Below are 44,769 nucleotides of genomic sequence, written 5' to 3' on the forward strand. Positions count from 1 at the left end.
AACCCGCGGGCCGCTCATCAGCAGCGCCGCCGTCGATGAACGCTGTATAGGGCACCCCACGGAGACCCGTCAACGCCCTTTTTCGGATCGGGCGAAAAAATCGGCTCTGCCCGCCGACTCGGCGCCACGGCCCTCGGCACGGCTTCCAAGGCCCGAGTCGCGAGCCCGCCCTCGGCCACGGAGCTTGAACAGGATCGTGCGCGGGCGCGCGAGGCGGGCGCCGCCGGGGCCCCCGCAGCGGGGAGTGGACGCCGCATTCCCGCCATGAAACAGAGGCTGTGTCCGAAAGCGCGAGGGCGGCCCGGCGGGTCGGGCCGCGCGACGAGGGGGGAGCGGAGCTTTTGGGGGCCATCATCAGCGCGGAGCATCGGCACGGGGGTCTGGTCGACCTCGGCGTCGAACCCCCGATCCAGGTGATCGGCCGCCCCCTGATGGCCCACGACCGCCGCAGCGTCTCGTTCCGGTGGCTGTCGGCCGTCGTGCTGACGGGCGTCGCCGGATCCGCCCTCATCGGCACCACGGTCCTGGTGGCCCTGAACGGCTGCTCCAACATGGCGCAGGCGCCGGAACTCGTGACCCCGGCCCGCAGCGCCAAGGCGGCCGAGACGGGGCTCGTCAAGGGCGACCGGCTCATCCGCTCGGCCGACATCGTCGCGGAAAAGCAGAGCTTCAAGGTTCCGGTCGCCGTGAAGGTCGGCGACAAGCAGGTCATCCGCATGCGCGGTTTCAGCCATGTCGCCACCACGCTGGCCCTGGCGTCGACCGGCAACGAGGACGACGTGCCGGAGTTCAATCCGCTGAAGCTGATGGGGCAGGACGTCAACCCCGCCGAAGCCCCTCCCCCCGATCCCGGCCCGGCCCTCGCCGACGCCGACGTGTCCTTCACCACCCGGGACCTCGCGTCCGCGGACGCGCCGCGGTTCGGCGGCAGCCTGTCGGCCGACGAGATCCAGGCGCAGGTAGCCGAATCCGCCCGCAGCCTGGCCAGCCCGAACCGGACGCCGCTGCTGCCGCAGATGCTGCTGATGCGCACGAGCCGCGCCGGCGTGCTGCCGTCGGGCGGCCTCGGCTTCGCCGATCCCGGCTTCCCCGCAGCGCCCTTCTCGTCGATCGAGGTCCACATGGTGGCGGAAAACGTCACCGCGGTGCCGCGCTCGGACGCCAGCCGGGAGCCGAACGAGCGCCTCGTGGTGTTCCGCCACGGCGACAACCTCGACGACGTGCTGCGCAACAACGGCGCGACGCACGACCAGATCCGCTCGATCGACGCCGCCTTCGCGCCGAAGCGCGGCGAAGCGCCGGTGGCCGACGGACGGCGCATCCGCCTGCTCTTCTCGCGCCTGGACGACAGCCGGCCGCGGCAGATCGCCCGCATCTCGGTCTACGCCGACGAAACGCTCGAAACCACGATCGCCCTCGCCGACACGGGCGACTACGTCAAGGTGGCCAACGCGGAAGCGCCGAAGAAGCCGGCCGCGCCGGCGTCGGGCGACGAAGGCGGCTTCCGCCTCTACGACAGCCTCTACGAGACGGCGCTGAAGCAGGACATGCCGAAGCCGCTGATCGACACGCTGGTGCGGGTGTTCGGCAACGACGTCGACTTCCAGCGCTCGGTGGCGGGCGGCGACAGCTTCGACGCCTTCTACACCGACGGCGACGACGACGGCGGGCGCTCGGACCTCCTCTTCGCCTCGATCACGGTGCGCAACGAAACCTTCCGCTATTACCGCTTCGTCACGCCGGACGACAATGCGGTGGACTTCTACGACGAGAACGGCCGCTCGGTGCGCAAATTCCTGATGCGCTCTCCCGTGCCGAACGCCCAGATGACGTCGGGCTTCGGGCTGCGCTTCCATCCCATCCTCGGCTATTCGCGCCCCCACACGGGTGTCGACTGGGGGGCTCCGATTGGCACGCCCATCCTGGCCGCGGGCTCGGGCACGGTGCTCAAGGCCGAACACTCGTCCTCCTACGGCAACCACGTCGAGATCCAGCACGCCAACGGCTACATCACCACCTATTCCCACATGACCGGCTTCGCGCGCGGCATCGCCGACGGCGTGCGGGTGCGGCAGGGCCAGGTGGTGGGCTACCTCGGCCAGACCGGCCTCGCCACGGGTCCGCACCTCCACTACGAGGTGATCGTCAACGGCCATTTCGTCGACCCCATGCGGGTGAAGCTCGCCCGCACCCGCGAAATGGACGGCAAGGTGCTCGGCGACTTCAAGCGCGAGCGCGACCGCATCGACGGCCTGATGGCCGGCGCCCCCAACGCCGTCGCGGCGACGCCCGAGAAACACGCGGAAAACCAGGTGCCCTGACCCGTCGCGGCCCGTCGATGGTGGAACCCGCGACGGATGTCCGGGCGTTGGCGTCGCTACGACGAGCCCTCGGATGGACGCACCATGAGCCTGCGCTACGCCTACAACACCAACGGCACCGGCCGGCATCGCCTCGACGACGCCCTCGTGCTGATCGCGGAAGCGGGCTACGAGGGCGTCGCATTGACGCTCGACCACCACCATTTCGACCCCTTCGCGGAAGACTGGGAGCGCCGCGCCGAAGCGTTGCGCCGCCGTCTCGACGAACTCGGCCTCGCGTCCGTGGTCGAGACGGGCGCGCATTTCCTGCTCGACTTCCGCCAGAAGCACGAGCCGACCCTGATCTCCGCCGCGCCGGAAGGCCGCGCGCGCCGGCTCGACTACCTCCGGCGCGCCACCGACATCGCCGCGATCGTGGGTTCGGAGTCGCTCACCTTCTGGAGCGGGGTGCTGAAGCCCGGCGTCGGGCGGACGGAAGCGACGGCCTGGCTGCACGAGGGCACGCGGTCCGCCGTCGACTACATGCTGAGCCGCGGCGTCGTGCCCGCCTTCGAGCCCGAGCCCGAGATGATGGTGTCCACCGTCGACGACTACGCCGCCCTCGCCCGGGCGGTGCCGGAGGTGAGGATGGCGCTCGACCTCGGCCATGTGCTGGTGACCGGGGAACGCGAGCCCGACGCCGCCGTGCTGGAGTTCGGCGACCGGCTCGCCACCGTGCACCTCGAGGACATGAAGCGCGGCCGGCACGAGCACCTCGCCTTCGGCACGGGCGACATGGACGTGGGAGCCGCGCTCGGCGCGCTGAGGACGGTGGGCTTCGAGGGGCTCGTCTGCGTCGAACTCAGCCGCGACAGCTTCCGCGCCGACGCGATGATCGGCCATGCCCGCCGCGACATCGCCGCCTATGAGCGGCGGCTGGTCGACGCGGTGGCCTGAAAGCCGCACGCGGCCGCGACGCCGGCGCGGAACAGCCCCGGCGTCGGCGCGCTTGTGTGCGTGGGCGCCCTGGGCGGCGGCGGAGGATGAGGATGGCGACCGTCACATATTCGGCGATCGACGAGATCATGCAGGACATCGCGTCCAGCATCCCGGGGCCGCAGGAGGGGGAGTCGATCTTCGACTACCGCGCCCGCGTGAACCAGAGGCTGATGGAGATCGTGGACGCGGTCAGCGACCACAAACGGCGCGTGGACGGCTTCGTGCGCGACCATTCGGACCCGAAGCTCGGCCCGACGGACCAGTTCTACAACGCGGTCCGCCAGCGCTTCATCTCGGACGAATTCGAGGACTAGCAGGTCGCTGAAAAAGGGTCGACGTTCAGCCTCTGAGCTTCAGCCGGCTTCGTTTTTGGCTGGTGGACGACGAGAAGCGTGAGGGTCGGTCTTTTCGCCGTCCGCTTCTTTGCCGCCGCGATGGGGCTGGCCCCACCGCGGCGGGACAGGGGCATATATCCCGCCACCTCACGCCACCGCCGGTTCGGCCAGCAGCTTTGGCAGGCGGACGAGGTTGCAGGCTGCGGCCGAGAAGGCGAAGGCCATGTCGACGCGCTTGCGACCTCGCACCCGGATGCGGCGCAAGAGCCCGAACTCCTTGCCCCAGCCGAAACCCTCCTCGATCCGTTTGCGGATGCGCTGGCTCGCCGCGTAGCCGGGATGGCGCGTCGTGCGCCCGTCGACGGCTGAGCGGCGCTTGGCCGTGTTGCGGGCGATGTGCGGCGTGACGTTCATGCTCCGCAGTTCGTCGACGAAGTCTCGGCGTCATAGCCCTTGTCGGCCCCGAGTGTGATGCGGTTCTGCCGGTCGGCCCGCTTCTCCATCATGGCGAGAGCGGCGATGCGCTCGGCATGGCCGTTGGCCTGAGTGACGCAGCCGTCGACGATCAGCCCGTTGCGGTTCTCCATGAGCGCATGCCCGATGAAGCAAAGCCGGGCTTCCCGGCCCCGCCCCCTTGCGATAAAGGCGCGCCTCGGGATCCGTGACGCTCCGGTGCGTGTCGTTGGAGAGCCGTTGGCCGTGGAAGTCCACCTCGGCGTTGCGCCCGCCCGCGGGCGGTTCGGGGGGAGCGGGCAGGTCGGGTGGCGTGTCGCCGTCCTTGGGCCTGAAGCTCTTCATCGACGCCCAGGCCTGGATGGGCGTGCCGTCCACGCTGAAGTGATCCTGCGACAGCAGCCGCTTCACCCGCGGGATGGCCAGCACGGCGCTCAGGAACGCCGCCGCCACGCTGCCGTCGAGCAGACGGTCGCGGTTCTTGGAAAAAGTCGAGGCGTCCCACACGGGATCGTCGATGCCCAAGCCGACCAACCAGCGGAACAGGAGATCGAAGTCGAGCTGCTCCATCAGCTGACGCTCGGAGCGCACCGAGTAGAAGGCCTGCAGCGGCATCGCCCGCAACAGCTGCTCGGGCGGGATCGAGGGACGGCCGATCTCCGAGTAGATCTTGCCAAAGCGCCCGTCGAGCGACGCCAGCGCCTCGTTCACCAGAGTCCGGATCGTACGCAGGGGATGATCCGAGCGGACCCGCTGCTCCAGGTCCACATAGGAAAACAGCGAGCCGCTCCGGCTGTCCTGTCCGCGCACTCGACACTCCCCCGATGAGCAAGGCAGAGTGAATCACGAACTGGCCAACACCCGAAGCCTTTTTCAGCGACCTGCTAGAGCGTCCAGCACGGGCGATAAGGTCGTCGACCTCCCCTCCGAGCTCAAGGCCTGATCTTCTCTGCATGGACCCTCCTGAGAGGACCGAGCACGGGGTCCACGTCAGGCGCGGCATCATCGAGTGCTCTCATGCGGTTGCGAGCCGCGTCCACGTGTGGGAACGTCTGGCAGATGTCCAAGGACTTCTCCGTCCTGGTGATCACATTATGCTCGGTCTTCATGGTAATTTCGAGCCCTGACCGTCATCTCCGAGTGTATCTTGGATACGCTTCAGCAATCTATCGACGATGGTCTTGTTATAAAAGTCCGGTTTGAGCATGTCCGAGACAGCTCTCTTCAGGTCCGTGACCGTCACATCCGAGTCGGGCACCCCGCCCAAATGACCATCGTCGATGTCCTGCACTCCCCTCGCGATCGAAAAGGCGCTCCACAACGTATCAATGACATCGTTATTTTGTCCCGGTCCTTTTCCGTTATCGTCGATGAGGATGTCTCCACCGCCGGCCTGCACTATATTGTAGCCTGTGAGCGCCTTGAATTTCTCTTCATCCTTGGTTGAATACACGATGCCTCCATTCGGGATCGGTTGATCGGCAGAGGAGTTCTGCTGATTGACCATCATCTTGACCGCGATCTGGGCGGCTGTGCTGTATGCATTGCCTTTTGACAGGGCGTTGAGAGAGTAGGTGCCGTCTGCGTTTTCGGTGACCTCGTTGATCGCCTGAACCGAGGGATCCTTCAGCAGCGTCTGGAACAGGGAATTGCTCCTATCGCCCCAATTGATCGTCGAAGCACCTCCCCCGTCGCCGTTCGGCTGAGGCGAAGGACTTTGCTGCCCTCCCTTCGCAGGAAGCGCTTTCGTTGCCATGGTGGATGCCACCTGGTTGCCCGCATCCAGCTTCATCGCCTGAGTCCTTTGATGAGTCCTATGGCCGACCAGTGATCGAAGAGTGGAGTTCCAATCTTGTGCGAGGCCAACCGGAAGACATCATCCCCGAGTTGAACGCAGGCCGTCCTCGGTTCGCTGCCCCGCGGACTCCTCGTCCAGCCTCGGCCGTGCCACGTCACCGCATGTCTCGCAGCCTGCACGAGCGCTCGGACGTCGCGAAGATCGTCCCGTTGCCGCCTCGCACTCGTTGGCTCGAACCCTTATGGCGCGCGACAGGGCTCGCCTGTCCGCGTCGCCTCTGTACGTCGCGTGTGACGCGGCGACCCGTGAAGCTCGCCACACGCACCCGAGATCACGGAGACGTGCGGGCCGCGATGGGAACCGTTGGTGAACACCACGCACACCAACGCTGGTCGAGCGTTCCAACCGGCGCAACCATGATCCGCGTTGCCGGACGTCTGAACCGCGCCGGGTTTCTCGGAGGCTGGTTGGCTTGGAATCTACGCTGCCATCGGGGTGGCCTCACGGGTGGCGTAGAAGGCTGCCTCGGCTTCGGCCGGCGGGACATTGCCGATGGGCTCGAGCAGTCGGCGGTGATTGTACCAGTCGACCCATTCGAGCGTGGCATACTCGACGGCCTCGAACGACCGCCATCGGCCACGCCGATGGATCACCTCGGCCTTGAACAGGCCGTTGATGGTTTCAGCGAGGGCGTTGTCGTAACTATCTCCTATGCTGCCGACTGAGGGTTCGATGCCGGCCTCTGCGATGCCCAGGCCTGAATGGGCGTGCCGTCCACGCTGAAGTGGTCCTGGGACAGCAGCCGTTTCACCCGCGGGATGGCCAGCACGGCGCTCAGGAACGCCGCCGCCACGCTGCCGTCGAGCAGGCGGTCGCGGTGCTTGGAAAAAGTCGAGGCGTCCTACACGGGATCGTCCACGCCCAGGCCGACGAACCAGCGGAACAGGAGATCGAAGTCGAGCTGCTCCATCAGCTGACGCTCGGAGCGCACCGAGTAGAAGGCCTGCAGCAGCATCGCCCGCAATAGCTGCTCGGGCGGGATCGAGGGACGGCCAATCTTCGAGTAGACCTTGCCGAAGCGCCCGTCGAGCGACGCCAGCGCCTCGTTCACCAAAATGCGGATCGTACGCAGGGGATGATCCGAGCGGACCCGTTGCTCCAGGTCCACATAGGAAAACAGCGAGCCGCTCCGGCTGTCCTGTCCGGGCACTCGACACTCCCCTGATGAGCAAGGCGGAGTGAATCACGAACTGGCCAACACCCGAAGCCTTTTTCAGCGACCTGCTAGAGCCGTCGCGGCTCGACCCACGGCGGCCCCGCGAGCCTGCCCCAGCACCAGGATAGCCCGGCATCGGGCATCCCGTGCGGGGCACCGGCACGTTCAGCGGGCCGCGCGGCGCTCCTCCGCCGGCTCGACCTCGACGGTGGCGGTGCGCCCGGGGATGAGGGCCACGCCGTCCGGCACGCGCTCCAGCGCGACGCGGACCGGCACGCGCTGGGCCAGGCGCACCCAGGTGAAGCTCGGGTTGATGTTGGCGAGCAGGCTCGAAGACGCGCCGCGCTCGCGGTCCTCGATGCCGCCGGCGATGCTCTCGACCTGGCCGCCGATGTCCCGCTCTTCCCCCATCAGCCGCACCCGCACCGGATCGCCGACGTGGATGCGGGGCAGCTTGGTTTCCTCGAAATAGCCCTCGACGTGCAGCGATCCCGCGTCGACCAGCGCCATGGTGCCGTGGCCGGCCGCCACATAGGCCCCGGGCTGCAGGTCCATGTTGGTGACGGTGCCCGTCACCGACGCCTTCACGTCCGACCGGGCGAGGTTGAGCTTGGCGAGGTCGCGCTCGGCGGTGGCCTGGTCGTAGGCCGCCTGGGCCTGCTGCTGGGTGGAGGAGATTTCTTCGCGCTTCTCCTTCGTGACCACGGCGTCGCTGAGCTGGCCGTAGCGGCCGGCGTTGGCGGCGGCGAGGTCGAGCGCCGCCTTGCGGCTCGCCACCGCGGCGTCGGCTTGCCGCAGGGCCAGCGCGAAGCGGTCCCGGTCGATGCGGAACAGCACGTCGCCGCGGTGGACCGGCTGGTTGTCGCGCACCAGCACGTCGGTCACCAGCCCCGACACGTCGGGCGCCACTTCGACCACGTCGGCGCGGACGCGACCGTCGCGCGTCCAGGGCGCCTCCATATAGTAGGTCCAAAGCTGCAGCCCGACCACGACGGCGCCGAAGACGGCCGCGGCCGTGACCGCCATGCGGACCAGGAGGGCGAGAAACGACGTCATGAGGCGAACCCGCGCGCGAGGGCGGCGGTGCCGCCGAGGAGGAGGACGTAGACGGCGGCGTCGAACAGCGCCCGGTGCCACACGAGGCGGTACAGGCCGAGCCGCCCGAAGATGCGGCGCACCGGCACCGCGAGCCCGTAGGCGACCAGGGCCCAGACCAGGAGGTCGGGCACGAAGACGCCGTAGAGGTCGATCTCGTGGGTCATTCGGCGGCCACCTGGAGGTCGGGTCGGGGGTCCGAGGCCGGCCCGTAGGCCCGTGCCGACGGGAACAGGGCGCGGCGCAGGCCGACGAGGCCCAGGACGGCCGCGCGCCGGCCCTCGCCGCCCCCCGCCACCACGGACGAAAGCGCGTCGTCGATCGTGCGGAGCAGCGCGGGGTCGGCGGCGCCCGGGGCCCGGCGGAGGTCGGCCGCCAAGCGGTCGAGCAGGCGGTCCACCGCGTCGCGGGCGTGTTCCGACAGGGCGTGCCGGGCGCCGCGGAGGTCGACGATGTTCAGGCCGATCCGCGGCGCCGCGAGCGCGCCGCGCAGCGCGGCCCCCTCCCCCGCCGGCAGCGCGGCGAGGCGCGGCGCCACCAGGCTCAACCGGTCGAGCATCAGCCCGGCGACGCGGGCGCGGTCTCCCCTCCCCCGCCCCCGCGCGGCCCGCGCCAGCGTGCGGCCGTCGGCGCGGGTGAGGCGCCCCACCGCGAAGGCCGAGCCCACGGCGCGCAGCGTGCCGGTGAGGACCGCGGCGGAGGACAGCCCCACCAGGAAGGCGACGCCGGTGTTGGCGTAGGCGGTGAAGTCGGCCGCGTAGCTGCCCTGGAGCGCCAGCAGCGTGGCGCCATTGAACGCCACGACGAGCCCCGGCCCGGCGGTGGCGGGCATCGCCATCATGACGCCGAAGACCATGAAGGCCGGGGCCAGCGCCAGGGCCACCATCTCGAAGCTCGACGCCGCGGGCAGGACGGCGAAGAGGTAGACGCCCATGACGCCGATCGACACCGCGGCCCAGACCGTGAACTCCACCATCGCGGGGGTGGGGTCGTCGCGGTTGGCGAAGAGCGCCATGGCGGTGGCGGCCATCATGGGCGCCGACGCGCCGTCGGGCCACCCCGTGGCGATCCAGAAGCCGGCGTTCAGCACCACCGCGGCGGCCACGCCGAGGGCGGACAGCAACGGCAGGAGGTGGTCGACGTGCCGCGCCTCGGCCACCTCCACGCCGGGCGCGCTCGCCAGGGGGAACGCCGGGGCGCGGCCGCTCGCGATGGCGCGGCGCAGGGTCCGGGTGTCCTCGGCGAGGTCGAGCGCGTCGCGTAGCCGGGTGAGGAGGCTCGACGCCAGCATGTCGCGCCAGGTCGCCCCGGCGCCGAGCGCCGGCTCGGCCGCCGCAAAGGCGGCGCGCAGCTCCGCGCTCGCGGCGCGCTCGCGGGCGATGTCGGCGGGGTCGCGCGAGGGAACCTCCGGGCTGATCCAGGCGCCGAGCCCGGCCGCCGCCGCCGCGACGGCGGGCGGCAGGCCCCCGGGGCGCAGCTCCGCCATGCGGTCCGCCAGCGAGGACAGCACGGGCAGCAGCATCAGGAGCCGCAGGCGCAGGGCCGCCAGCGCGTCGGCGCGGTCGCGCAGGGTCGAGGTGTCGTAGGCGACATGGGTCGCCAGCATGTCAATCTCGGCGGCGTCGGCGGCGAGGCGCGCGAGGTCGCGGGCGGTTTCGCGTTCGGCGGCGCCGGCGGGCCGGGTCGCCAGCGCGTCGCGGGCGAAGCGGGCGGCGTCGCCCACCCAGGCGTCGAGGCGCCCCCGGACCGCGTCGCCGACGGTGCGGGGGAGCACCAGCGTCGACACCAGGCTGGAACACACGATGCCGAGCGCGATGGCTTCGGAGCGCGCGACCGCCAGGTCGAAGATCGAGGCGGGATCGTTGACGGCGGGAAAGCCGATCAGCGCCGCCGTGTAGCCCCCGAGCAGGAACACGTAGGAGCGCGGGCTCCGGTCGAGCAGGGCCACGAAGACGCAGACGCCGATCCACAGCGCCAGGGCGAGGGTGAGCAGCTCCGGCGCGGGCGCGAGGTTGGGCACCAGGACGACGGCCGCGGTGGCGCCGATCAGCGTGCCCGCGAGGCGGAACGCGGCCTTCGAGCGCGTGGCGCCGGCGAGCGGGTTCGAGCAGATGTAGACGGTGGCCATCGCCCAGTAGGGCCGGGGCACCGACAGGGCGAAGCCGAGGTACAGGGCCAGGATGGCGGCCGCGAAGGTTTTCGCCGCATAGACCCAGTCCCGGAGCTTCGGCAGGCTCACGCGCGCTCCTCCCCGGCGGCCGGGCCGTCCGCCCCGAAGGCCCCGATGCGGTCGAAGATCCGGCGGCTCGCCGGCAGGTCGGCGGGGTCGAGCCCGGCGAAGACGGAGCGGCGCAGCGCGTCGAGATCGGCCGACAGGCGCTCCGACAGGTCGCGGCCCGCGGGCGTGAGGGCGAGGCGCTTGACGCGGCGGTCGTCGCCGTCGGGCGCGCGGGTCACGAGGCCGGCGGCACAAAGCTGGTCGAGCGCCCGCACCAGCGAGGCCGCCTCGATCCCCAGCGCTTCGGCGAGCTCGTGCTGGCGGCGGCCGGGGCGGCGCGCGATGTGGATCAGCGGCAGGGCGGTGGCTTCCGACAGCCCGTGCGGGCGAGCCACGCCGTCGGCGAGGCGGCGCCAGTCGCGGGCCGCGGTGAGCAGGCCGAGGCAATAGTCCTGCAGGTCTTCGATGCGCATCGCGGGGGCCCGGCTCCGGGATAGATCGTTAGCCAACTAACGATAAGCGCGGCATGGCGGATTGGGAAGCCCCCGCGGCGGCCGGTCGCCGAAGGGCGGACCCTCGGGCGGGAGCCGGGGTTCGCCGCTGTCGGCTCCGGCCCGGCGCCGGGCCGGGCGACGCCGTATCGCGTCGCCCGGGTGCCGGTCAGGCGGCGTGGACGGGGGCTTCGGGATAGCTCAGCTGCTCGCGGGCGCGCCATTCGTCGGTGACGTAGTTCAGGATCACCGACCGGCGCACGCCCTGGATCGGCCGCTTCTCGAAGCCGTGCCAGGTGTCGGAGCCGGGCACGAAGATCATGGCCGAGTTGGGCGTGAAGGGCGGGGCGCCGACGTGCTCCTCCTTGGACGCGTAGATGTCGGTGCCGAGCGTCTCGTGGCCGGGGCCGTCCGACAGGTAGATGAGGCAGGTGAACTTCTTCACGCCGAGGTCCGTGTGGGGCTCGAGCCAGAAGCCGTCGACGTCCTGGGCGTATTCGAGGCGCAGGAACGTGCCGTCCAGCGGGGCGTCGAAGGCGCGGGCGAACTCGCCCACGATGTCGTCGGCCTGCAGGGCCTCGGCGATGCGCCCCATCACGGGATGCTCGGCGTTGGTGGGCGCGTCGAAATAACGGCGCGTGTCGTTGTGCAGCTCGCGCTTGCCGGACACGCCGTCGAGGCCCGGGGCCCGGAACGGCAGCGTGGCCAGTTCCTTCGCCACGGCGGCGGGAAACAGGTCCCGCACGATGAAATAGGGATAGGGCTCCGTGAAGCTTTGTCGGGCGGCGAGGCTCGCCCGCACCGCGGCCTTGATGTCGTCGACGCTCGCGCTGCTGGACGCCATGGATTCTGTCTCGTGGTCGGGCCGCCCGGTGCGGGGCGGCCGTGGGAAGGGAGGGCGGGCCCTCGGGATCGGGTCCGCACCGGCGGCGCGCAAACTAGGACCCGCGTGCCGGGGCCGCAAGGCCGGAGCGACGCGTGCAGCCCTGCTCCGCGGCCCCGATGCCGCCCCGCCGGCGGGGCCGGGGCCCGCGCGTCCGGCCGCGCCTGCTTGCGACGCCGCGGGCCGCTTCCTATACCTCGGGGCATCGCGGCCGCGACGGCGGCACGCCCTCCCCTGCCCCGGTGCCGCCATGTCCGTGTCCCACGCCGTCAAGACGCTCATCATCGGGGCCGGCCCGGCCGGCTACACGGCCGCCGTCTACGCGGCCCGCGCGGGGCTCGACCCTGTGGTGATCCAGGGCCTGCAGCCCGGCGGCCAGCTCACCATCACCACCGACGTCGAGAACTGGCCGGGCGAGATCTCCATCCAGGGACCCGACCTGACCGAGAAGATGGGCCGGCAGGCCGAGCATGCCGGCGCCAGGCTGGTCTTCGACCTCGTCACCGACATCGACGTGACCCGCCGCCCGTTCCGCGTGTCGACCGACGGGGGCGACACCTACTTGGCCGACACGGTGATCGTCGCCACGGGCGCGCAGGCGAAATGGCTCGGGCTCGACTCCGAGCGCGCCTTCATGGGCGCCGGGGTCAGCGGCTGCGCGGTCTGCGACGGCGCCTTCTTCCGCAACAAGGACGTGGTGGTGGTGGGCGGCGGCAACACCGCCGTGGAGGACGCCCTCTACCTCACCCACCACGCGAGCCGCGTCACGCTGGTGCACCGGCGCGACCACCTGCGCGCCGAGAAGATCCTGCAGACGCGCCTGTTCAAGCACCCCAAGATCCAGGTGCTGTGGAACCACGCCGTGGAAGAGATCCTGGGCGAAGGCGCGCCCGCCCGCGTCACGGGGGTGCGGCTGCGCGACACCGTCACGGGAGAAGTCTCGACGCGCGGCACCGACGGCGTGTTCGTGGCGATCGGCCATTCCCCCGCCACGGAGGTGTTCCGCGGAAAGGTGCCGACCGACAACGAGGGCTATATCCTGACGCGGCCCGACTCCACCGCGACCGAGATCGCCGGGCTCTTCGCCGCCGGCGACGTGAAGGACAAGATCTATCGCCAGGCCGTCACGGCGGCCGGCATGGGGTGCATGGCGGCGCTGGAAGCGGAAAAGTTCCTGGCCGAACATTCCGCCGACCCGGAGGAACGCGCGGAAGCGCGGCGCGAACCGCAGATGATCGGCGCTTGGGAGTGACGCCGCCGGCCGGCCAGCACGACCGCCGGCCGGCGCGAAGGCTTGTCGCCGCCCGGGCGGCGTGATCCGACACCGGCATGCGTCGGTCGGCACGGCGCCGGCGGGGACCCGTCGCTTCAGGGACGAGGGTGGCCACGGCGGCACATGTCGCGCCCGCGGCAGGAACGGCCGGCAGGGCCGGGGGTTGGACGGGCGGGTGCGCCGCGGTCGGCGCACGCCCCAACCTCCGGACGCTTCCATCATGAAAATCGCAATCGCCACCACGCTGGCGCTGGCGCTGTCGACCGCCGCGGCCTCCGCCGAAACCGTCGCCCCCCCGGCGGCAGCCCTGTCCCCCTACGCGGCGGCGAGGCTGGGGCATCGGCCCCGCAGCACCCGGATGACGCATTGCGAGAAGAAGGCCGACTCCGTCCGCGTCGCCGGCAAGGCCCGCGACATCTACATGCGCAAGTGCACGAGGGGGTAGCCCTGGCGGGGGATGGGCGGCCCCGCGGCGCCGGCGCTGTCCGGCGCGTCGCGCCCCGATGACAGGATCGGCGTGCTCGCCGCCGGCACAGGGCGACCACCCTGCCGGCCGAACCCGCCGGGTCGCGCGTGCCGAACCCGCGCCGAGCCGCCCCGCCGCGGCGCTCGCGGACGGGTGTCGCGCGGCGGTGGCGTCGGGGAACGCCTGGCCGGCGCGGCTTTCGTCCCCGAAAACCGTCATCCGCGGTGGCGCCCCGGCCCCGATGGGTGGATAGTCATGTCCTGCCGTCCCTTGGCGGCGCCCCCGTGCCGCGCGACAATGGGGGTGCAGCCATGCGGGAGGCGACGGTGGATTGGGACAAGTTGCGGGTGTTCCAGGCGGCGGCCGATGCCGGGTCCTTCACCCATGCGGGCCAGGTCCTGAACCTCAGCCAGTCGGCGGTGAGCCGGCAGATCAGCGCGCTCGAAACCGAGCTCGAAACGCCGCTGTTCCATCGTCACGCCCGGGGGCTGATCCTCACCGAGCAGGGCGAGCTGCTGTTCCGCACCGTCCAGGACGTGATGCTGAAGCTCGACGCGGTCAGGAGCCACCTCACCGACAGCCGTGAAAAGCCGCACGGCGACCTGCGCATCACCACCACCTTCGCGCTCGGCACGAGCTGGCTGTCGCCCCGGCTGGGCGAATTCCTCGACCTTTACCCCGACATCAAGCTCCAGGTGATCCTCACCGACGAGGAGCTGGACCTCGGCATGCGCGAAGCCGACATCGGCCTGCGATTGCGCGAGCCCACCCAGCCGGACCTCATCCGGCGGCGGCTTTTCACGGTGCACTACCACGCCTACGCGTCGCCCAGCTACCTGAAGCGCCACGGCCAGCCGAAGTCGGTCGACGACCTCGGCAAGCATCGGCTGATCGGCTACAGCGGCTCGCCGTCGAACTATCTCGTGTCGCTGCTGAACTCGCTGCAGTCGGCGGGGCGGGACGCCAAGTCCCTGCGCTCTTCCACGGTGACGATCAACAACATGATCGCCAGCTATCACGCGGTGCAGAGCGGCGCCGGCATCGGCGTCCTGCCCGATTACCTGGCGGACCAGGACAGCGCCCTCGTGCAGGTGCTGCCCAACGTCGACATGCCGGAGCTCGACTGCTATTTCGTGTATCCCGAAGAACTGAAGAGCGTGGCGCGGGTGCAGGTGCTGCGGGACTTCCTGGTCGCCAACGCGCAGCGCTGGCGCTTCTGAAGGGGTCGCCAACGCGCAGCGCTGGCGTTTCCGAAGAGGTCGCGGACGCGCAGCGCTGGCGTTCCTGAAGAGGTCGCCAACGGCGCCCGGGGAGCGGCTCGTCCGGACGTCGTTTCAAGGCAGCATGCGCTGCAGCTCGGGCTCCCCGTCCCAGAACTGGTGCTTCAAGGCGCCGACGATGTGCAGCGCCAGGAGCCCGTAGAGCGCGTAGCCGAACCAGACGTGCAGGTCGAAGAACACGGCATGGATCCGCTCCTTCGTGGCCGCGTCGAGCGCCTCGATGGCGCCGATGCGCACGTTGGGGATCACGCCCCACAGCGCGAAGGGGTGGGTGGGCGCGCCTTTCCAGGCCGAATCGTGGATCCAACCCGTGATCGGCAGCGCGAAGATCAGGGCGTAGAGCGCCCAATGGGCCGCGTGGGCGCCGAGCCGCTCGGCGGGCGAATAGCTGTCCGGCAGGGGCGGCGGCGGGTTGGCGAAGCGCCACAGCAGCCGCAGCACCGCCAAGCCCAGCACGGTGAGGCCGATCGACTTGTGGGTGTCGACGGCCGAACGGATCCAGCCGTCCGGCAGGTCGTCGGCCACCAGGCCGAGGACCACGTTGCCGATGATCATCACCGCGACGATCCAGTGCAGCGCCATGGCGACGCGGGTGTAACGGGCATGGTCCTGGTGCTGGCGCACGGCGATCGACACGGCGTTTTCCCCGAAATGGTCACGTCCCGCGAAACCATACCGCGATACCGCCGCTTTGAGGGCGCCGAGGTGGGCGGCGACGCGCTGTGGCGTTTCGCGCCTGTCGGCGGCCGTCGAACCCTGGTCCAAGCCCCATCATGTCCATCGCCCTCGCGTCCCGCACCGCGGCGCCCCCTGCCCCCGCGGGCGCCTTCGAGGCGGCGCGCCGCCGCATCTCGCCCCGCTACGCCGGGCCCGTCGGCATCGCGTGGCCGGCCGCGCTGATCCACGGCGGGCTCACGCTGCTGTGGCTGGCGCTGCTCGTGCGCGCCTTCCTGCCCGACGGGCTGTGGTCGTGGGCGGCGGGCCTGCTCTACATCGCCTACGACACCGCCCTGCTCCTGTTCGTGTTCTGGAAGACGCTGCCGCTCGTGGGCGGCCCGGCCAGTGCCGCGCGGGCGCGGGGCGCGGACACGCCCCGCCCCACCCTCGCCGTCGTGGTGGCGGCGCACGACGAGGACGCCGTGCTGGCGGCGACGCTCGACGCCCTGCTCGGCCAATCCGACCCGCCCGACCGCATCCTCGTGGCCGACGACGGCTCGGGCGAGCGCACCGTGCGGCTCCTCGCGGGCCGCTTCGCCCTGCCGGAGCCCGAGCCGGGAACCGTCGGCGCGCCGGGCCGCCTCCACCCCACGCTCGGGTGGCTGCGGCTGCCGCACGGCGGCAAGTCGGCGGCGCTGAACCGCGCCATGGAGCTGCTCGACGAGGAAGTGGTGCTGACGGTGGACGCCGACACGCTGCTCGACCGCGACGCGATCGGCGCCATGCGCGACGCCTTCGCGGCCGACCCCGGCCTCGTGGCGGCCACGGGCGTGCTGCTGCCGGTGTGCGACGCCACGCTGTCGGGCCGGCTGTTCGAGTGGTTCCAAACCTACGAATACCTGCGCAACTTCCTGTCCCGCTACGCGTGGTCGCGGATGGACAGCCTGCTGCTGATCTCCGGCGCCTTCGCGGGCTTCCGCCGCGCCGCGCTGGTGGAGGTCGGGGGTTTCGACGCCGACTGCCTCGTCGAGGATTACGAGCTGATCCACCGGCTGAAGCGCCACGGCACGCTCACGGGCCGGGGCTGGACCACGGCGGTGCTGGGCTCGGCCCGCGCCCGCACGGAAGCGCCGGCGACGCTCGGCGCCTTCCTGCGGCAGCGCCGCCGGTGGTTCGGCGGCTTCCTGCAGACGCAGACCTGGTACCGCGACATGATCGGCAACCCGCGCTACGGGCGGCTGGGCCTCGCCATGCTGCCCGTGAAGGCGGCCGACACGCTGCAGCCCGTCTACGGCCTGACGGCGGCGGCCCTGCTGATCGGCGACCTCGTCACCGGGCGGCTCGGCGTCGCCGCCTCGGTGTCGGCGGTGATCGGCGCCAAGATCGCGCTCGACCTCGGCTTCCACGTCTGGTCGGTGTGGCTGTTCCGCCGCTGGCTCGGCGTGCGGGCCCGCACGAGCCTGCCGTCGGCGGTGCTGGCGAGCCTCGTCGAGCCCTTCTGCTTCCAGATCCTGCGCCACCTCGGCGCGGCGGCGGGCTGGGTGGTCTACCTCACCGGGGCGTCGAGCTGGGGGGCGCAGAGCCGCGGCGGCCTCGCGGCGTCGGAGGGCGAATGAGCGCGGGGCCGAACGCGCGGCGGCCCGCCGCGTTGGAGGGGGCTGGAGGATGCGACGATGCGATACCTGTTTCCCACCCTCGGGGCCGCCGTGGCGCTGGCGGGGTTCGACAAGCTGGCCGGCCAGCGCGGCTACGAGCGGATGTTTGGCCACCTCGGCTGGACGGACGACCAGATGAAGGCCGTCGCGGTGGCGGAAACGGCCGGCGGCCTCATGATGATGCCGGCGGCCACCCGGCGCCTGGGCGGGCTCGTGGTGTCGGCGGCCTCGGTGGCGGTGCTGTCGAGCGAGTTGCGCCACGGCGACCCGAAGCTCGCCGGGCCCCGCGCGCTGGTGCTCCTCGCCGCCCTCGCGGCCGCGATCGCGCCCTGACGGGCCCCCTCAGGGCGCGACCTGCAGCACGGGCCGCATGAGGATCTCCTCGACCAGCACGTTCGGCGGCTGCGCGAAGGCATAGACCAGCGCCTGGGCGACGTCCTCCGAACGCAGGGCGTCGAGTTCGGTCCGGCGCCGTTCGAGCGCGTCGGCGACGTTGGGGCCGAACTCGGTCCACACGGCGCCGGGCTCGATGACGGTGACGCGGATGCGATCCGGCCCGAGTTCCTTGCGCAGGGCGTCGTGGAATCCCACCACGGCGAACTTCGTGGCGCTGTAGACGGACCAGTTCTCCACGCCGTAGCGGCCGCCGACGCTCGACACCGAGCAGATCATCGCCCCCGCCCGGCCCCGCATCAGCGGGATCGCGGCCTGGGTGCAGTGGAGCACGCCGTACAGGTTGGCGTCGATCATGCGGCGCCAGTCGGCGGGGTCGCTGGTCTCGAACTTCGCGTTCACGCCGAGGCCGGCGTTGTTGAACAGCAGGTCGACGCCGCCGTGGCGCGCCTTGACGCCCGCGAACATGGCCGCCACCGAGGCCGGGTCGGCCACGTCGCAGGCCACGGCGGTCGCGGCGTCCCCGAGTTCCGCCGCCAGCGCGTCGAGACGGTCGCGGCGCCGCGCCGCCAGCACAACGCGGGCGCCTTCGGCGACGAGCAGCCGTGCCGCCGCCTCGCCGATGCCGCTCGACGCCCCGGTGATCACCGCGATCCTGCCGGACAGGTCCTGCATCTTCATGGTCGACGTCCCGATCTCGATGAAACGGATTGGAAAGGCCCGCGGCCCTTCGCGGGTTTCAGGGCAGAGCCCCGAAACGGCATCGCCGCGGCGCCCTCCTCACCACAGCGTCGCCTTCGCGCGCTCGGGCCAGGCCTCGTCATAGGCCCGCCCGCCGACGGCCTCGTCGGACAGCGCCGCCAGGATCTCGCCGGGGCTCGGCAGGTCGCGCGGGGCGACGTGGCGCCCGGCATCCCAAAGCCCCGACCGCACCACCGCGCGGGCGCATTGGAAATAGGCCTCCTCGACGGCGAGCACGATCGCGGTGCGCGGCCGGTGCCCCTCGACCGCGAAGGACGCGAGCAGGCCGGGCTCGGCCGACACGGCGGCGCGACCGTTGACGCGAAAGGTCGTGCCGGAGCCGGGGATCAGGAACAGCAGCGCGGCGCGCGGATCGCGCACGATGTTGCGGAGCGAGTCGATGCGATTGTTGCCGCGCCGGTCGGGCAGCACCAGGGTGCGCTCGTCGGCGACCCGCACGAAGCCGGGCGCGTCGCCGCGCGGGCTGCAGTCGATCCCTTCCGGCCCGATCGTCGCCAGGGCCACGAAGGGCGAGGCCGCGATCAGGCGGCGATAATGCGGCGTGATGCGGTCCGTCACCTTGACGGTCGCCGCCACGGCCGGCGTCGGGCCGTAGAGGGCTTCGAGCTCCGCGATCGTGGCGATGGTCATGCCGTCCCCCTTCGCGCCGACGCTTCGCCCGTGCCGCTCACGCGTCCCCGGCCAGGGGACGGGCGGGCTCCGGCGCCGCGACCGGGTTCCGCCCCGACCAGTAGCCGGCCAGCAGCGAGCCCGACAGGTTGTGCCACACGGAGAAGAGCGCGCCGGGCAGCGCCGCCAGCGGCGAGAAGTACAGCTTGCCCAGCGCCGCCGCCAGGCCGGAGTTCTGCATGCCGACCTCCAGCGCCAGGGTGCGGCAGGTGCTCTCGTCGAAGCCGAGCAGGCGGCCGCCCCAGTAGCCGCCGAGCAGCCCGATGCCGTTGTGCAGCACCACGGCGAGCAGAACCAGCGGCCCCACCGCGGCGATGCTGCCCTGGCTGCCCGCCACGACCGCGCCGATGATCAGCAGGATGGCGGCGATCGACACGAAGGGCAGCGCGGGCTCGATGCGCTTCACCGCGCGCGGCGCGACCTGGTTCAACAGCAGCCCCAGGCCGACCGGCAGGGCGACGATCTGCACGATGCTGCGCAGCAGGCCGACGACGTCGACCGGCACGGAAGCGTCCACGTAGAAGCGCACCAGCAGCGGCGTCGCCACGATGCCGACCAGCGTCGACAGGGCGGCGATCGTGATCGACAGCGCCACGTCGCCCCCGGCGAGGAACACCATCAGGGTCGACCCGGTGCCGCTCGCCACGCTGCCGACCAGGATCATGCCGGTGGTGAGGTCGGGCGGCATGCGCAGCGCGTGGGCGATGGCCCAGGCGGCGAAGGGCATGACGAGGTAATGCACCACCACGCCGGCGACCACGGGGGCGGGCCGGGTGACGACCCGGCGGAAGTCGGCGACCGTCAGGGTCACGCCGAGGCCGAACATCACCACCGTGAGCAGGTCCGTGACCCAGGGCAGCAGCGGGCGGAACAGGTCGGGCAGCACGTAGGCGGCGACCGCCACGAGGGCGGCCCAGAGGGGGAACAGGCGGCTGAGGGACACGGGACGGGTTCGACTCACGGGGCGGGACGGAGGCACCTGTTCCAGCTTCGGGGGCGGGCGTCAAAGGGCGCATGCGCGAAAGGCGCGGCCCCCGCGAGCCCGTCGACGCCACGCCGCCGCGGTCGGAACGGACCGCAGCCGGCGCTCAGGGCCCGGCCGGGACGGGAAACCCGAGCGGCGAAGCCAGGGCGAGGTCGTCGCGGATGCAAGCGGCGGCGTGGCCGGGCCCGACGGCGCGCAGCGGCGGCACGATCTCGGCGCAGGCCGGGAGGGCGTGGCGGCAGCGGCCCCGGAACGCGCAGCCCGAAGGCGCCGCGAGGGGGCTCGGCAGGTCTCCTTCGAGCTTCACGCGCGGGCGGCGCAGCGTCGGGTCGGGGATCGGCACCGCGGCGAACAGCGCTTCCGTGTAGGGGTGACGCGGGTCGGCGAACAGCGTCCGCGTGTCGGCGATCTCGACGATGCGGCCGAGATACATCACGGCGACCCGGTCGCAGACGTGGCCCACCACCGCGAGGTCGTGGCTGATGAACAGCACCGTCAGCGACAGCCGCCGCCGGACCTCCATCAGCAGGTTGACCACCTGGGCCTGGATCGACACGTCGAGCGCCGAGACCGGCTCGTCGGCGACGAGGAAGTCCGGCTCCATCACCAGGGCGCGGGCGATGCCGATGCGCTGGCGCTGGCCGCCCGAGAACTCGTGCGGGTAACGGTCGGCGGCGCGTTCGGGCAGGCCCACCGTGGCCAGGGCCTCGACCACGCGCGCGCGGCGCTCCGCCGGCCCGAGCCCCTTCCGCTGGATGACGAAGGGCGCCCCCACGATGTCCCCCACCGTCATGCGCGGGTTCAGCGACGAGAACGGGTCCTGGAAGATCATCTGCATGCGGGGCCGCAGCGCGCGGAGGCGGCCCGCGCTCCAGCCGGTGATGTCCTCCCCGTCGAAGGCGATGCGCCCGGCCGTGGGCACGGTGGCGCGCAGCACGGCGCGGCCGAGCGTCGACTTGCCGGAGCCCGATTCCCCCACGAGCCCCAGCGTTTCGCCGCGGCGGATGTCGAGCGACACGTCCTCGACGGCCCGCACGACCGGGCCGCGCCCGAAGAAGCCGCGGGCGCCGAAATGCTGCTTCAGGTTCTCGACCCGGACCAGCGGGGCGGCGTCGGCCCCCGTCACGACACGACCTCCGGCACGGGCGCGCCCCGCGCGTCGCCGGCCGCGATCGCGTCCCACCGGCGGCACCGCACCAGGTGCCCGGCCCGGGCCTCGTCGAGGGCCGGCATCGCCGCGTCGCAGGGGTCCGGCAGGGCGTGGGAGCAGCGCGGCGCGAAGGCACAGCCGGGCGGCGGGGCGCGCGGGTCCGGCACCGTGCCGGGGATCGACACCATGTCGCCGCCGCGGAGGTCGAGCCGCGGCACCGAGGCGATGAGCCCGCGCGTGTAGGGCATCAGCGGCTCCGTCATGACCGGCACGACGCCCCCGCGCTCGACGATGCGGCCGGCGTACATCACCATGACGCGGTCGGCGATCTCGGCCACGACGCCGAGGTTGTGGGTGATGAACACGAGGCCCATGCCGGTTTCGCGCTGCAAGCCCTTGAGCAGGTCGAGGATCTGCGCCTGCACGGTGACGTCGAGCGCCGTGGTGGGCTCGTCGGCGATCAGCACCGCGGGGTCGCAACCGAGCGCCATGGCGATCATCACGCGCTGGCGCATCCCGCCCGACAGCTCGTGCGGGTAGGCGCGGAGCCGCCGCGCCGCGTCCGGGATGCCGACGCGCTCGATCAGCCCTTCGGCCCGCTTCAGCGCGTCGCGCCGGTGGAGCCCGCGGTGGAAGCGGAGACCTTCCGCGATCTGGTCGCCGATGCGGTGCACGGGGTTCAGCGACGTCATCGGTTCCTGGAAGATCATGGCGATCTCGTCCCCGCGCAGGCGCCGCATCGCGGCGTCCGGCAGGGCGAGGAGGTCGCGCACCGCGCCGTCGCGGCAGCGCAGCAGCGCCGAGCCGGTCACGCGCGTGCGGGGCGCGGGCGGCAGCAGCCGCATCGCGGCGAGGCTGGTGACGCTCTTGCCCGAGCCGGATTCGCCCACCAGCGCCAGGGTTTCGCCCGCCGCGAGGGAGAAGCCGACGTCGTGCACGGCCGGCACGATCGCCCGCCCGTCGGCGAAGCCGACCGACAGGCCGCGGACGTCGAGGACGGGGCCGGTGGGGGCGGGGCGCGCCATCGTCACAGCTCCACGCGGGCGTCGAGGGCGTCGCGCAGGCCGTCGCCGACGAAGTTGAAGCCCCCCACCGCGAGGGTGATCATCAGGCCGGGGAAGATGGCCAGCCAGGGCGCCGAGCCGAGGTACTGCTGGGCGTTGTTGAGCATGTTGCCCCAGCTCGCCACCGGCGCCTGGATGCCGTAGCCGAGGAACGACACGTAGGCTTCGGCCAGGATGGCGCGCGCGACCGTCAGCGTCGCCGCCACGATGATGGGGCCGACGGCGTTGCGCAGGAGCTCGTTGACCATGACGTAGCGGGCCGATGCGCCCATCAGCTCGGCCGCGAGGGCGAAGTCGCGCGTCTTCAGGGCCCGGATCTGCCCTTCCACCACCCGGGCCACCTCCATCCACCCCGTGGCGGCGATGATCAGCGTGATGGTGACGACGTTGGGGCTGATGAAAGCCGCCAGGGCGAGGAGCAGGAACACCGACGGGAAGCACAGCACGGCGTCGACGAGGCGCATCAGCGCCGCCCCGACGATCCCGCCGCGGTAGCCCGCCACGAGGCCGACGGTCGTGCCGGCGAGAGTCGAGAGCGCCATGGCGGCGAAGCCGATGGTGAGCGAGATGCGCCCCGCCATCAGCAGGCGCACCAGCAGGTCGCGGCCGAGCTGGTCGGTGCCGAACACGTGCGGGCCCGCGAAGGGGCCGGCGAAGCGGGCGCGCAGGTCGATGTGGAGCTGGTCGTAGGGGATCAGCAGCGGCCCCAGCGCGCAGGCCAGGACCATGAGCAGGATGACGGCGAACCCCGCGACGGCGAGGCGGTGGCGCAGGAAGCGGCTCACGGCGCGGCTGCGGGGGCGCCGCATCGCGGCGCGGCGGGGGCCGGGCAGGAAGGCCGCGAAGCGGCGCGCCGGGGCGAGGGGCGTGTCGGTCATGGCGTCGCCTCAACCGAGCCGGATGCGGGGATCGGCGACGGCGCCGAGGAGGTCGGCCAGGAGGCTGCCGAGCAGCACCAGCAGGGCCGACACCATGAGGATCCCCATCACCACCGGGTAATCGCGGTAGCCGAGCGAATCCAGGAACAACCGCCCCATGCCGGGCCAGGTGAAGACCGTTTCGGTCACGAGGGCGCCCCCGAGCAGCGTCGGCAGCTCCAGCCCGGCCAGCGTGATCATCGGCAGGAGCGCGTTGCGCACCACGTGGTGCAGGATGACGCGCCGCTCCGTCAGGCCCTTGGCCCGGGCGGTGCGGACGAAGTCCTGGTCGATGACGTCGAGCATGGCGGAGCGCATGTAGCGGCTCCACACCGCCACCTCCACGAGGGCCAGCACGCAGGCCGGGGCGATCAGGTGGTGCACGTAGCCCCACGGCGACGCGTCGCCCGGCGTCGAGCGGTTGCCGGACGGCAGCCACCCGAGCTTGACCGAGAACACGTAGATGGTGACGAGGCCGAACCAGAAGGTCGGGATCGACAGCGCCGCCATGGCGCCGGCGGTCGACAGGGCATCGAAGACGGAATGGCGGCGCACGGCGCCGAGGATCCCCACCGCGACGCCCGTCACCACCGCGAGCGCGACGGCCGCCACCATCAGCTCGAGGGTGGCGGGCAGCCGCGCCGCGATCACGGCGAGCACCGGCACGGAATCGCGGTAGGAGCGGCCCCAGTCGCCGGCGAGCAGACGGCCGAACCATTGCCAGTATTGAACCGGCAAGGGCTGGTCGAGGCCCATGGCGTGGCTCATGGCGGCGAGCTGCGCCTGGCTCATGCCCGGCACCAGCGCGAATTGCGCCATCGGGCCGCCGGGCGCCAGGTGCAGCACCGCGAAGCCGATGATCGACACCAGCACGAGCAGGACGAGGCTCTGGGCCATGCGGCCCGCCAGGAAGGATGCCATGCCGGTTCTCCGCGCTCCGCCGTCAGCCCGCCGTCACGCCCAGCGCCATTGGTTGGCGTTCCAGCAGTTCTCCTGGGTGTTGATGTTGGGCGTGTAGCCTTCGAGGCCGGTCTTCACGCCCTGCACCATGGCGTATTGGAACAGGGGCAGGTAGGGCAGCTCGCGCCGGACCAGGGCCTGGAGCTTGAGGTAGGCGGCCTTGCGTTCCGCGCGGTCGACCGTGGACGCGCCCTCCTTCAGGAGCGCATCGGCCTCCGGGCTCACGAACTGCGTCGTGTTCTGGCCGCCGCCGCCCTTGGCCGCGATGGCCTGGCTGGAAAAGTAGTCGGTGGCGTCGGGGTCGGGCCCGACCATGAAGTCGAGCCCCACCATGGCGCTTTCGAACTTCGACAGCATCCAATAATCGCCCCACATCACCGCGGGCGGCAGGTTGGAGATCGTCATCCTGGCGCCGATGTCCCCCCAGTTCTGCTGCAGGAGCTGCTGGGCCTGTTCGCGCAGGTGGTTGCCGGCCGTGGTGGAATTGGTGAACTCCAGCCGGACGCCGTCCTTGACCCGCACGCCGTCCGGCCCGGGCTTCCAACCGGCGGCGTCGAGCAGGGCCTTGGCGCCGTCCGGGTCGTAGCTCTGCTTCGGCAGGTCGGGGTTGTAGGCCCAGGACTGCATGGGCAGGTAGGATTCCGTCGGGGTCGGCAGGCCGTAATAGAGCTGCTCGATGATGCTCGCCTTGTCGACCGCCATGTACAGCGCTTCGCGCACCGCGCGGTCCTTGAACACCGGCAGCGCGGTGTTGAGGGCCAGGTTCTCGGTCGTGGCCTTGGGCACCGGCATCACGGTGCGGTCCTTCAAGGTCTTGGCCTCGTCGTAATGGTCCGGCGTGATCCCCTGCAGGCCGATGTAGTCGATGTCGCCGGTCTGGAACTGCGTGTAGAGCACGGTCAGGTCGGGGACGTATTTGATCACCAGCGTTTCGAGGAAGGGGCCGGGCCCGTGGTAGCCCTCGTAGGCCTTCAGCGTGACGTGGTCGCCCGGCACGCGCTCGCTCCAGCGGAACGGCCCGGTGCCGACGGGGTTCTGCGCGAACGCCGGCTTGTTGACGTCGGCCTCCTTCTCCAGGATGTGCTTCGGCCCGAGCCACGTCCAGGACAGGATGGCGGGATAGGGCGCGTAGGGCCGCTCCATGCGCCACGCGATCTCGGTCGGGCTCACCACGGTCACGTCGCGCACGAGGTCGTGGCCGGCGCGGCGGCCGGACAGGAACTTCGGGTCGACCAGCAGGGCGAGGTTGTATTTCACGTCCTCGGCCGTGAAGGGCGTGCCGTCGTGCCATTTCACGTCCGGGCGGAGCTTCACGCGCCAGTGCAGCCCGTCGGCCGACACGCCGCCGTTCTCCACGGTGGGGATCTCGGCCGCGAGGTCGGGCGCGAAGCTGCCGTCGGGGTTCGAGCGCCACAGCGTGCCGAAGAGGTTCATGTAGACCGCCTCGTCCACCTCGATGTGCAGCTTCAAGGGCTGGAACACCGTCGGCTCCTGCGATAGGCCGATGACCGCCTGCCCCTTGGGCTTGACGGGCGGGGTCGCGGCGCCGGCGGCCGGCATCCACCCGACGACGGGCCCGGCGACCGCGAAGGCGCCCGCCGCGGCGCCGAACTGCAGGATGCGGCGGCGGTTCGGGCCGGCCGCGTGGGAAACGTCGTGGTCCTGGCTCATGGCTTCGTGTTCCGGATCGGCGGGGGAAGGGGACGTCACACGCCCGCGATGGGGCGCGGGTTGGAGCCGTCGCTGAACCGCGACAGGCGGAAATCGCGCGGGTCGACGACGGGCGCGGCGCCCGTGGCGAGGTCGGCGGCGAGGCGCCCGGCGGCGGGGCCGATGCCGAAGCCGTGGCCCGAGAAGCCCGTCGCCACGACGAGGCCCGGCAGGGCGTCGACGGTGGAGATCACCGGCACGGCGTCGGGCGTGACGTCGATCATGCCCGCCCATTCCTGCACGACCTCCGCGCCGGCGAAGACGGGGAACAGCTCGGACAGGTTCTTCAGGGCACGGCGGTTCAACGCGCGGTCGGGCTCGGGGTCGAGCACGCGGCACCGCTCGTAGGGCGACACCTGGTCCAGCGGGACCGGGCGCGCTTCCGTCCATTCCTGCCGGAAACGGCCGTCCACGCGCAGCTTCAGCCCGCGCCAGTCGTCCTTGAAGGCCGGCAGGAAGTCGCCGAAGAAGCGGAAGCTGTCCGGCACCAGCGGCACCACGTTGACGTTCCCGTCGGCGATGGAATAGCCGCCGTCCGCCCGCTTGCGGTAGGCCCCCTTCGAGCACCAGAAGGCCGCCTCGGGGCCGCCCTCGATCGGCGCCGTGCGCAGGCAGCTCGACCTGACCTTGAGCTGCTTCAGCGTGATGCCGAGGTCGGCGAGGAAGCGGCGCGACCAGGCGCCGCCCGCCAGCACCACGGCGTTGCAGCGGATGCGCCCGCGCTCCGTCACCACCGCGCTCACGCGTCCGCCCGCCCGGTCGAGACCGCGCACCGCGCAACCGGTGAGGATGGCGGCGCCGGCGCGCTGGGCCGCGGTGGCGATGGCGGGGGCGGCCTTCTGCGGCTCGGCCCGGCCGTCGGTCGCGCAGTACATCGCGGCCTTCCAGCGCTTCGAGCCGCCCGGCACGTGGCGGTCGAGCTCGGCGCCGGAGATCATGCGGGCGTCGATCTGGTAGGGGCGCGCGTGTTCGAGCCAGGTCTCGTATTTTTCGACGTCGTCGTCGTCGTCGCAGCCCCAGGCGATGCCGGTGGTGAGGAAGCCCGTGTCCCCGTCCACGGTCTCGTCCATGCGCTCCCACATGCGCAGGCTTTCGACGATGAGCGGGATCTCGCGCGGGTCGCGCCGGCCCTTGCGGACCCAGCCCCAGTTGCGGCTCGACTGTTCTCCCGCCACGTGCCCCTTCTCGCAGAGCGCCACCGACACGCCGCGCTTCGCCAGGGCCAGCGCGGTGCTGACGCCGATGATGCCGCCGCCGACGACCACGACCTCGACGGCCTCGGGCAGCACGGTGTCGGCGCGGACGGGTTCGACGGGCGGTCCCATGGTCAGTCCTGCTTTCGGTCGGGGAAGGGGCGGCTCACAGCCGCGGCTCCAGGTTCCAGTTGATCGGCACTTCGGCGATCGCGGCCGTGTTGGGCAGGTCGAGCACGAAGGCCACGGTGCGGCCGACGTCCTCGGGCTGCGTCAGGTCGGCGGGGTCGCGCCCGAGCGTGAGGGGGGCCGCCATGTCGGTGGCGACGAAGCCGGGGCAGACCGCAGTGGCGCGGATGCCGTGCTCCCACCCGGCCTGACGGATGGCGTGGGTGAGGCCGAGCGCGGCGAACTTGCTCGTCGCGTAGGATCCCGACCCCGCCGACGCCACCCGCAGCCCGGACAGCGACGCCACGATGCACACCCGCCCGCGGCCGCCCCGCTTCAGGGCCTCCCAGGCGGCCTTCACCAGGCGGCGCGGCGCCCTGACGTTGACCTCGAGGAGGTCGTCGAATTCGTCGTCCCCGGCCTCGATCACGGTCTTCGGGATCATGATGCCGGCATTGGCCACCACGGCGTCGATGCGGCCGAAGCGCCCGAGCGTGGCTTCGACCCAGGGCCCCGCGGCGCCGGCGTCCCGCGCGTCGTAGCGATGGAGGATGGCGTCCGATCCGGCCGGCGCCGCCGCGCCGTCCGGGTCGCGCACGCCCAGGCTGAGCCGCCATCCGTCGCGGGCCAGGGCCTCGGCGACCGCGCGCCCGATGCCGCGGTTGGCGCCCGACACGAGCGCGACGCGGCTCACGGCGCCACCGCGCGGGGGGAGCGGGCCATCAGCCGGCATCCGGCACGCCGTCGAGGTGCCGACCGTAAACCTTGCGCAGGAGCCCGAGGAGTTGCGCCCGCTCGCCCCCGTCCAGCACGGAAAAGAAGTCCCGGTCCTGCGTCAGCGCCACGTCGCGCACGCGCGCCCGGAGCGCTTCGCCCTTCGGCAGGAGGTAGAGCTCCCGCGCGCGGCGTTCCGCGGGCGACACACGCTGCTCGACGAGTTCCGCCCCGCCCATCGCGTCCAGCAGCTTGCCCATGGCGGAGCGGTCCTTGCGGATGACATGGGCCAGGACCGACGGCCGGATCCCCGGATTGGCGCCGACCAGCAGCAACGTCGCGATCTTGCCCGTCCCGCCCGCGAGCAGGAGCCGCTCCATCCTGGCGTCCAGGTCCTGGCTGACCAGGATGTTGACGGTGCGGACGTAGAAGCTCAACAGCGTGCCGAAGATGTCGAAGTCGATGTCGAGGGTGTCCGCCGTCTTCGGCACCTTGCGGCTTCGCCGCGCGGCCGAAGGCACGGCATCCGCCTTTTCCGTCATCGCGCCCATCGCGGTTCGATCCTCGCAAGATCCGGAACTCCCGTCTCGGGACAACATGAACGCAGCAACGCGACGTCGATCGGCCGGCCGCAGGAACTCGAGGCCCAGCGGCGGACCGGCATCACCGGCACGGCGACAGCTTATCCACGCGCCTTCATCGCGGATGAACGCCCACACCGCGGATGGAACTCTCCGCGATGCTTGCGATGGGCCGAGGTTTCGACCTGTATCCTGCTCGTCCTGGCACGATGATGGTAGGTGTCCACTATCTTCCGCGTCAAGCCGCGATGGCGATGCACGCTGCGGAAAGAATCCTCACGGCGGACCGTCGCGCCGCCCACGATCCGGGCATGTCGGGGTCCGGACCCCGCGGTCCGCCCGACCCCGCTTCAGGCCCGCCGCTGCCTCAACCGGCTGCGGATCAGGGATCGCTCGAGCCAGCGCACGGCCATCGACAGCGGAAAGGCCATGATGAAATACATGACGCCGGTGACGAGGTAGATCTGCATGGGCATGTAATATTCGCTCGTCAGGTCGTCGGCCCGCATCATCAGCTCCGGAGCGGCGATGAGGGACGCGACCGACGTGTCCTTCAGCAGCGAGACGAGGCTGTTGCCCATCGGCGGCAGGATCACGCGCAGGGCCTGGGGCAGCACGATGTGGCGCAGGGCTTCGGCCCGCGTCATGCCGACCGCCGAGGCCGCCTCCGCCTGGCCCAGATCCACGGCCGCGATGCCGCCGCGGTAGATTTCGGACATGGAGGCGGCGTAGTGGAGGCCGAGCGCCACGACCGCCGCCCCGAAGCTCGGCAGGACGATGCCGAAGGCCGGCAGCCCGAAATAGATGAGGAAAAGCTGCGTCAGCGTCGGGGTGCCCCTGACGAACTCGATGTAGACCCGGCAGCAGCGCGCGAGCCAGCGCCGGCGCGACATCTCGCCGAGCGCGACGAACAGGCCGGCGACGACCGACAGGGCATAGGCCAGGGCCGTCATCTCGAGCGTCTGCGCCGCCGCGACGAGAAGCTCCGGCAGCCATTCGCGGACGAGGTCGAGCGTCGCATCCGAGATCATGCGCGTTTCCCCCGGGCGACATGGCGCTCCAGCGCCCGGCTGGCGGAGGACAGCGGCAAGCTCATCGCGAGGTAGACGATCGCCACGCAGACGTAGATCTGGGTGGACAGGTAGGTCTGCCGGACCAGCATCCCGGCGTTGAAGGACAGTTCCGGCGCCGCCACCGCGGAAGCGAGCGACGATTCCTTGAGGAGGCCGATGGCGAAATTGGCGAGGGCCGGCAGGACGACCCGCACGGCCTGCGGCATGACGATGATGCGCAGCGCCATGAGCCTGGTCATGCCGATCGCCAGGGCCGCCTCGCTTTGCCCGCGGTTCACCGCCTCGATCCCGGCGCGGAACACCTCGGTCAGGTAGGCGCCGCCGTTGAGGCCGAAGCCCACCACCGCGGCCGGGACCGGCGGCAGCCGGATCCCGACGGAGGCCAGGCCGAAGTAGATGATGAAGAGCTGCGTCAGCACCGGGACGGAGCGGAACACCTCGACGTAGACGTGGGCCACGGCGCGGAGCGCGCGCGAACGGGACGTCTTGAACGTGCCGAACAGGAGGCCGAGCAGGACCGAAACCGCGAAGCCTCCCACCGTCACCACCACCGTCGTCACGGCGCCGGTCAGGAGGAGCTGGACGATCTCCGGGAAGCGGTCGACGAACCTGTGCCAGCCGCCCATCAGTGCGCCCGCCGCTTGCCCAGCACCGCGCTCAGGAAGGCGCGCGTGCGGGGGTGCTCGGGGGCGTGGAAGAGCCGGCCCGGGGGCGCTTCCTCGACCACCACGCCCCCGTCCATGAAGATCACGCGGTCGGACACGTCTTCGGCGAACTGCATCTCGTGCGTGACGATCAGCATCGTCATCCCTTCGGCGGCCAGGTCCGCCATGACGCCGAGGACTTCGCCGACGAGTTCCGGGTCGAGCGCCGAGGTGGCCTCGTCGAACAGCATCAGCTTGGGCCGCATGGCGAGCGCGCGGGCGATGGCGACGCGCTGCTGCTGCCCGCCCGACAGCTGTTCGGGGTAGCTGTGGGCCTTGCTGGCGAGCCCGACCTTGTCGAGCAGGGCCAGCGCGCGGGCCTCGGCCTCGGCGGCCGGCACCTTGCCGACCTTGACGGGGCCGATCGTGACGTTGCGCAGCACGCTGAGGTGGGGGAACAGGTTGAAGCGCTGGAACACCATGCCGATGCCGGCGCGCTGGCGGGCCAGCGCGCGGTCGTCGAGGTCGACGACGCGGTCGCCCACGCGCTTCTGCCCCAGCAGGTCGCCGTCGATCACGATGTGGCCGCGCGTCGGCCGCTCGATGAAGTTCACGCAGCGCAGCATGGTGGTCTTGCCCGAGCCGGACGGGCCGATGATCGACACCTTCTCGCCGGGACGGACGTCGAGGTCGATGCCCCTCAGCACGTCGAGCGCCCCGTATGACTTGTGCAGCCCCGAGATCCTGACGAGGGGCTGTCCCGCCCGGGGCGGCTCCGCCGTGGCCGGCGTCGTGGGACTGGTCATGGCGAACGGGCTCCGGGGGTGGCCGTCCGGACGCGGCGACGCCCCCGGACACAGGCGGCTCAAGCGAAGAACGAGGAATAGTCCTTGGGCTGGTGGGCGGCGGGCCCGAGGATGGCGCCGGCGGCACTCCGGTCGACGCCGATGCGCGGATCCGTCGGGGCGGGCACCATGTAGTCGGGGTTCGACAGGCCGTAGCGGGCGAGGCAGGCCGCGTTGGTCTTCGACGCCCACAGCCACTTCACGCCGGCATCGACGGCGTCGAAGAGGTCGGTGTTCTCCATGTTCATGCCCATCACGGCCCGTCCCTTGCCGCTCAGGGCCGGGTATTGGGTGTTGGGCGTGATCGGGACCTGCTTCAGCTCGGCATCGGGGTTCTGCAGCAGCACGTAGGCGATGGTGGTCCCGTCGAGCACCGCATAGTCGATCCGGCCGGCCTCGAGGTCGCGAAGGCAGGCGTCGTCGTTGTCGTAGAGCTTCAGGTCGATGTTCGGGACCTTCTTCAGGTCGGGGACATAATCGTAGCCGTTGCCGGTCCCCACGCGGTGCCCCGCGAGGTCGGAGACGTCGATGTAGGCGCCCGCCGACCTGCCCTTCTTCATCGTGATGTAGTTGCTGTCGTAATAGATGGCGTCCGTCAGCAGAAGCGCGTTGGCCCGCGCCTTGGACCAGCCCATGTCGCCGCACATGATGTCGGCGCGGCCGGTCTTCACGGCCTCGATCGTCGCCGACCACGCCATCAGGGCGGGCTTCACGCCGAGGCCGAGGCGCTTGGCGATGGCCGCCACCATGTCGGCGTCCGTGCCCATGGGGGCACCGTCCTTCATGCCCGTGCCCGGCATGGCGCCGCTCATCGCTATGGTGATGAAGCCGTCCTCCACGGTCTTCGGCCTGGCCGGCGCCGCCGCGAAAGCCCAGGGCGCGAAGGCGGTGGGCCCGGTCAGCGCGCCGAGACCGAGGGTCGCCGCCCGCCCGACCAAGCTCCTGCGGGTCAGTCCCGCCCCGTCCACACCAGTCCTCATCGCCGTCTCCCGCACCGCGTCAGTTGCAATCGCAGCCTACACGGAACCCGACCCCTTGCAATATATTGAAATGCTGAAATTGACGGCTGCGGTTTCGGCCGGCTGCACAGCGCTTCGACGCGGCGGCCGCATCCTGCCTCAACGGGAAGCAAACACACCCTTGGCTTCGGCAATACCCAGCGTTCCGAGGTCGGGCGGCATCGACCGGGGCCGCGACCGGCTTGCCCCGACGGGCTCATCACGATAATGAATTTCTTCAATGAAAGGCTCTGGAATGCTCGACGCCACGCAACCCGTCCCCCCCGGCTCCCCGGACGCCGGCTCCGTCGACGTCGGAGCGCGGCTGAAGCGGTTCCGGACCGAGCGCAAGCTGACGATCACCCAGCTGGCGGACCGGTCGGGCGTGTCGTCGGGCATGATCAGCCAGATCGAACGCGGCACCACCAACCCGTCGATCAAGATCCTGCAGCGCCTGCGCTCGGCGCTCGGCGTCAACCTGTGGGACGTGCTGGACGAGAACGCGAGCGCGGAGCCCAGGCCCTCCCCGTCCTCGGCCCACGTGTTGCGCCGCGCGAACCGGCCCAGGATCGTGGTGGGCGAAAGCCGGCTCGTGAAGGAGCTGCTGTCCCCGCGCAAGGACCGCAACCTCCGCTTCATGATCATCACCCTGCCGGCCGGGGGGGTCAGCGAGGACGTGATCGTCGGTGAAGGGGAGAAGGGCGGCCTCGTGACGGACGGCCGCGTCCGGCTGACCGTCGGCCAGGAGGTGTCCGACCTCGACGAGGGCGACAGCTTCCAGTTCCCCAGCAGCCTGCCCCACGCCTTGTCGAACCCCCACGCCGAGCCCGCCAAGGTCGTGTGGATCATGAGCGTCCTCGACAGCCACATCTGATCCCGCGGCAGTCCGCGTCCCCGCCCAGGAGGAACCCATGTCGCCACCCGTCCAGCCGGTCGCCGACGTCGACGCCCTGCCCCAGGCCGTCGATGTCGTGGTCGTCGGTGCCGGCATCGCCGGCGTCGCCGCCGCCTACGAGCTCGCCCGCAAGGGACACCGGGTGGCGGTGATCGAGAAGGGCGTCGTGTCGGGCGAGCAGTCGAGCCGCAACTGGGGCTGGTGCCGCCAGCAGAACCGGGACCTGCGCGAACTGCCGCTTTCCATGTGGGGCCTGCGCCGCTGGGAAGAACTGGCCGCCGAAACCGGGCGCGACCTGGGCTTCCGCCGCACCGGCCTCGTCTACGTTACCGACAAGCCGGGCGACCTCGCCGAATGGGAACGGTGGGGCGAGACCGCGCGGCCGTTCCAGATGCAGACCCGGATGCTGACGGCCGCCGAGGCCGAGGCCCTGACGCCCGGCAGCCGCGGCGGCTGGCTCGGTGGCCTCCAGTCCCCGACGGACGGCCGGGCGGAGCCGAGCCTCGCCGTGCCGGGGCTGGCCGAAGCCGCGCGGGCGCTGGGCGCCACCATCCACCAGAACTGCGCGGTGCGCGGCTTCCACATGGAAGCCGGGCGCCTCAAGGGCGTGGTGACGGAGCGGGGGCTCGTGCGGGCCGACGCCGTTCTGCTCGCCGGGGGTGTCTGGACGGGGCTCATGATGCGGCGGCACGGCCTGCGTTTCGTCCAGGCCAGCGTGCGCTCGACCTCCTTCGCCACCGTCCCGGCCCCCGCCGTGACCGAGGGCGGCCTGGCCCTGCCGGGCGTGACCCTGCGGCGCCGGCTCGACGGGGGCTTCACGGTCGGCATGAGCGGGCGCGGCTTGATGGAGGTGTCCCTCCAGGGGCTGCGCTACGCGGGGCCCTTCTGGCAAACGTTCAAGAAGCGCCGGGCCGGCCTCGCCATCACGGTCGGCAGGTCCTTCGTCGACGGGCCGGAGGGCCTCGCACGCTGGTCGATGGATGCGCAAACCCCCTTCGAGCGGAACCGCACGCTCGATCCCCCGCCGGAGCGCAGGCTCATCGAGGCCGGCCTCGCCAGCATGGGCGCCGCTTATCCGACGCTGAAGGGCATCGCCGTGGCGCGGAGCTGGGGCGGCCAGGTCGACATGACGCCCGACGCCATCCCGGTGATCTCCCCCGTCGAGCCCGTGCCCGGCCTGTTCGTGTCGGCGGGCTTCAGCGGCCACGGCTTCGGCATCGGCCCCGCTGCCGGGCGGCTCGCGGCCGACCTCGTGGCCGGCGACGCGCCGATCGTCGATCCCCACCCCTACCGCTACAGCCGCATGACGGACGGCACGGACCTCGGCGCGCCGGGCATGATCTGACGCCGGCGGCGCCACAACCCCCGAAGGGCCCCGTCGCGCGCCCCGATGGGGCGGGACCGGCCGCCGTTGCACCGCCCGCGGCCGCGGCATAATCTGCCGCCGCGCGGGCCGGTCCGGCCGGAGCGCCGAGAGGTTCGATGACCCATCCGAGACTGGACCGGATCGACCTCAAGATCCTGGCCCGGCTCCAGCGCCAGGGCCGCATGACCAACGTCACCCTGGCGGAAGCCGTCGGCCTGTCGGCGAGCCCCTGCCTGCTCCGCGTCAAGCGGCTGGAGAAGGCGGGGTTCATCACGGGCTACGGCGCGCAGATCAACCTGGCCAAGCTCGGCGAAACGGTATCGATCTTCACCGAGGTCACGCTCGCCGACCACAGGCTCGAGGACTTCGCCCGCTTCGAAGCCGAGATCCGCAACGTCGACTCCCTGGTCGAGTGCCACCTCATCTCGGGGGGCTACGACTACCTGCTGAAGTTCGTCACCCGCGGCGTCGGCCAATACCAGGAGGTCGTCGAGGACCTGCTGCGGCGCGAGATCGGCATCGCCAAGTACTTCAGCTATATCGTCATCAAGTCGCCCATCGTGAAGCCCTACCTGCCGCTCGCGGCGCTGTTCGAGCCGCGGCGATGACGCTCACGCGGCGTCCCGTCCCCACCAGCCGCGCGCGATCCCCAGCCAGTAGCCCACGCCGAGCGGGATGGCGGCGTCGTTGAAGTCGAAGGTCGGGGCATGGAGGGCGGGCGACGGGCGACCCGGCTCCGCGGTGCCGATCAGCGCATAGGCGCCGGGCCGCCGTTCCAGCATGAAGCCGAAATCCTCCGACGTCATGTTGGGCGGCGTCGGCTCCTCGACGGCGTCCGGGCCGACGAGGTGCCGCATCGTTTCGGCGGCGAAGCGCGCCTCGGCGGGCGCGTTCGCGGTCAGCGGATAGGCGCCGTGGAACGTCACCCGGCCCCGCGCGCCGTGGGCCGCCGACACGCCCTCGACCAGGGCCGCCATGCCGTCCCGCAGGCGGGCCATCACGTCCCCGTCGAGCGTGCGGAGGGTGCCGCGGATCTCCGCGGACGACGGCAGCACGTTGTCGGACGAGCCCGCGTTGAACATGCACACCGACAGCACCGCCGCCGCCAAGGGGTCGGTGCGGCGCGACACCAGCGTCTGCAGCTGGCCGACCAGCGCGCAGCCCACCGGGATGGGGTCGACGGCCAGATGCGGCTGGGCCGCGTGGCCGCCGCGCCCCTCGATCAGGATCGTGAAGCGGACGCCGGCCGCCATGACGGGCCCGGCGCAGATCCCGAAATGGCCGATGGGCAGGGTCGGCCAATTGTGCAGCCCGAAGCAGGCCTCCACCGGGAAAAGGTCGAGGAGTCCGTCCTCGATCATGCGCAACGCGCCGGCGCCGCCCTCCTCGCCGGGCTGGAACACGAGATGCACGGTGCCCCCCGGCTTCGGCCCGCGCGCCAGCGCGTCCGCGGCGCCGAGCAGCATGGCGACATGGCCGTCGTGCCCGCAGGCGTGCATCCGGCCCGGGTGCCGGGACGCGTGGGCGACGCCGCTTTCCTCGGCGATGGGCAGGGCGTCCATGTCGGCGCGCAGCAGGATCGCGCCCGGCCCCTCGCCGCGGATGGTCCCCACCACGCCGGTGCCGCCGAGGCCGCTGTGGACCTCGAGGCCGAGCGCGGCCAAGCGGCCCGCCACGATGCCCGCCGTGCGGCGTTCCTCGAAGCGCAGCTCCGGATGGGCGTGGAGGTCCCGCCGCAGGGCGACCAGCCCGTCGAGGGCGGCGGCATCGAGGGAAGCGTGCAGCGTCATGGTGCGGAGGCTCCGGACCCCGGGGCGCCGATGCGGCGCAGGATGTGGATGGGATCGGCGAGGTGGCGGCCGAGTTCGGCCTGCGCGGCCGCGAGGTCGTCGCCCGTCGCCAGCGCGGCCAGGCGGCGGTGCTCGGCGGCGAGTTCGGCGCTCGACCGATAGCCGGCCATCAGGAGATGGAGGCACAGGCGGGTCTCGGCCTGGACGGTGTCGAACATGCGGGACAGGCGCGGGCTCGCGGCCGCGTCGACCAGGGCGCGGTGGAAGGCGAGGTCGGCGTCCGCGACCTCGCGCCAGTTCTCGGCCGCGACGGCCTCGGCCATGCGCTCCGCCTCGGCGGCGAGCCGCAGGCGCAGCGCGGCGCGGTCGGGCAGGGCCGCGATGCGTCGGAGCGCCGCCCCCTCGATGGCTTCGCGGGCGAGGTACACGTCGGCGAGGTCGGCCTCCGTCAGTTCGACCACGAAGACCCCGCGATGCGGATGCCCGACCAGAAGCCCTTCCTGCACGAGCCGCTGCATGGCTTCCCGCACGGGGCCGCGGCTGACCGCGAAGCGGGTCGCGAGGTCGGCCTCGTTCATCTGCTGGCCGGGCCGGAAGAGCCCCGACAGCACGGCGTCCCGCATCGCGCCCGCGACCTGGCCCGACAGGGTGACGCGGGGCAGGCGCGAAAGGCTCGGGGCGAGGCTCAAGACCCGTTCGACCATCGGAACGGCGCTGCGCCGCAGCCCCGTTCGGGCGATCGGCGGGCAAGCCGCGACGAAGGTGGCCGAGCCGCGGGGGAAGCAGGCCTTCAATGGAGCCGGTCCTGCAGCTTGTACCAGGCGCCGACGAGGGGCAGGAACCAGGGCGGCCCGAAATGCCCCCTGATGGCGGGCCACGGCATCCCGCCCCACGGGTTGGCGTCGCGATCGCCCGCCATCACGGCCGCCATCGCCTGGCCCATGTGGGTCGCCATCTGCGTGCCGTGGCCGCTGTAGCCCATGGAATAATAGAGCCCGTCGTGCTGCCCCGCCCGGGGCAGGCGGTCCTGGGTCATGTCGACGATGCCCCCCCAGCACCAGTCGAGGCGCGTGCCGGCGAGCCCGGGGAAAACCTTCAGCATGCCGGCTTCGAGGATGCGGCCGCTCTTCGCGTCCGACGTGGCGCTCGACAGGGCGAAGCGCGCCCGGCCGCCGAAGAGCAGGCGGTCGTCCGGCGTGGCGCGGAAGTAGTGGCCGACCGTCTGCGTGGTGGTGCACATGCGCCGGCGCGGCATCAGGGCGTCGAGCGTCGCGCGGGGCAGCGGCTCGGTCACCACGATGAAGCTGCCGATCGGCACGATGCGGCGCCGGTAGCGGAAGAAGGGTCCCGACATGGAGGGACCCGTGGCGAGCAGGACCTGTCCGGCGCGCAGCGTGCCGCGCGCCGTCTCGACGTCGTGCGCGTCGGTGCGGCCGATGCGCTTCAGGCGCCGAACGGGAGCCTGCTCGTGGATGCGGGCGCCGCGCCGCACCGCGGCCTCGGCGAGGCCCACCACGTAGCGGCCCATGTGCATGCTGCCGGACTTCGGGTAGAGCAGCCCGCCGTGGAAGCCGCCCGAGCCCAGCTCGTCCCCCAGCGCGTCGCGCGGCACCAGGCGCACGTCGGGGTCGGCGCCGCGGTGGAGCGCGTCGCGGGCGCGGGCGAGCTTGTCGTAGTGCTCGGGCTTGGCGGCGAGCTTGAGCTTCCCGGTGCGCCCGAAATCGCAATCGATCCCCTCCTCGGCCACGATGCGCTCGACCGTGTCGACGGCGTCGTCGAAGGCGCGGTAGAGCGCCACGGCCCGCCCGAAGCCGAAGCGGGCCTCCATGGTGGCGAAGTCCTGGAAGAAGCCGTTGTTGCATTGCCCCCCGTTGCGGCCCGAAGCGCCGGCCCCGACGTGGTCGGCCTCGAGGAGCGCCACGCTGGCGCCGCGCTTCGCCAGGGCCAGGGCGGCCGACAGGCCCGTGAAGCCGCCGCCCACCACCGCGACGTCGACGCGGCCCCCGATCGGCCCCGGCGTGGCGCCGGTGAAGGGCGCCGCCGTGTCGTGCCAGTAGGATGCGAGCTTCACCGGCGGGCCCGCCTCAAAGGCCGCAGCATCCCGCGAGGCCGCCGATGTCGGCGATCTCGTGGGTGACGTAATGCGGGATGCGGGGGTCGTGCCCGCGCGCCACCCACACGCGGGCGCCGAAGTGCAGGTCGTAGGCGGTCATCTGGTCGTAGCGGAAGCTCGACGACACGTGCATCATCTCCTCGGGCTTGGCGCCGAGCTGGTCGAGCATGTATTCGAAGGCCTGATAGCGGGGCTTGTAGGCCCCGGCCTGTTCGGCCGTGTAGACGCGGTGGAACGGGGCGCCGAGCTTGGCGACGTTGCTGTGGATCTGCGCGTCCATGGCGTTGGACAGGATCACCAGCGGGATCTTGCCGGCGATCGCGGACAGGCCCGCCGGCACGTCGTCGTGCGGCCCCCAGCTCGGCACCGCCTCGTAGATGGCCGCGCCGTCGGCGTCGCGGTAGGGCACGCCGTGGCGCTCGCAGGCGCGCCGCAGCGCGTTGCCGATCACCTCCGCGTAGGGCTTCCAGGCGCCCATGACCTCGTCCCGCCGGTAATTGGCGAAGTCGCCCGTGAACGCCGACATGCGGTCCGCCCCGATGCGGTCGGCGCACAGCGTCCGGGCCATGTCGGTCATGCGGAACCGGGTCAGCGTGCCGTAGCAGTCGAAGGATATGTATTTCGGCGTGAAGGTCGGGGGGGTCATGGCGATCCGGGGGCCTGGGAGGCCGGCGCTCGGCCTCGATCCCCGGAGTGGACCGTCCCGCCTCCGGATTGTCAACAATCCTACGATCGGGCGGACCGGGCCGCCGCGGGGGGCGGGCCGCGGGGGACGATGGCAGATGCCGCGAACCGCCTTCGCCTTCGGCACGACCTGCCGCGACGCCCCGGCAGATCCGCAGCATCTTCCGGCGCCCGGCCCGATAATCCGTGCCGTCCCGACCGATCGGATCTCCGTCATGCTGGCCAACGACCTCGCCGAACTCGATCGCGCCCACCTGATCCACCCGGTGATGTCGTGGCGCGACCACGAGGCCCGCGGGCCCCACGTGCTGGCGTCCGGCGAGGGCGCCTACCTCACGGACGCGTCGGGCCGCACCCTGCTCGACGGCTTCTCGGGGCTGTGGTGCGTCAACGTCGGCTACGGCCAGCGCAGCGTGGTCGCGGCCGCGACCGAGCAGATGATGCGGCTGCCCTACGCGACGGGCTATTTCGGCTACGCGGCCGAGCCCTCGATCCGGCTGGCGGCGCGGCTGGCGGCGCACGCGCCCGGCGACCTCGACCACGTCTTCTTCACGCTCGGCGGCTCGGACGCCATCGACAGCGTGGTGCGCTTCATCCGCTTCTACATGCACGCCCAGGGCACGCCGGAGCGGCGGCACGTGATCTCGCTCGCGCGGGGCTACCACGGTTCGTCGACGACGGGCGCCGGCATCACGGGCCTGCCGGCCTTCCACCGCGACTCGGACCTGCCGCTGCCCTGGCAGCACCACATCTCGAACCCCTACCCCTACCGCAACCCGGCCGGCCCCGACGCCGGGGCGATCGTCGCGGCGTCGCTGGCCGAGTTCCACGCCAAGGTCGAGGAGATCGGGGCGGACAAGGTCGCGGCCTTCTTCTGCGAGCCGATCACGGGCTCGGGCGGCATCATCGTGCCGCCAAAGGGCTGGCTGCCGGCGATGCGCGAAGCCTGCCGCGCGCTCGGCATCCTGTTCGTCGCCGACGAGGTCATCACCGGGTTCGGCCGCACGGGGCCGATGTTCGCCTGCGAGGACGAGGGGATCGTCCCCGACATGATGACGGTGGCCAAGGGGCTGACCTCCGGCTACGTGCCGATGGGCGCGGTGCTGATGTCGGACGCCGTCTACCGCGCCATCCGCGACGGCAGCCCCGAGGGGGCCACGATCGGCCACGGCCTGACCTATTCGGCCCACCCGGTCAGCGCCGCCGTCGGCCTCGCCGTGATGGACCTCTACGAGGGCGGCCTGCTGGCGCAGGGCCGGCGCGTGGGCGCCCACCTCGCCCGGCGCCTGTCCGCCTTCGCCGACCACCCGCTGGTCGGCGAGGTCCGCGGCCGCGGCATGCTGCAGGGGCTCGAGCTCGTCACCGACAAGGCGAGCAAGGCCAAGCCCGACCGTGCGCTCGGCATCGCCGGCAAGCTCGCCGCGGCCGGGATCGAGAACCGTCTGATCTTCCGCGCCTTCGCCGACGACATGGTCGGCTTCGCGCCGCCGCTGTGCTGCACCGAGGACGACATCGACATCCTGGTCGCGCGCCTGGAGGCCACGCTCGCCGCGGTGCTCGACGACCCCGAGGTCCGGGCGGCGGTGCGTTGAAGCGGACCGCGCTCAGGCACCGCCGCCCGACCGCGCGGCGGTGCCCGCCGAACCGGAAGGCCCGGGCCGGCGCGGTGGGCGAGAGCGGGCCGCCACGGCGCTAGGGGGCGGGGGCGGCCCCGCGCTCCGGCACCAGCGCCACGGCGTCGACCTCGACGAGGAAGCCGTGGTGGAGTTCGGTGACCGGCACGACGGTGCGGGCGGGGCGGGCGTCCGGCAGCAGGGCGGCGTAGACGGCGTTGAAGCGCGGCCAGTTGGCGACGCCGACGATGTAGGCCGTGACCTTGAGCAGGTGGCGCGGCGTGCCGCCCGCGGCGTCCAGGATCGCCAGCATGTTGCCGACGGCCTGCCGCGCCTGGGATTCGAAATCCCCGCCGGGATCCCGCGTCCCGTCGGGGCGGACGGGGAGCTGGCCCGAGATGTAGAGGTGGCCGCCGCCCGACATGCCCTGCGCGTAATGGCCCGCCGGGGCCGGTGCGGCCGCGGTGGCGACCTCGACGATGTCGTCCATGCTCACCATCCTCCGAACCTGTCCCACGTCGCCTCGACGGCCGGCGACGCGCCGCGCACGACGCGGTATTCCCGATGCTGCGCGCCCGTCGCGCAGGCGTGGTTCGGCAGGATGCGGACGCGGTCGCCGATGGCGAGGTCGGGCAGCGCGCCGCCCGATCCGGGGCGCACCGCCACGATCCCGTGCTCCTGGTTGGCGTCCACCACGACGAGGTCGCCATAGGGTTCGCCTCCGATGTCGCAGACCAGGCCGTAGCCCTGGTCGACGGCCTGCCGGGACGTGCCGCGGTCGCGCGACATCGCCATCCAGCCGGCGTCGACGAGAATCCAGCCCTTGTCGCGCCGATGGCCGATCACCGTGGCCAGCACCGAAACCGCCACATCGCCGACCGTGCAGGCTCCGATGCCCGCCATGACGAGGTCGAAGAACACGAACACGCCGGCCCGCACCTCCGTGACGCCCGTGAAATCCTCGGCCGCGAAGGCCGTCGGCGTCGAGCCGACGCTGACGACGGGGCACGGCAGCCCGGCGCCGCGCAGGATCGCGGCCGCGTCCACCACGGCGCGCCGCTCCCCTTCGGCGCAGCGGCGGAGCGCTTCGGGGCCCCGCGCCGAATAGCTTTCGCCGGCATGGGTCATCACCCCGCGCAGCTCGGCGCCTTCGCCGAGCGCGCGGCCGATCGCGACGAGGCCGTGGACGTCCCCGGGCAGCACGCCGGAGCGGTGGCCGTCGCAGTCGACCTCGATCAGGGCCGGGATGCGGTCGCCGGCGGCGCGCGACGCGGCCGCCACCGCCACCGCCTGCTCGACCGTGTCGAGCACCACGGCGACGTCGGCGCCACGGGACCGCAGGTCCAGGACGCGCCCGAGCTTGGCGGGGGCGATGCCGACGGCATAGGTGATGTCGCGCACGCCCGCGGCGGCGAACCGCTCGGCCTCCATCAGCGTCGACACCGTGGCGGGGCCGGCCGGCGAGGCCATGACCCGCCGCGCCACCTCGACCGATTTCGCGGTCTTGAGGTGCGGGCGCAGGGACACGCCGGAGGGGCCGAGCCGCCCCCGCAGCCGGGCGACGTTGTTCTCCATCCTGGCGACGTCGAGGACGAGGCAGGGCGTGTCCACCCCGTGCAGCGTGTCGGGCCGCGCCTCGCCGCGCGCCGCCGCGGCCTGCTCCATCGCGCTCATCATGGTGCCCCGTAGCCGAGGATGGACTTGGTTTCGAGATATTCTTCGAGCCCGAAGGCGCCGTATTCCCGGCCGTTGCCGGACCGCTTGTAGCCGCCGAAGGCCGCCTCGCCGTCCCAGGCCGGACCGTTGATGTGGACCTGGCCGGCCCGGATGCGGCCCGCGAAGCGGCGGGCGCGGTCGAGGTCGCGGGACTGCACATGCGCGCCGAGGCCGTAGACGGTGTCGTTGGCGATGCGCAGCGCGTCTTCCTCGTCCCGGTAGGGGATGACGGACAGGACCGGGCCGAAGATCTCCTCCCGCGCGATCCTCATGCCCGGGTCCACGTCCGAGAACACCGTCGGCTTGGCGTAGAAGCCGCGGTTGAGCGAGGCCGGGCGGCCGAGGCCGCCGCAGACGAGCTTCGCCCCCTCGTCGAGCCCCGAGCGGATCATCGCCTGCACGCGCTCGAACTGCGCGCCGTTGGCGATCGGGCCCAGGGTGGTTTCGGGCCGGCGTGGATCGCCCACGACGATCTGCGCCGCCGCCGCGGCCGCCAGCGCTTCCACCTCGGCGAGCCGCGCGGCGGGGACCAGCATGCGGGTCGGCGCGCTGCAAGACTGGCCGACGTTGCGGAAGGCCGCCAGCACGCCCTTGCCGACCGAGGCCGCGAAGTCGGCATCCTCCAGGAACACGTTGGGCGACTTGCCGCCGAGTTCCTGCACGACCCGCTTGACCGTGGGGTCCGCCGCCTGGGCCACCAGCACGCCGGCCCGGGTCGACCCCGTGATGGAGACCATGTCGACGTCCGGATGGGCCGACAGGGCGGCCCCCACGACGGCACCGGTGCCGTTGACGAGGTTGAAGACGCCGGGCGGCACGCCGGCATCGTGCATGACCTCGGCGAACAGCAGGGCGCTGAAGGGCGACAGCTCGCTCGGCTTCAGCACGATCGTGCATCCGGCCGCGATGGCCGGAGCCACCTTGGCGGTGATCTGGTAGAGGGGCCAGTTCCAGGGCGTGATCAGCGCGCAGACCCCGATCGGCTCCTTGACGGTCGCGGTCGTGCCGTGCCGCGCGATGAAGCTGAAGCGGCGGAGGACGTCGGCCGCCACGCGCACATGCGCGACGCCGAACGGCACCTGCGCGGCGGCGGCGAAGCCGATCGCCACGCCCATCTCCCGCACCATGGCGTCGGCGAACAGGCCCGCCCTGCGTTCGATCAGGTCGCCGACCCGGGTCAGCAGGGCGATGCGCTCCGCCACGGGGGTGGACGAGAAGGCGGGAAAGGCGCGCCGTGCGGCCGCCACCGCCAGGGCGACATCCGCCTCGCCCCCGGCCGCGACGGCGCCGAAAACCTCCTCGGACGCGGGATCGACGACCGGCAGCCTGTCGGGCGTCGACGACGGGCGCCAGGACCCGTCGATGTAGAAATGGTCCGCGTGGGGGTTCGGCATGGGGGCGACCTTCGATCCTGAGGGGGCGGCTCGCCTCAACCGAGGGCCTGGCTGGCCAGCGCGAAGGCCGCGACGGCGCCGGGCTCGCCCGGGGTCCCCCGCGTCATCCGCACGCTGCGGTCGACGTTCGCCAGGCCGCAGGCGGCGAGAAACGCCGTGAAGGGCCCGTCGCCGCCCGGCGCGTCCACCCGGAGGAAGCGGCCGTCGTGGGCCCGCACATGCGGGGTCGCCAGGGCGATCGCCCCGGCGTCGTCCGCGCACACGATCGGGCCGACCACGTGCCCTCGCCCGAAGGGCCGGCAGATCGCATAGCCGCCGACCCGTCCGTCGCGTTCCAGCACGGTTGCGGTGCCGACGGCCCGCAGGGTCCGGAGCAGCGCGGTGCGGTCGCCGCCGACCGCCGCGGCGTCCAGCGCCGCGATGGCGGCCCAGTCCCGGTCTTCGGCGGCCCGCGCCGGGGTTTCGGCCGCCACGGCCGCGTCGGCGATGCCGTGGTGCTGGTCGTTGGAGCCCGTGACGCGGAACCCCAGCGACTCGTAGAGCGGGCGGCCAGCCGGGGTGGCGGTGAGGCGGACGGTCCGGTCGCCGGCGGCCTCGATGAGGGTCCGCATCAGGCTGCGACCGATGCCCCTGCCCTGCAGGGCGGGCGCGACGATCACCATGCCGATCGTGGCGAGCCCGTCGCCGAAGGGCCACCACATGCCGGTGGCCGTCACCCTGTCGCGTTCGTCGACGGCCACGATGCCGTGGCCGACCTCGAGAAACAGGCGCCAATCGTCCAGCCGGTGCGGCCAGCCCACGTCGACGGACAGCCCGTGGGCCGCAGCGAGGTCGGCGCGCGACAGGGCGCGAAGGCGCGGAACGTCGGTCAATGTCGGCCCTTTCGAGAGTCTGCACACCGGGCGCGGCCGCCCCCCGCCGGATCGTGTGGCGGCGCGGCCGCGTGCCGCGACCATATCCGGCATCGCGGCGGATGAACGATCGCTTCGCGCCGGCCGGCCCACCGATCCTTCCGTTCCGACCGGCGGGGACGGCAGAAGATGCCGCGGCGGGGGCGGCGGCCTCGCCCATCGTGGCGGCGGAAACCGGCGCGGGCCGTGCTGGCGCCGGTTTCCGCTCCCCCGTTTCCCCCCGCGTCGCCGATCATTCGTCGACGCGGGGAGACGGGGGCGCACCGGGTCAGATCGCCTTCAGGTGCGGGCTCAGCAGCCCCATCATCTTCATCATGTTCACCCGGTCCTGGCCGAACACGG

42 protein-coding genes and 3 pseudogenes are annotated in these 44,769 nt (G+C 72.0%); 12 read left to right on the top strand and 33 right to left on the bottom strand.

Going from position 1 to position 44,769, the window contains the following annotated elements; genetic code table 11:
- Positions 1-341 precede the first annotated feature (341 nt).
- The 3 genes from D3273_RS21295 (at position 342) to D3273_RS21305 (ending at position 3,613) form a co-directional block, all read left to right on the top strand.
- Positions 342-2,321, top strand: coding sequence for a M23 family metallopeptidase (locus tag D3273_RS21295; RefSeq protein ID WP_245501318.1), 1,980 nt, complete (start codon positions 342-344; stop codon positions 2,319-2,321).
- Between the two features lie 84 nt (positions 2,322-2,405).
- Positions 2,406-3,257 carry a sugar phosphate isomerase/epimerase family protein gene (locus D3273_RS21300; protein WP_129228913.1) on the top strand — a complete coding sequence of 284 codons (852 nt, stop codon included), beginning with the start codon at positions 2,406-2,408 and terminating at the stop codon, positions 3,255-3,257.
- A gap of 92 nt (positions 3,258-3,349) precedes the next feature.
- Positions 3,350-3,613, top strand: a complete 264-nt coding sequence (locus tag D3273_RS21305; protein ID WP_129228914.1) for a hypothetical protein — start codon at positions 3,350-3,352, stop codon at positions 3,611-3,613.
- Positions 3,614-3,781: 168 nt separating this feature from the next.
- On the opposite strand, the pseudogene D3273_RS21310 reads toward D3273_RS21305, so the two are convergent.
- The 9 genes and pseudogenes from D3273_RS21310 to D3273_RS21350 all read right to left on the bottom strand — a co-directional run bounded on the left by D3273_RS21310 (position 3,782) and on the right by D3273_RS21350 (position 11,749).
- A pseudogene (locus D3273_RS21310) lies at positions 3,782-4,897 on the bottom strand (IS5 family transposase).
- A 295-nt stretch (positions 4,898-5,192) separates the two neighbouring features.
- Positions 5,193-5,879, bottom strand: a complete 687-nt coding sequence (locus D3273_RS21315; protein ID WP_129228915.1) for a hypothetical protein — start codon at positions 5,877-5,879, stop codon at positions 5,193-5,195.
- A gap of 485 nt (positions 5,880-6,364) precedes the next feature.
- A pseudogene (locus D3273_RS21320) lies at positions 6,365-6,634 on the bottom strand (integrase core domain-containing protein); the annotation flags it as partial.
- Positions 6,631-7,095 (bottom strand): annotated as a pseudogene (locus D3273_RS21325) (transposase); the annotation flags it as partial. The pseudogenes D3273_RS21320 and D3273_RS21325, both read right to left, overlap by 4 nt.
- 171 nt (positions 7,096-7,266) lie before the next feature.
- Positions 7,267-8,157, bottom strand: a complete 891-nt coding sequence (locus D3273_RS21330) for an efflux RND transporter periplasmic adaptor subunit (protein ID WP_129228916.1) — start codon at positions 8,155-8,157, stop codon at positions 7,267-7,269.
- Positions 8,154-8,363, bottom strand: coding sequence for a DUF1656 domain-containing protein (locus D3273_RS21335; RefSeq protein WP_129228917.1), 210 nt, complete (start codon positions 8,361-8,363; stop codon positions 8,154-8,156). The genes D3273_RS21330 and D3273_RS21335 overlap by 4 nt, the downstream gene beginning before the upstream one ends.
- The gene (locus D3273_RS21340) at positions 8,360-10,435 is read right to left on the bottom strand and encodes an FUSC family protein (RefSeq protein ID WP_129228918.1); all 2,076 of its coding nucleotides are present in this window, start codon (positions 10,433-10,435) and stop codon (positions 8,360-8,362) included. Before D3273_RS21340 ends, D3273_RS21335 begins: the two co-directional genes overlap by 4 nt.
- Positions 10,432-10,887 carry a MarR family winged helix-turn-helix transcriptional regulator gene (locus D3273_RS21345; RefSeq protein ID WP_129228919.1) on the bottom strand — a complete coding sequence of 152 codons (456 nt, stop codon included), beginning with the start codon at positions 10,885-10,887 and terminating at the stop codon, positions 10,432-10,434. Before D3273_RS21345 ends, D3273_RS21340 begins: the two co-directional genes overlap by 4 nt.
- Positions 10,888-11,074: 187 nt before the next feature.
- Positions 11,075-11,749 carry a 2OG-Fe(II) oxygenase family protein gene (locus D3273_RS21350; RefSeq protein WP_207210860.1) on the bottom strand — a complete coding sequence of 225 codons (675 nt, stop codon included), beginning with the start codon at positions 11,747-11,749 and terminating at the stop codon, positions 11,075-11,077.
- Positions 11,750-12,038: 289 nt separating this feature from the next.
- Here D3273_RS21350 and trxB point away from each other — a divergent pair, with 289 nt between their 5' ends.
- From trxB to D3273_RS21365, 3 genes are all read left to right on the top strand, one after another.
- Positions 12,039-13,040 (top strand): thioredoxin-disulfide reductase, encoded by a 1,002-nt coding sequence (gene trxB / locus D3273_RS21355; RefSeq protein ID WP_129228920.1) that lies wholly within the window; start codon positions 12,039-12,041, stop codon positions 13,038-13,040.
- A gap of 241 nt (positions 13,041-13,281) precedes the next feature.
- Positions 13,282-13,506 carry a hypothetical protein gene (locus D3273_RS21360; protein WP_129228921.1) on the top strand — a complete coding sequence of 75 codons (225 nt, stop codon included), beginning with the start codon at positions 13,282-13,284 and terminating at the stop codon, positions 13,504-13,506.
- 347 nt (positions 13,507-13,853) lie between these two features.
- Positions 13,854-14,747 (top strand): LysR family transcriptional regulator, encoded by an 894-nt coding sequence (locus tag D3273_RS21365; protein ID WP_207210861.1) that lies wholly within the window; start codon positions 13,854-13,856, stop codon positions 14,745-14,747.
- A gap of 114 nt (positions 14,748-14,861) precedes the next feature.
- Here the strand turns inward: D3273_RS21365 and D3273_RS21370 are convergent, their stop codons facing one another.
- Positions 14,862-15,572 (bottom strand): cytochrome b, encoded by a 711-nt coding sequence (locus D3273_RS21370; RefSeq protein WP_245501319.1) that lies wholly within the window; start codon positions 15,570-15,572, stop codon positions 14,862-14,864.
- A gap of 8 nt (positions 15,573-15,580) precedes the next feature.
- On the opposite strand from D3273_RS21370, the gene D3273_RS21375 reads away from it, so the two are divergent.
- Positions 15,581-17,080, top strand: coding sequence for a glycosyltransferase family 2 protein (locus D3273_RS21375; protein WP_129228923.1), 1,500 nt, complete (start codon positions 15,581-15,583; stop codon positions 17,078-17,080).
- Positions 17,081-17,137: 57 nt separating this feature from the next.
- On the top strand, positions 17,138-17,452 hold the full coding sequence (locus D3273_RS21380) for a DoxX family protein (protein WP_129228924.1): 315 nt from the start codon (positions 17,138-17,140) through the stop codon (positions 17,450-17,452).
- Positions 17,453-17,461: 9 nt separating this feature from the next.
- Here the strand turns inward: D3273_RS21380 and D3273_RS21385 are convergent, their stop codons facing one another.
- The 15 genes from D3273_RS21385 to D3273_RS21455 all read right to left on the bottom strand — a co-directional run bounded on the left by D3273_RS21385 (position 17,462) and on the right by D3273_RS21455 (position 31,927).
- The gene (locus D3273_RS21385; protein WP_129228925.1) at positions 17,462-18,193 is read right to left on the bottom strand and encodes an SDR family oxidoreductase; all 732 of its coding nucleotides are present in this window, start codon (positions 18,191-18,193) and stop codon (positions 17,462-17,464) included.
- Positions 18,194-18,292: 99 nt separating this feature from the next.
- Positions 18,293-18,904, bottom strand: a complete 612-nt coding sequence (locus tag D3273_RS21390) for a pyridoxamine 5'-phosphate oxidase family protein (protein WP_129228926.1) — start codon at positions 18,902-18,904, stop codon at positions 18,293-18,295.
- A 37-nt stretch (positions 18,905-18,941) separates the two neighbouring features.
- Positions 18,942-19,886 (bottom strand): ketopantoate/pantoate/pantothenate transporter PanS, encoded by a 945-nt coding sequence (gene panS / locus D3273_RS21395; protein ID WP_129228927.1) that lies wholly within the window; start codon positions 19,884-19,886, stop codon positions 18,942-18,944.
- Between the two features lie 145 nt (positions 19,887-20,031).
- On the bottom strand, positions 20,032-21,054 hold the full coding sequence (locus tag D3273_RS21400) for an ABC transporter ATP-binding protein (protein WP_129228928.1): 1,023 nt from the start codon (positions 21,052-21,054) through the stop codon (positions 20,032-20,034).
- Positions 21,051-22,103: an ABC transporter ATP-binding protein gene (locus D3273_RS21405; protein WP_129228929.1), complete on the bottom strand. Its 1,053-nt coding sequence runs from the start codon at positions 22,101-22,103 to the stop codon at positions 21,051-21,053. The genes D3273_RS21400 and D3273_RS21405 overlap by 4 nt, the downstream gene beginning before the upstream one ends.
- Before the next feature lie 2 nt (positions 22,104-22,105).
- On the bottom strand, positions 22,106-22,951 hold the full coding sequence (locus D3273_RS21410) for an ABC transporter permease (protein ID WP_207210862.1): 846 nt from the start codon (positions 22,949-22,951) through the stop codon (positions 22,106-22,108).
- A 78-nt stretch (positions 22,952-23,029) separates the two neighbouring features.
- Positions 23,030-23,980, bottom strand: coding sequence for an ABC transporter permease (locus D3273_RS21415; protein ID WP_129228931.1), 951 nt, complete (start codon positions 23,978-23,980; stop codon positions 23,030-23,032).
- A 33-nt stretch (positions 23,981-24,013) separates the two neighbouring features.
- Positions 24,014-25,690 carry a peptide ABC transporter substrate-binding protein gene (locus tag D3273_RS21420; RefSeq protein ID WP_165359605.1) on the bottom strand — a complete coding sequence of 559 codons (1,677 nt, stop codon included), beginning with the start codon at positions 25,688-25,690 and terminating at the stop codon, positions 24,014-24,016.
- Between the two features lie 35 nt (positions 25,691-25,725).
- Positions 25,726-27,054 carry an NAD(P)/FAD-dependent oxidoreductase gene (locus D3273_RS21425; protein ID WP_129228932.1) on the bottom strand — a complete coding sequence of 443 codons (1,329 nt, stop codon included), beginning with the start codon at positions 27,052-27,054 and terminating at the stop codon, positions 25,726-25,728.
- Between the two features lie 34 nt (positions 27,055-27,088).
- Positions 27,089-27,823: an SDR family NAD(P)-dependent oxidoreductase gene (locus D3273_RS21430; RefSeq protein ID WP_129228933.1), complete on the bottom strand. Its 735-nt coding sequence runs from the start codon at positions 27,821-27,823 to the stop codon at positions 27,089-27,091.
- Positions 27,813-28,355, bottom strand: a complete 543-nt coding sequence (locus D3273_RS21435; RefSeq protein ID WP_129228934.1) for a MarR family winged helix-turn-helix transcriptional regulator — start codon at positions 28,353-28,355, stop codon at positions 27,813-27,815. The genes D3273_RS21430 and D3273_RS21435 overlap by 11 nt, the downstream gene beginning before the upstream one ends.
- Positions 28,356-28,735: 380 nt before the next feature.
- Positions 28,736-29,416, bottom strand: a complete 681-nt coding sequence (locus tag D3273_RS21440; protein WP_129228935.1) for an amino acid ABC transporter permease — start codon at positions 29,414-29,416, stop codon at positions 28,736-28,738.
- Positions 29,413-30,084 (bottom strand): amino acid ABC transporter permease, encoded by a 672-nt coding sequence (locus D3273_RS21445; RefSeq protein ID WP_129228936.1) that lies wholly within the window; start codon positions 30,082-30,084, stop codon positions 29,413-29,415. The genes D3273_RS21440 and D3273_RS21445 overlap by 4 nt, the downstream gene beginning before the upstream one ends.
- A complete protein-coding gene (locus D3273_RS21450) occupies positions 30,084-30,908 on the bottom strand; it encodes an amino acid ABC transporter ATP-binding protein (protein ID WP_129228937.1) in 825 nt (274 codons plus the stop codon). The genes D3273_RS21445 and D3273_RS21450 overlap by 1 nt, the downstream gene beginning before the upstream one ends.
- 59 nt (positions 30,909-30,967) lie before the next feature.
- Entirely contained in the window at positions 30,968-31,927 is a 960-nt protein-coding gene (locus tag D3273_RS21455) for a substrate-binding periplasmic protein (RefSeq protein WP_129228938.1), read from the bottom strand.
- Between the two features lie 274 nt (positions 31,928-32,201).
- Between D3273_RS21455 and D3273_RS21460 the strand changes: the two genes are divergently transcribed.
- The 3 genes from D3273_RS21460 (at position 32,202) to D3273_RS21470 (ending at position 34,814) form a co-directional block, all read left to right on the top strand.
- On the top strand, positions 32,202-32,819 hold the full coding sequence (locus tag D3273_RS21460) for a helix-turn-helix domain-containing protein (protein ID WP_165359606.1): 618 nt from the start codon (positions 32,202-32,204) through the stop codon (positions 32,817-32,819).
- 37 nt (positions 32,820-32,856) lie between these two features.
- Complete coding sequence (locus D3273_RS21465; RefSeq protein ID WP_129228940.1) at positions 32,857-34,185, top strand: NAD(P)/FAD-dependent oxidoreductase; 1,329 nt, start codon at positions 32,857-32,859, stop codon at positions 34,183-34,185.
- A 137-nt stretch (positions 34,186-34,322) separates the two neighbouring features.
- Positions 34,323-34,814 (top strand): Lrp/AsnC family transcriptional regulator, encoded by a 492-nt coding sequence (locus D3273_RS21470; RefSeq protein WP_129228941.1) that lies wholly within the window; start codon positions 34,323-34,325, stop codon positions 34,812-34,814.
- A gap of 3 nt (positions 34,815-34,817) precedes the next feature.
- Here D3273_RS21470 and D3273_RS21475 read toward each other — a convergent pair whose 3' ends face one another.
- The 4 genes from D3273_RS21475 to D3273_RS21490 all read right to left on the bottom strand — a co-directional run bounded on the left by D3273_RS21475 (position 34,818) and on the right by D3273_RS21490 (position 38,755).
- Complete coding sequence (locus tag D3273_RS21475) at positions 34,818-35,996, bottom strand: amidohydrolase (RefSeq protein WP_129228942.1); 1,179 nt, start codon at positions 35,994-35,996, stop codon at positions 34,818-34,820.
- Positions 35,993-36,685: a GntR family transcriptional regulator gene (locus tag D3273_RS21480; RefSeq protein ID WP_245501320.1), complete on the bottom strand. Its 693-nt coding sequence runs from the start codon at positions 36,683-36,685 to the stop codon at positions 35,993-35,995. The genes D3273_RS21475 and D3273_RS21480 overlap by 4 nt, the downstream gene beginning before the upstream one ends.
- Positions 36,686-36,786: 101 nt before the next feature.
- A complete protein-coding gene (locus tag D3273_RS21485) occupies positions 36,787-38,067 on the bottom strand; it encodes an NAD(P)/FAD-dependent oxidoreductase (protein ID WP_129228944.1) in 1,281 nt (426 codons plus the stop codon).
- Between the two features lie 13 nt (positions 38,068-38,080).
- Complete coding sequence (locus D3273_RS21490; RefSeq protein ID WP_129228945.1) at positions 38,081-38,755, bottom strand: haloacid dehalogenase type II; 675 nt, start codon at positions 38,753-38,755, stop codon at positions 38,081-38,083.
- Positions 38,756-39,008: 253 nt separating this feature from the next.
- Here D3273_RS21490 and D3273_RS21495 point away from each other — a divergent pair, with 253 nt between their 5' ends.
- Positions 39,009-40,385: an aminotransferase class III-fold pyridoxal phosphate-dependent enzyme gene (locus D3273_RS21495; RefSeq protein WP_129228946.1), complete on the top strand. Its 1,377-nt coding sequence runs from the start codon at positions 39,009-39,011 to the stop codon at positions 40,383-40,385.
- 100 nt (positions 40,386-40,485) lie between these two features.
- Here D3273_RS21495 and D3273_RS21500 read toward each other — a convergent pair whose 3' ends face one another.
- Genes D3273_RS21500 through D3273_RS21515 form a run of 4 tightly spaced genes read right to left on the bottom strand, consistent with a single transcriptional unit; the run spans position 40,486 to position 44,388 of the window.
- Positions 40,486-40,896 (bottom strand): RidA family protein, encoded by a 411-nt coding sequence (locus D3273_RS21500; protein WP_129228947.1) that lies wholly within the window; start codon positions 40,894-40,896, stop codon positions 40,486-40,488.
- Between the two features lie 2 nt (positions 40,897-40,898).
- On the bottom strand, positions 40,899-42,071 hold the full coding sequence (locus D3273_RS21505) for an alanine racemase (protein WP_129228954.1): 1,173 nt from the start codon (positions 42,069-42,071) through the stop codon (positions 40,899-40,901).
- 8 nt (positions 42,072-42,079) lie between these two features.
- Positions 42,080-43,516 carry an aldehyde dehydrogenase family protein gene (locus tag D3273_RS21510; protein WP_129228948.1) on the bottom strand — a complete coding sequence of 479 codons (1,437 nt, stop codon included), beginning with the start codon at positions 43,514-43,516 and terminating at the stop codon, positions 42,080-42,082.
- A 35-nt stretch (positions 43,517-43,551) separates the two neighbouring features.
- Positions 43,552-44,388 carry a GNAT family N-acetyltransferase gene (locus tag D3273_RS21515; protein ID WP_165359607.1) on the bottom strand — a complete coding sequence of 279 codons (837 nt, stop codon included), beginning with the start codon at positions 44,386-44,388 and terminating at the stop codon, positions 43,552-43,554.
- Positions 44,389-44,769: the final 381 nt, after the last annotated feature.

The organism is Lichenibacterium minor, assembly GCF_004137685.1.
GTDB classification, from domain to species: Bacteria; Pseudomonadota; Alphaproteobacteria; order Rhizobiales; family Beijerinckiaceae; genus Lichenihabitans; species Lichenihabitans minor.

Excerpts from the sequence above, each read along its gene's own strand:
- D3273_RS21345 (WP_129228919.1), bottom strand. The coding sequence starts at position 10,887 with ATGCGCATCGAAGACCTGCAGGACTATTGCCTCGGCCTGCTCACCGCG.
- D3273_RS21500 (WP_129228947.1), bottom strand. The coding sequence starts at position 40,896 with ATGGACGACATCGTCGAGGTCGCCACCGCGGCCGCACCGGCCCCGGCG.
- D3273_RS21505 (WP_129228954.1), bottom strand. The coding sequence starts at position 42,071 with ATGGAGCAGGCCGCGGCGGCGCGCGGCGAGGCGCGGCCCGACACGCTG.
- D3273_RS21445 (WP_129228936.1), bottom strand. The coding sequence starts at position 30,084 with ATGGGCGGCTGGCACAGGTTCGTCGACCGCTTCCCGGAGATCGTCCAG.
- D3273_RS21495 (WP_129228946.1), top strand. The coding sequence starts at position 39,009 with ATGCTGGCCAACGACCTCGCCGAACTCGATCGCGCCCACCTGATCCAC.
- D3273_RS21470 (WP_129228941.1), top strand. The coding sequence starts at position 34,323 with ATGACCCATCCGAGACTGGACCGGATCGACCTCAAGATCCTGGCCCGG.
- D3273_RS21455 (WP_129228938.1), bottom strand. The coding sequence starts at position 31,927 with ATGAGGACTGGTGTGGACGGGGCGGGACTGACCCGCAGGAGCTTGGTC.
- D3273_RS21380 (WP_129228924.1), top strand. The coding sequence starts at position 17,138 with ATGCGATACCTGTTTCCCACCCTCGGGGCCGCCGTGGCGCTGGCGGGG.
- D3273_RS21475 (WP_129228942.1), bottom strand. The coding sequence starts at position 35,996 with ATGACGCTGCACGCTTCCCTCGATGCCGCCGCCCTCGACGGGCTGGTC.
- D3273_RS21410 (WP_207210862.1), bottom strand. The coding sequence starts at position 22,951 with ATGCGGCGCCCCCGCAGCCGCGCCGTGAGCCGCTTCCTGCGCCACCGC.
- D3273_RS21510 (WP_129228948.1), bottom strand. The coding sequence starts at position 43,516 with ATGCCGAACCCCCACGCGGACCATTTCTACATCGACGGGTCCTGGCGC.
- D3273_RS21450 (WP_129228937.1), bottom strand. The coding sequence starts at position 30,908 with ATGACCAGTCCCACGACGCCGGCCACGGCGGAGCCGCCCCGGGCGGGA.
- D3273_RS21460 (WP_165359606.1), top strand. The coding sequence starts at position 32,202 with ATGCTCGACGCCACGCAACCCGTCCCCCCCGGCTCCCCGGACGCCGGC.
- trxB (WP_129228920.1), top strand. The coding sequence starts at position 12,039 with ATGTCCGTGTCCCACGCCGTCAAGACGCTCATCATCGGGGCCGGCCCG.
- D3273_RS21405 (WP_129228929.1), bottom strand. The coding sequence starts at position 22,103 with ATGGCGCGCCCCGCCCCCACCGGCCCCGTCCTCGACGTCCGCGGCCTG.
- D3273_RS21490 (WP_129228945.1), bottom strand. The coding sequence starts at position 38,755 with ATGACCCCCCCGACCTTCACGCCGAAATACATATCCTTCGACTGCTAC.
- D3273_RS21435 (WP_129228934.1), bottom strand. The coding sequence starts at position 28,355 with ATGGGCGCGATGACGGAAAAGGCGGATGCCGTGCCTTCGGCCGCGCGG.
- D3273_RS21375 (WP_129228923.1), top strand. The coding sequence starts at position 15,581 with ATGTCCATCGCCCTCGCGTCCCGCACCGCGGCGCCCCCTGCCCCCGCG.
- D3273_RS21430 (WP_129228933.1), bottom strand. The coding sequence starts at position 27,823 with ATGCCGGCTGATGGCCCGCTCCCCCCGCGCGGTGGCGCCGTGAGCCGC.
- D3273_RS21385 (WP_129228925.1), bottom strand. The coding sequence starts at position 18,193 with ATGAAGATGCAGGACCTGTCCGGCAGGATCGCGGTGATCACCGGGGCG.
- D3273_RS21315 (WP_129228915.1), bottom strand. The coding sequence starts at position 5,879 with ATGAAGCTGGATGCGGGCAACCAGGTGGCATCCACCATGGCAACGAAA.
- D3273_RS21440 (WP_129228935.1), bottom strand. The coding sequence starts at position 29,416 with ATGATCTCGGATGCGACGCTCGACCTCGTCCGCGAATGGCTGCCGGAG.
- D3273_RS21465 (WP_129228940.1), top strand. The coding sequence starts at position 32,857 with ATGTCGCCACCCGTCCAGCCGGTCGCCGACGTCGACGCCCTGCCCCAG.
- D3273_RS21335 (WP_129228917.1), bottom strand. The coding sequence starts at position 8,363 with ATGACCCACGAGATCGACCTCTACGGCGTCTTCGTGCCCGACCTCCTG.
- D3273_RS21360 (WP_129228921.1), top strand. The coding sequence starts at position 13,282 with ATGAAAATCGCAATCGCCACCACGCTGGCGCTGGCGCTGTCGACCGCC.
- D3273_RS21415 (WP_129228931.1), bottom strand. The coding sequence starts at position 23,980 with ATGGCATCCTTCCTGGCGGGCCGCATGGCCCAGAGCCTCGTCCTGCTC.
- D3273_RS21425 (WP_129228932.1), bottom strand. The coding sequence starts at position 27,054 with ATGGGACCGCCCGTCGAACCCGTCCGCGCCGACACCGTGCTGCCCGAG.
- D3273_RS21300 (WP_129228913.1), top strand. The coding sequence starts at position 2,406 with ATGAGCCTGCGCTACGCCTACAACACCAACGGCACCGGCCGGCATCGC.
- D3273_RS21330 (WP_129228916.1), bottom strand. The coding sequence starts at position 8,157 with ATGACGTCGTTTCTCGCCCTCCTGGTCCGCATGGCGGTCACGGCCGCG.
- D3273_RS21305 (WP_129228914.1), top strand. The coding sequence starts at position 3,350 with ATGGCGACCGTCACATATTCGGCGATCGACGAGATCATGCAGGACATC.
- D3273_RS21390 (WP_129228926.1), bottom strand. The coding sequence starts at position 18,904 with ATGACCATCGCCACGATCGCGGAGCTCGAAGCCCTCTACGGCCCGACG.
- D3273_RS21350 (WP_207210860.1), bottom strand. The coding sequence starts at position 11,749 with ATGGCGTCCAGCAGCGCGAGCGTCGACGACATCAAGGCCGCGGTGCGG.
- D3273_RS21420 (WP_165359605.1), bottom strand. The coding sequence starts at position 25,690 with ATGAGCCAGGACCACGACGTTTCCCACGCGGCCGGCCCGAACCGCCGC.